Source organism: Mycobacterium sp. DL99 (genome assembly GCF_004762045.1).
Lineage (GTDB): Bacteria > Actinomycetota > Actinomycetes > Mycobacteriales > Mycobacteriaceae > Mycobacterium.
Genome location: NZ_SJOM01000007.1, coordinates 4,257,170 through 4,314,840, shown reverse-complemented (window position 1 = coordinate 4,314,840; position 57,671 = coordinate 4,257,170). Strand labels below are relative to the sequence as shown.

Sequence of the window (57,671 nt, the reverse complement as noted above, 5' to 3'; positions counted from 1 at the left end):
ACGGCATCGACCTCAGGGTCGGCGATGGCGTCGAGCGGATCGGTGACGGCCCGGCAACCCGGGATGCCCGCGGCGATCGCCTCGGCCTTCTCGGTGAGGAAATCGTTCACCACGACGACGCGAGCGCCGGAGATCCGGCTGGTCAGGCGCGCCACGTGGTCGGCGCCCATGATGCCGACGCCGAGGACGGCGACGCGAAGGTCGTCCGTCGCTGTTGGATTGGGCATGCTGCTCCTAGCTGAAACGAACGGACGGGACACCGCAGGACCCCAGGTACTTCTGGGTGCGCTGGGCGATGGGCAGGGGAGCGTCGACCTCACAGGGGTACATGTCCTGCTCGACGATCGCGAACACATCGATGCCGAGCTTCTCGATCGCACTGAGAAGCGGTGGCATATCGGGGATTCCGCGCGGGGGTTCGGTCATCGCGCCGAGCTTGACCGCCTCGCCGAACGGCAGGTCCTCGGCCTCGACCTTGGCCCGCACCTCCGGGTCGACCTGCTTGAGGTGCAGGTAGCCGATGCGGTCGGGCGCGCGCTCGATGATGGCGATGTTGTCCCCACCGCAGTAGGAGATATGCCCGGTATCCATGCAGAGGTTGACGAACTCGCCGTCGGTGCCGTCCAGGAATCGGTAGACGTTCTCCTCGGTGTCGACGTGGCTGTCGGCGTGGGGATGGTACTGGGCACGCACCCCGTACTTCTCGAACATCGCCTTGCCCAGCTCATTCATGCCCTGAGTCTTCTTGCGCCACTGCTCGGGTGTGAGAGTGCGGTCCTCCAGCACCGCCCCGGTGGCGGGGTCGCGCCACATCTCCGGGATGACGACAACGTGCTTACCGCCAACGGCCGCAGTGAGTTTCGCGACATCCTCGACCTGCTTCCAGACTGAGTTCCATGAGTCGTCCCCAGGAGCCTCGGACTGGTGCAGATGCTCGAACACGGTCCCGGCGGACAGTTTCAGGTTTCGGGACCCGAGTTCGTCCAGCAGCTGTTCGGGGTCGGTCGGCAGGTAGCCGTAGGGGCCCAGTTCGATCCATTGGTAACCCGATGCGGCCACTTCGTCGAGGAACCGGGTGTACGGAGTCTGCCGCGGGTCATCCGGGAACCAGACGCCCCAGGAGTCGGGCGCGGAACCAACGAGAATGGTGCTCATGGATCTCTTTCAGCGGTCGGACGGATTGATCAGGGGGCGTTGGACTTTCTTCCAGTCCGCGTATCTCTCGTAGGCGCTCTGGGTGGACTCCAGCGTGGAGACCTCCGATACCGGAACATCCCACCAGGACTGACTGTCCGGGGCGAACACCAGCGGGTCAGTTTCCACATGGATGACGGTGGTGTTCTCGGCAGCTTTGGCGACCTTGACCGCGTCGGTGAATTCTGCGGCATTGCTGACCTTGATGACGTCGGCGCCCAGGCTGGCCGCGTTGGCGGCCAGATCCACCGGTAGCTTCGCACCATCGAGGCGGCCATCGGCGCTGCGGTACCGGTAAGCGGTGCCGAACCGCTGCGAGCCGACTGACTCCGAAAGCCCGCCGATGGAGGCGAATCCGTGATTCTGCACCAGCACCGGGATCACCTTGATGCCCTCCTGGACGGCGGTGACCAGTTCGGTTGCCATCATCAAGTAGGAGCCGTCGCCCACCATGATGAACACGTCACGGTCCGGGTCGGCCATCTTCACGCCGATACCGCCGGCGATCTCGTATCCCATGCAGGAGTATCCGTATTCGACGTGGTAGCCCTTGCGGTCCCGGGTGCGCCACAGCTTGTGCAGGTCGCCGGGCATCGACCCGGCTGCGCAGACCACCACATCACGCGGCTCGGACCGGGTATTGACCAGGCCGATCACCTGGTTCTGGTTCAGCGCGGCGCAATCGTCCGATATGGCGTACACCGCCGACACCGTGTCGTCCCACTCCTTGGCGAGTTCGGCTGTTCGGGAGCGGTATTCGTCGCTGACGGCGTAGTCGACCAACGCGGCGCTCAGTGCCTCGAGTGCCTCACGCGCGTCGGCGACCACGCTGACGCCACCCTGCTTCACCGAATCCAGTGACGCCACGTTGATGTTGACGAACCGGACGTCGGGGTTGTTGAACGCGGTCCGTGAGGCGCTGGTGAAATCGCTGTACCGGGTACCGATCCCGATGACGACGTCGGCCTCCGACGCCAGCGCGTTCGCGGCCGTGGTGCCGGTGGAACCGATCGCCCCGACCGCCTGCGGATGGTCGAACCGCAGCGAACCTTTGCCGGCCTGGCTCTCGGCGACCGGGATACCGGTACCAGACGCCAATGCGGCCAAAGCTCCTTCGGCACCGGAGTAGTGCACCCCGCCCCCCGCGATGATCAGTGGCTTGCGGGCCGACGCGATGATCTCGGCCGCGCGCGCGATCACCGACCGTTCGGGCAACGGCCGGGCCACATGCCAGGTGCGCTCGGCGAACAGCGATTCCGGCCAGTCGTGGGCCTCGGCCTGGACGTCCTGCGGGATCGCGACTGTCGCCGCACCGGTCTCAACCGGGTCGGTGAGCACCCGCATGGCCCCCAGCAGTGCCGCGGGCAGTTGTTCGGGCCGCCAGACCCGATCGAAGTAGCGGGACAGCGGCTTGAACGCGTCGTTGACGGTGACGTCGCCGGAGGACGGCAGTTCCAGCTCCTGCAATACGGGTGAACTGACCCGGGTGGCGAACGTGTCGGCGGGCAGCAGCAGCACCGGCAGCCGGTTGATGGTGGCCAGCGCGGCGCCCGTGAGCATGTTGGTGGCGCCGGGGCCGACGCTGGTGGTGACCGCCCACGCTTGCAGCCGATCCTTCTGCCGTGCGTAGGCCACCGCGCTGTGCACCATGGCCTGTTCGTTGCGGCCCAGCACGTACTTGAGTCCCGGTTCGCGCCCGGCCTCGTGTGCTTCCGTCTCGTCCTGCAGCAAGGCCTGACCGAGACCCGCCACGTTGCCGTGGCCGAAGATGCCGAAGCAGCCGGCGAAGAACTTGTGGCGCTCGCCGTCACGCTCGACGTACTGGTTGGCCAGGAACCGAATGGTGGCCTGTGCCACCGTGAGTCGCACAGTGGACTCGGTGTCGACGAGCTTCTCGGTCGACTTCGGTGCGGTGGAAACCATCGGTCAGGCTCCTCGGCTCTGGTGCAGGGGCAGTCGCGGATCGACGGCCTGGTGTTCCCAGCTGTCGCGCAGCCAGGTGTGGTTCGGGTCGTCGCAGATCAGCCAGGCTCGGTTCGGCCCTGAGCCCGCCATCACGTTGAGGTAGTACATGTGGTGTCCCGGAGCGGCGATGGATGGGCCGTGGTAGCCGTGCGGCACCAGCACCGCATCACCGCTGCGCACCTCCTCGAGCACCTCGATCGGACGCTGTGGGGTGCCGTAGACCCGGTGGTAGCCGAATCCCGGTGTCCCAGCGGGGCTGTCATCGATCTCGAAGTAGTAGATCTCCTCCAGCTGGGTCTCCACCTCGGTGTTCTCGTCATGCTTGTGCGCGGGGTAGCTCGACCAGTTGCCGCCCGGGGTGATGACCTCGCAGGCGATCAGCGAGTCGGCCTCGAAGGCCGTCGCGGTGCCGAAGTTGTGCACCTGCCGGCTGCAGTTGCCGGCCCCGCGCAGTTCGACGGCGACATCGGCGGCGGCGACGCGGCGGTTGGGAAAGCTCCGGTTTGCGCGTGCGCCGCAGATTGCGATACGGCCGTGGCCCGTCAGCGTGTATTCCTGGTTGATTCCGAGGTAGACCATGTCGGCCGGACCGTCGAACACCGATGCGCGCGGCGACAATTCGAAGGTCTCGTCGCCGGCTTCGACAGTCCCGCCGCCGGCCAGCGGCAGGATCATCACCTCCGTCTCGCCGGTCTGCCGGGTCACAGAGCCGGACGTACCGAGCTCGACCACCTGCAGCGACGACTCCGCCCAGCCTGCGGATTCCGGGGTGATGTCAACGGTGTAAGGCGCCTTGGCACTGTGCGCGGGGATGTACCACTTGCTGTTCACTGTCACCTCACCAACTTCACGGCGGTCGCGACGGCCGAGGCCACATCGTCATCGCCGGGGTACAACAGAGTGCGGCCCACGATCAGGCCCCGCACCGATGGCAATGTCAGCGCCTTCGCCCACGACGCGAACGCCTCGTCGGGATCGGTCGGATCACCGCCGAGCAGCAACGTCGGCATCGTGGTGGACTCCATCACCCGGTCCATCTCAGCGACGACGGGCAGCTTCATCCAGGTGTAGGCCGACGTCGAGCCCAGTCCCTGGCTGATGTGCACAGACTTGATCACGGCATCGGGGGACAGGTCGTTGCGGACCTTGCCGTCGACGCGGGTGGACAGGAACGGCTCCAGCATGGCGATCAGCCCGTTGGCGGCGAGTTCATCGACGGCCCGCGCGCACGCGGCGAGGGTGGACACCGTACCCGGATCGCCAAGATCGATGCGGCACAGCATCTTCCCGCCGTTCATCCGCGCGGCCGCGGTCGAAGCCGCGGTGGCGCCGGTCATCCGGTCGTCGAGCTCGAACGACGAGCCGGCCAGCCCGCCCCGGTTGAACGACGAGAACACCACCTTGTCGTCCAGTGCGCCGAGCAGGACAAGGTCGTCGAGGATGTCGGCGGTCGCCAGCACCCCGTCCACCCCTGGATCGGCGAGTGCCGTGCGCAGCCGGTCCAGCAGATCGATGCGATTGTTCATCGCGGTCGGCCGTGATCCGACGGCCAGCGCGCCGCGGGCGGGATGGTCGGCGGCGACGATCATCAGCTTGCCGTCTCCGCGCACCGTCGGACGGGTGGTCCGGTTGCGCCAGGCCGTCGCGACCGCTGCGGGTTCGCCGGCCCGCAGTTCGGTGATCTCCGCATAGGTTTTGCACATCGCGGAGTTCGAGCCAAGTGCGCTAGACATTTGCAGCCTCCACAGCGGTCTGTTCGGCGAGATCGGAGACCTCGGCGGCGGTCGGCATGGCGGTCGAGCATTCGAGACGGCCTGCGACGATGGCTCCCGCCGCATTGGCGTAGCGCAGGGTCTTCTCCAACGGCCAGTCGTGCAGCAGGCCGTGAATCAGGCTGCCGCCGAAGGCATCTCCGGCGCCGAGCCCGTTGACCACGTCAACCTCGTTGGGCGGAACGGTGACCGAGCTGTGCTTGGTCTTGCCCAGCACGCCGCGTGGACCCTGTTTGACGATCGCCAACTCGACTCCGAGCTCGAGTAGGGCGTCGGCGGCCTTGTGCGGGTTGGACTCGCCGACGGCGATCTCGCATTCCTCACGGTTGCCCACGGCGACGGTGACATGCTGCAGGGCGCGTTGCACCTGTTCGGTGGCCGCTGCCGGGGTTTCCCAGAACATCGGCCGGTAGTCGAGATCGAGAACAGTCAAATGGGCTCCCGAGCGGGCCTCCCACGCGGCGAAATGCGCACTGCGGCTGGGCTCCTCGGACAGGCCCGTCACCGTCGACCAGTACAGGCGCGCGGCGCGGATGGCATCCAGGTCCAGTTCGGTAGGACTGATCTGGAGATCCGGCGCGGACGGCTTGCGGTAGAAGTACAGCGGGAAATCGTCGGGTGGGAATATCTCGCAGAATGTCACGGGAGTCGGATACTCGCCGTGGGTGCGGACAAAGCGGTTGTCGACACCGAGCCGGGCGAGCTCGTCGCGGACGAACCGGCCGAAGGGGTCGTCGCCGGCCCCGGAGATCAGCGCGGTGCGATTGCCCAGGCGCGCCGCGGCGACGGCCACGTTGGCGGCGCTGCCGCCGAGGAATTTTCCGAACGATTCCACCTGGTCAAGCCCCACCCCGACCTGCAGCGGGTACACGTCGACGCCGCTACGTCCGATGGCGATGACGTCGAATGGCTGGCTGGCGTTATCGGTCACGACTGACTCCCGAGTGCGATGTGCGTATGTGCGTTCCGGCGACGACGAGCGCGCCTGGTGTCGGTGTCGACTGTGCTCCCCGTCACCATGTGCTGTCAAGACTTTGTTCGGACATTCTTACTTTCAGTCATAAGCAGGTATTCTGAACAATCACTCCCGGCGAACTGCGCGCGGAGGACACGAGGATTGGAGTGCGCGTGACCCCGACGTTGTCCGTGGAGCTCGATCGTTCGAGTCCGGTTCCGCTGTATTTCCAGGTGGCGCAGGTCTTCGAAAAGGCAATCCTGGACGGGCAACTCAAGCCGGGGGACCGTTTCGAGAACGAGTTGGCGCTGGCGAGCCGGCTCAGTCTGTCTCGGCCGACAACGCGCCGTGCGATTCAGGAACTGGTCGACAAGGGGCTGCTGGTCCGCAAACGCGGTGTGGGCACTCAGGTGGTGCAGACCCCGGTCCATCGCCCCGTCAAGCTCACCAGTCTGTTCGACGATCTTGCACGGGCCGGTCAGGAGCCGGGCACCAGAGTTCTGGAGTACGCGCTGGGTCCGGCGTCCGGCGAGATTGCCGAACGGCTCAACCTGGAAGCGGGCAGTGAGGTGGTGATGATGCGCCGGCTGCGTACGTCCGGCGGTCAGCCGTTGGCGTTGATGACGAACTATCTTCCTGCGGCGATCGCACCGGATCGCGATGACCTCGAGCGTATCGGCCTGTATCAGTCGTTGCGCGCCCGCGGGGTGCACATTCGGTTGGCCCAGCAGCGCATCGGCGCCAGGGCTGCCGAGCGAGATGAGGCCAAACTGCTCGACGAGAAGCCGAAGGCCCCGCTGCTGGTGATGGAGCGGACGGCGTTCGACGATTCCGGACGCGTAGTCGAGTACGGGAGCCATGCCTACCGCGCGTCGCGGTATTACTTCGATACCACCCTCGTGGATCGTTAGCACTCCCAAAAGTACTTTCTCCCTGCAGGTTTCGGTGGCTTGCCGTGGCACTTGTCCCGTCGTATGGGTGTCGCCGCGATGCTGCCGGACGTTTGATATGCAGTCCTAATGTCCGAACAAAGTCTTGACATTCGGATGTGAGCGGTATTACATCGACTGCGAGGCCGTGTCGCTTGTCACCAGACGTACAAGCACCGCGGTGACGTCGATGGCAAGGAGAAGCAATGAGGTTCAGTCGGCTCGCGGCGGTAGCTGCGGCGGGTGTGCTGGTAATGGGCGCCGGCGCGTGCTCCAGCACCGGCGGAAAGCCGCAGAGCAATGGTGGCGGAATGGGCGCCGGAACCGTCGACACCCCGCGGGCCACCATCGCGATGATCACCCACGAGGTGCCGGGTGACTCCTTCTGGGATCTGGTGCGCAAGGGCGCCGAGACCGCTGCCAAGAAAGACAACATCGAACTGCGGTACTCCTCAGACCCCGAGGCGCCCAATCAGGCCAACCTGGTACAGACCGCCGTGGACAGCGGCGTGCAGGGCATCGCGGTAACGCTGGCCAAGCCGGACGCCATGAAGGCCGCCATCGAAAATGCCACGGGCAAGGGCATTCCCACGGTCGCGTTCAACGCCGGTCTCGATTCCTGGCAGAAGGTCGGTGTCAAGGAGTACTTCGGTCAGGACGGATACATCGCGGGACAGGAGGCCGGCCGGCGGCTCACCGAGGAAGGCGCCAAGAAGGTTCTGTGCGTCATCCAGGAACAAGGCCACGTCGACCTCGAGGCCCGCTGCGCCGGCGTCAAGAACACCTTCCCCGCGACCGAGACGCTCAACGTCAACGGCAAGGACATGCCTTCGGTCGAGTCGACCATCACCGCCAAGCTGCAGCAGGACCGGTCGATCGACTACGTGGTGACGCTCGGTGCGCCGTTCGCGCCGACCGCCGTGCAATCCGTACGCAATTCCGGTAGTTCCGCCAAGGTGGGCACGTTCGACACCAACGCCGCACTCGTCGACGCGATCAAGAACGGTGACGTCCAATGGGCCGTCGATCAGCAACCGTTCCTGCAGGGTTACCTCGCCGTCGACTCACTGTGGCTCTACCTCAACAACGGCAATGTCATCGGCGGCAATCAGCCGACGCTGACCGGTCCGTCGTTCATCGACAAGACGAACATCGATGCGATCGCCGAGTACGCGAAGAACGGAACGCGCTAGACATGAGTACCCAGGCAGACCTCAATCTCGAAACGCACAAAGTCGTCCGGGACGAGCGGGTCAAGGAACAGAACAAGCTGCAGCGCTTACTGATCCGCCCCGAGATGGGTGCGGCGATCGGTGCGATCGGCATCTTCGTGCTGTTCCTGATCGTGGCTCCGCCGTTCCGGACGCCGGAGGCCCTGGCCACGGTGCTCTATGCCAGTTCGACGATCGGCATCATGGCTGTCGGGGTGGGCGTGCTGATGATCGGCGGTGAGTTCGATCTGTCGTCGGGTGTCGCAGTCACCACCGCTTCTTTGGCGGCATCGATGTTGTCGTACAACCTGCATCTGAATCTGTGGACGGGCGCGGTCCTGGCGCTGGTGATGGCCCTGGCGATCGGCTTCTTCAACGGCTACATGGTGATGAAGACCAAGATCCCGTCGTTCCTGATCACGCTGAGCACCTTCTTCATGCTCGCCGGCATCAACCTGGCGGTGACCAAGCTGCTGTCCGGCCAGGTTGCGACCCCGAGCGTGTCGGATATGGAGGGATTCGATTCCGGCCGAGCCGTATTCGCCTCGTCGTTCAGCATTTTCGGGGTGTCGGTTCGCGTCACCGTGTTGTGGTGGATCCTGTTCGTCCTCATCGCCACCTACGTGCTGTTCAAGACCAAGATCGGCAACTGGATCTTCGCCGTCGGAGGCAACCAGGACAGCGCCCGAGCCGTTGGCGTCCCGGTCACGAAGGTGAAGATCGGCCTCTTCATGGTGGTGAGCTTCTGCGCCTGGTTCGTCGGCATGCACCTGTTGTTCGCCTTCAACACCGTGCAGTCCGGTCAGGGCATCGGCAACGAGTTCTTCTACATCATCGCCGCGGTCGTCGGCGGCTGCCTGCTCACCGGCGGCTACGGCACCGCGATCGGCACGCTGATCGGTGCCTTCATCTTCGGCATGACCAACCAGGGCATCGTCTATGCCGGGTGGAACCCCGACTGGTTCAAGTTCTTCCTCGGCGGGATGCTGCTGTTCGCGGTGATCGCCAACAACGTCGTCCGTAACTACGCAGCGAAAAGGTAAGTAGATGAGCACAACTGCTGAAGCCCCGATCGCGGAGACACCGTCGGGCGGCGCGGTGCCGCTGGTCGAACTCAAACACGTCGGCAAGAGCTACGGAAACATCATCGCGCTCAAGGACATCAACCTTCGGGTGGGTGCCGGCGAGGTGACCGGCGTGCTGGGTGACAACGGTGCAGGCAAGTCCACCTTGATCAAGATCATCGCCGGCCTGCACAAGCCCACCGAGGGTGAGTTGCTGATTGACGGCACGCCGACGGTGTTCAACTCACCCAAGGATTCGCTCAAGGCCGGAATCGCGACCGTGTACCAGGACCTCGCGGTGGTCTCGCTGATGCCGGTGTGGCGCAACTTCTTTCTCGGCAACGAGTTGCGCAAGAAGGGCATCCTGCCGTCGCTGGACATTTCCGCGATGCGCGCGACCACCATTTCCGAGCTGAACAAGATGGGTATCGACCTGCCCGATGTCGACGCGCCGATCGGCTCGCTGTCGGGTGGTCAGCGCCAGTGTGTGGCGATCGCGCGGGCGATCTTCTTCGGCGCCCGCGTGCTGATCCTCGATGAGCCGACGGCGGCGCTCGGCGTCAAGCAGTCCGGCATGGTGCTGCGCTACATCACGGCCGCCAAGGAACAGGGGTTCGGGGTCATCTTCATCACCCACAACCCGCATCACGCGCACATGGTCGGTGACCATTTCGTGCTGCTGAACCGCGGGCGGCAGAAGCTGGACTGCACCTACGACGAGATCACCCTGGAACATCTCACCCAGGAGATGGCCGGCGGTAACGAGCTGGAGGCGCTCAGCCACGAACTCCGCCGCTGATCAGTGCAGCAGTGCCCCGTCGGCTGTCCGGCCGGCGGGGCACTGCGCTATCTACGGGTCAGTGCGAACACCCGCATGTCCCGGTTGGTGCGCGTCCGGTAGGCCCGGTACATCGGGTAGGTCAGAAACCGCTGCAGAGCGGCGTCGCGCTCGGCGCCGGAGAGCACGGCCGCGACGACCGGGATGTCCTGGCCTGCCATCGATATCGAAGCCTGCGGTTCGGCGACGAGATTGGTCGACCACGAGGGATGGTGCTGCTGGCCGAAGTTGCTGCCCATCACCAGTAGGCGGTCACCTTCGTGCACATAGCTGAGCACGGAGGTGCGCGGCAGGCCTGTTTTTCGGCCCTTCGCTGTCAACAGCAGTTCGGGCATCGACAGCGGACCGAACACCGAGAAGCGGCCCTTGGTGCGGTCGACCACCCGCCTGTCGAGTGGCACCATCGCGCGGATCACCTTGGAGCCGAATGAGGATGCGGCGAACGCGAACACCGGCTTGAACAACGATGAGACGTCGTCACGCCCCCAGTTGCCGTGCGGAAAGGATGCCTCGGACATCCCGCCATTGTGCGCATGGCGCACCCGGGAATGCGGCGCATCGCCAAAACCGACACGCGCGCTCGCGGTGCTGGTGAGCTGGTGAGGGGGCGTCAGGAAAATGCGGCGCGGAAGGCCTCCAGCGCGGCCACACTGTCGCCGGCGGCGTACGCCTCCATGCCGATCGGTCCGGTGTAGCCGCTGTCCCGCAATGCCTTTGCCACCGCCGGATAGTGGATCTCGCCGGTGCCGGGCTCGCAGCGGCCGGGAACATCGGCGACCTGGATCTCACCGATCGCCGATCCGGCCCGGCGCACCAGCTCGACCAGGTTCCCTTCACCGATCTGGGCGTGGTAGAGGTCGAGCATCATCTTCACGTTGGGATGCCCCACTGCCTCGATCAGTGCCAGGGTGTCCTTGGCGCGGGCCAGCGGCACCCCGGGATGGTCGACGATGGTGTTGAGGTTCTCCAGGCAGAAGGTGACGCCGGCCTCGGCGCCGAGTTCGCCCAGAGCCTCCAGACCCCGCATCGCCGAGAACCACATCTCGCCGGTGGCCCGGTACTGCGGGCGGGCTGCCTGGCCGTCGACCAGCTCGCCGGGATGCACGACCAGCCGCGGAACACCAAGGATCTCAGCCGCTTTGATGGCCTCCTGTGCGGTACGCACCACCTCGCGGGCACCGTCGGGAGCGTAGAGGTCGCCGTGCAGGTATCCGGTCATCGACGAGAACCGGGCTCCGGTGGCGGCCAGTGCACCGAGGTCCTTGTCGTGAAAACTCCAGATCTCCACCGAGAAGCCCAGATCGGAGATGCATCGGGCCCGCTCGATGATGTCGAGGTCCGTGAACACCATCTCGGCACACACTGCGAGTTCGAAGGTCATGACCGCACCGCGCCCGCGGGCGAGACCGGTGCACCGGTGCCGATGTGGCCGCAGATCAGCTGATCCGACATGAGGACTCCTGATTCACTAGAATGTTCCAGGTCTGACAAAACCAATGCGGTCGGCGCCGCGGCACTAACGCGTCGGTAGTCCCGCGGCCTGGTACGCGGCGTCGACATAGGCCATGTTGGTCACCGCGTCGGTGAGCCCGAATGGCAGTGCCGCGCCGTTCTGCACGTGGTCGGCGAACGCCTCCAGCTGATACGTGTAGCTGGCCCGGGTGCCGAGTCGCTCGACGCGTTCACCGGCGGCAGTCCGCACAGTGACCCGGTCGTCGTCATTGGGCCGGATGAAGTCGTGAACCAGCACCTCACCCTCACTGCCGACGATCCTGATGGTGAACGAATACTCTGGTGCCACCATCGAATTGGTGCTCAACCCGGTCGCGCCACCCGGGTAGTCCACCTCCACATCGCACGTCGCATCGACACCGGCCGAGCGTTGCTCGGCACGGGCAGCGAGGATGGACGGTGCACCGCGAAGCCCGTCGACGTCCAGACGGCCCAGCGACCGCAGGACGTGCATGCCGTAGCAGCCGAGGTCCATCAGGGCCCCGCCGGCCAGTTCCAGTGACCAGCGGGGGTCATCGTCGTCCGGGGCGGGCATCGCCATCCGCACCTCGACCCGGGTGAGTCGGCCGATCTCGCCGCTGGCGGCCAGCCTGAAGGCCCGCTGTGTCACCGGGTGGAAGAAGTAATGAAACCCCTCCAGGACCGTGACCCCCGCGGTTTCGGCGGCCCGGGCAACCGTGGCAGCCTCGGATCTGTTGCGCGCGAAAGGTTTCTCGCTGAGCACAGGCTTGCCGGCCGCGATCGCCGCCAGATTCCACGGTGCATGCAATCCGTTGGCCAGGGGGTTGTAGACGACGTCCACTTCGGCATCGTCGATCACGTCGGTGTAAGAGTCCACGGCGCGTTCCACGCCGTACTTCTCGGCAAAAGCCGCCGCGCGCTGCGGATCACGGGCGGCCACGGCCACCAAGCGATGGCCGAGTTCGTTCGCCGGTCCGACGATGGCCGCCTCGGCGATTCGGGAAGCGCCCAGAACACCGATGCGCAATCCGGTCACGAGGTCACAGATTTCAGGTACGCCACGCTGGTGCGCACGTCGCCGACCGGACCATCACCGGTCGGTGCGCCATCCAGGATGGTGTCCTGCTCCATCACGAACCATCCGTCGAAACCGTTGTCCCGCAATACCGAGACGATGCCCGCGATGTCAACATCGCCAGTGCCCAAGGGCGTGTACATCCCGGCCCTGACGGCATCGGTGTAGCTGATCTCACCGGACTGCACCTTCGCGGCGAGGACGGCATCCACGTCCTTCAGGTGGGTGTGCTTGATCCGGTTCGGCACGGCCTTGGCCAGTTCGAGCGGATCGGTGCCGCCGATCAACAGGTGCCCGGTGTCCAGACACAGTGGGATGGTCGAGCCGGCCAGCACCCGGTCGACGTCGTCGCGGGTCTCGACCATGGTTCCCACATGTGGATGCAGCACCGCGAGCAGGCCGCGCGCGGCAACGATCGCGGCCAGCCGGTCCAGGTTGGACAGCAGTCTCGCCCATTGGTCATCGTCGAGCACTGGCCGGGAGTCGTAGCCGTCGGACCCGGTGGCCGCGGCCAGCACCACGACCCCGGCGTCGGCCGCTACCAGCGAATCCAGCGGCCCGGCAAGGTCATCGGCGGGATCGTGATCGGCGTTGTGCAGTACCACCGGGACGAACCCGCCCACGCAGGCCAGCCCGTGCCGGGTCAGCACGGATTGAAGTTCGGCGGTGTCGGCGGGCAGGAAGCCCTCCGGGCCGAGTTCGGTGGCGGTCAGGCCGGTGTCGCGCATCTCGGTGAGCACGCGTTCGGGATCGAGTTGATGACCCCAGCCGGGAACCTCGCACACGCCCCATGAGATCGGCGCTCCGGCGATTTTGATGGTGGCGCTCATGCGTTGCGAACCTCCTCGATGCGCACCGGGGCGCCCCGGCGCAGGGACTCGGTGGCGGCCTCGGCCAGCCAGGCCACCTCGACGGCGTCGGCCACGGTGGCGCCGGCGACCGGTGCGCCCTTGGCTACTTCCACGAAGCCGGCCAGCTCCGTGCGGAACGCTTCGGTGAAGCGGTCCATGAAGAAATTGTGCGCAGGACCGGCCGGGAATGTGTTGGCCGGATCCACATTTCGGATCGGCACGCCCTGGTCCCAGCCGGCGGCCACGCTGTCGTCGAACCCATGAACCTCAAGGCGGCAGTCGTATCCGCGGGCGTTGTAGCGGGCATTCGACACGACGCCCAGTGCGCCCCCGTCGAACCGCACGATCACCGCGGCGGTGTCGACGTCGCCGTACTCGGCGAACAGGGGGTCGCCCTGAACGGATCCGGTGGCGTACACCTCGACCGCGTTCTGGCCGGTGATCCAGCGGATGATGTCGAAATCGTGTACGGCGCAGTCACGGAAGATTCCGCCGGAGCCCTTGATGTAGTCCAGCGGCGGGGGAGCCGGGTCCATCGTGGTGCTGCGCACCGTGTGCAGGACGCCCAGCGACCCGTCGTCGACCGCACGTTTGGCCGCGGCGAAGGCGGCATCGAAGCGGCGCTGGTATCCGACCTGCACGGGGACACCGGATCGCGCGATGGTCTCGGCCACCCGCGCGCTCTCCACGGCGGTGGAGGCGATCGGCTTTTCGCAGAAGGTCGGGATGCCGCGCTCGACGGCGGCCAATGTCAGCTCGGCGTGCGCCGGCGTGGCGGCAGCCACCACCACTCCGTCCACGCCCGAGGACAACAGTTCCTCGACGGTGTCGACGGCCTTGGCGCCGTGCTTGGCGGCCACCGCGGCAGCTACGTCGGTGCGCTCGTCGGTGATCACCAGCCCGTCCAAACCATCTAGGGCGGAAAGTGTTTCGGTGTGGAACGCGCCGATGCGGCCCAGTCCGATAACGCCGAGTGTGGTCATGGGGTTCTCCGTTCTTGCTGCTGATCGAGGATGGTGTCGAGTTGTTCGGGGGTCAGGTCGCCGGCCAATGCGGCCAGCACGGTGTCGACCTGGCTGGGCGGGGCCAGGCTGCCGATGGGTTGGTCCCGGTCGAGATTCGTCGGGAACGCGTAACCCTCGGCGGTGGCGTTGACGGCGTTGGCCAGCTCTCGCTCGGAGCGGCCCGCGGCCTTCATCGCCAGGAGGGCGGGGTACACGGCGCGAACCATGGAGGTGCGGTCGAGTGCTTCCATCGCGCGTCCGAACGGCGAGGAGATCTGCAGCAGGTTGGCCATCCGCCGGATATCGGTCGAGGTGTTGGTGCCCGCGCCGTGATAGAGCGCCGGATTGAAGAAGACTGCGTCGCCCTTGGCCAGCGGCACCTGAACCTGGTGAGTGGCGAAGAACTCGATGAACTCCGGCCGGTAGAACGCGATGTACCCGGCCTCGAACGTCTGCGAGTAGGGCAACAGCATGGTCGGCCCGCTGGCCGGCGGCATGTCACAGTGCGCGACCGCGCCCTGCAGCGTCATCGCCGGCGACAGCCGGTGCAGGTGTGCGGGGTAGTCGGCCAGCTGGTCCGGGGTGACGAAACCGAGATGGTAGTCGCGGTGCGGAACTTGCGCGGCGCCACCGGGATTGACGACGTTGACCTGGGAGGTGACCTGGTAGCGCGGGCCCAGCCAGGCCTGTGAGACGAGTGCGAGCGCGTCGTTGGCGTAGTAGTGGGCGTACACGTCGGGGGAGTGCAGGGCCAGCTTCTGGGCGGCGTTCCAGATGCGGTCGTTGGCGCCGGCCTTGCCGAAATGGTCGCCCGCGGCGGCGCCTTCGGCGCGTTGGGCTTGGATCAGCGCGGCGAACGCGGCGCCGGCCCGGTCGACGACGTCCTCGTCGAAGGCACCCTCGAACACCACGACGCCCGGTCCGTCGGCCAACACGCTGATCAACTCGGCCTGCAGCCCACGGCGGTCGGCCTCGGCGATGGTCGCGGCCGAGTAGACCGGGACGTTGTGCCGGATATCAGCGGCCAGCGGGTAGTCGGCGGGGTCGGTGGTGCGGGACACCTGGGCGCGGAAGTCGTCGAGTGAGCAGTCCGCTTCCTCGATCCAGGCCCGGTGCCCGGTGCGCGATGTCCGCAAGGTCGTGGTCATGGCAGCTAGTCTTGCTGTGTCTTGTGGCACAATCAACGGCAAAAAGCCATCAAAAAACCATCAGCAGGCGCGGGAGGTCGCAGGTGGCGCACCGATACAAGGTCCGTGAGATCGCTCAGCAGTGTGGCTTGAGTGAGGCCACGGTGGACCGGGTGCTCAACGACCGCCCGGGTGTGCGTGAGAACACCCGAGCCGAGGTGCGCCAAGCGATCGCCGACCTGGACAAGCAACGGGCACAGTTGCGGCTCAACGGGCGTCGCTATCTGATCGACGTGGTCATGCAGACCCCCCGGCGGTTCTCCGACGCGTTCCGGGCGGCTGTCGAGGCCGAGTTGCCCACGTTCGCACCGGCCATGTTGCGGGCCCGCTTCCACCTCTGGGAATCCGGGTCGACCGCTCAGATGGTCGACACCTTGGCGGGCATTCGCGGCAGCCACGGGGTGGTGCTCAAGGCGGCCGACGAACCCGAGGTGGCCGAGGCCGTGGACCAACTCGTCGCCGCCGGGGTTCCGGTGGTGACCTACACGACCGACATTCCCGCCAGCGCCCGCAGTGCATACGTCGGTATCGACAACCACGGAGCCGGTGCGACCGCGGCCTACCTGATCGAGCAATGGTTGGGCCCCACCCCCTCGGCGGTATTGATCACCCTGAGCCGCACGGTGTTTCGTGGTGAGGGCGAGCGCGAGGTCGGATTCCGGTCGGGGTTGCGCGGTTCGGGCCGTGTGGTCGTCGAGGTCACCGACAGCGACGGCATCGACGCGACCAACGAACGGCTGGTGCTCGACGCGCTGGAGCGTCACCCGTCCGTGGAGGCGGTCTATTCGCCAGGCGGCGGCAACGCCGCCACAGTCGCGGCGTTCGAGAAACTCGGACGACAGTGTCGGGTCTTCGTCGCCCACGATCTCGATGCCGACAACCGTAGATTGCTGCGGGAAGGCAGGATCTCGGTGGTGCTGCACAACGACCTGCGGGCCGACGCGCGACTCGCCATGCGGTTGATCCTGCAGCAGCACGGTGCATTGCCGGGGGAGCCGGTCCGCCCCGTACCCATTCAGGTGGTCACGCCGTACAACCTGCCGGCGTGAGCACTTCGGTTTATCCGGGCTCGGCGGTGGGGGCCGGCGTGGCCTTGACCGGCGGTGTGGCAGCAGGAGTATCGGGCTGTGATGGCGGTGCGGATTGGGTCACGGTCTCGCCGAAGTGCATGGTGGGTTCGGCCGCGGGCACGGACATGTCGAGTGTGCTGTCGATCTGGTTCGTTTGGAGCCCCAGTACCGCCATGATTGCCGCGGCTGCCGAGCCGGCGGTACAGAGGAGAAGTCTCGTTCTCGAATCCACACGCATTTCGCAAAACCCTTCGTCACAACATTGACTATCTATGGGATTTGAAGGCGGATCCGGGCCGTGGCATTCCACATATCGATGTGTGACATGCATCACATTTAGATGACGGGTGCGGGATCGGGCGGGGTCGGGGCGCGCGGCGATCGCCCAGACCGGGAGACTTCATCCATGCCACGAGAGCTAGTCCCTGGGGTAACCGTGCTCGGCAACCTCGCGATCGACATCATCAACGGGGCGCCGCCGAGCCCGGGGGGATGCGCGTCGTTCGCCGGAGTGGCGCTGCAGGCGGCGGGCGGGCCCGGTCGGATCATCGCGATGGGCGCCGAACGCGATCACGCCCTGTTCGACGGGCTGCGCGCGCGGTTCGGGTCGCTGGTGCAGATCCTGCCCTCGGACGTGACGAGTTCGTTCAGCCTCGACTACGACGACACTGATCACCGGCACATGGGTGTGCAGGCGATCGGCCCGGTGTGGACCGCCGCGGACGTCGAAGCTGCTGATCCGGCGACGACGTGGGTGCACCTGGCCCCGTTGCTGCGCACCGATTTCCCGGCCGGCACGCTGGCCGCGCTGCCGGCACGAGGTCACCGGGTCGCCTACGACGGGCAGGGGCTGGTGCGCGCCGACCGCTTGGGGCCGCTGGTCGAGGATCGTCACTTTCCCGCGGACCTGCTGGCCGATGTCGACATCCTCAAGCTTGCCGAGGACGAGGCAGTGATCGTGGCCGACGGCGCGTTCGACGCGTCGACGGCGGAGCGACTCGGCGTCGCGGAGATCCTGGTGACCTACGGCTCAGAGGGGTGCGACATATATATCGAGGGTGCGGTGGAGCGCGTGCCGGCCGCCTGGCGGGTTCTGGATGTCCAGACCACCGGGGCGGGGGACATGTTCACCGCCTGCTATGTCGCGCACCGTGCGGCAGGCCGCGATCCGCACCGCGCCGCGGAATCGGCCAGCGAACTGGTAGCCAGGGAATTGGACAAGCGGGTTCACGCCGGGACACCCGACCGGGCGTAAGCGCACGTCGGGGCCTAAACTCGACAAGTGTCAAGTACGCGCTTGCCGGTGCTAGCAGAGAGCTACCGGCCGGTAGCATTTTCCTTAGAGAATGACGTTCTCCTAAACGTGACGAAAACCACAGTTTTGTCTCAAAAGGGGCTTCTTCACGCCCACGAACAGCACCTTCGTCGAGAACCCACCCGCGTGTCGAGGGACGGCGCGGTGAAGTGCAGCCTAAGAGCAGTGCAATAATCGGTACTGGTAGTGACATCAAAATTCGGTGGACGTTCGATCCGGCAGCGCGTCACATGGCAGCGGCCCGGAAAGACGTGGTCAAAGTACGTGTGAAAGGCGGTAGCCGTGGGTGAGAACGGCAACGGCAATGGCGCCGCGCCGCGGCAGAAGCTCGAGAAGGTAGTCATCCGCTTCGCCGGCGACTCCGGCGACGGTATGCAGTTGACCGGCGACCGCTTCACTTCTGAAGCTGCGCTGTTCGGCAACGACCTGGCTACCCAGCCGAACTATCCCGCCGAGATCCGCGCGCCACAGGGCACCCTGCCCGGGGTCTCGTCGTTCCAGATCCAGATCGCCGACTACGACATCCTCACCGCCGGTGACCGTCCCGACGTGCTCGTGGCGATGAACCCGGCAGCGCTCAAGGCCAACGTCTCGGATCTGCCCCGCGGCGGTCTGATCATCGCCAACTCCGATGAGTTCACCAAGCGCAACCTCGCCAAGGTCGGATACGACAACAATCCGCTAGAGGATGACACGTTGTCCGACTACGTGGTGACGTCCGTCGCGATGACGACGCTGACTCTGGGCGCCGTCGAGGCGATCGGTGCCACCAAGAAGGACGGCCAGCGCGCCAAGAACATGTTCGCCCTCGGTCTGCTCTCGTGGATGTACGGCCGCGAGCTCGAGCACAGCGAGGCGTTCATCCGGGAGAAGTTCTCCCGCAAGCCCGACGTGGCCGAGGCCAACGTCCTGGCGCTCAAGGCCGGCTGGAACTACGGCGAGACCACCGAGGCATTCGCCACCACCTACGAGGTGTCGCCGGCCAAGCTGAAGTCGGGTGAATACCGTCAGATCTCGGGTAACACCGCGTTGGCCTACGGCATCGTGGCCGCCGGACATCTGGCGCAGATCCAGGTGGTGCTGGGTACCTACCCGATCACCCCGGCGTCGGACATCCTCCACGAGCTGTCCAAGCACAAGAACTTCAACGTCCTGACCTTCCAGGCCGAGGACGAGATCGCCGGTATCGGCGCGGCTATCGGCGCCTCCTACGGCGGCGCGCTGGGCGTCACCAGCACCTCCGGTCCCGGTGTCTCGCTCAAGTCCGAGGCCATCGGCCTGGCGGTGATGACCGAGTTGCCGCTGCTCATCATCGACGTGCAGCGTGGCGGCCCGTCGACTGGTCTGCCGACCAAGACCGAGCAGGCCGACCTGTTGCAGGCGCTGTTCGGCCGCAACGGCGAGTCACCGGTCGCGATCCTGGCGCCGAAGTCGCCGTCGGACTGCTTCGACATCGCCGTGGAGGCCTCGCGCATCGCGGTCGATTACCACACCCCGGTCATCATCCTGTCCGACGGTGCGGTCGCGAACGGCTCTGAGCCCTGGCAGATCCCGGACATCAGCACCTACCCGCCGATCGAGCACAAGTTCGCCAAGTCCGGCGAGCCGTTCGCTCCCTACGCGCGCGATCCCGAGACCCTGGCCCGCCAGTTCGCGGTGCCCGGCACCCCGGGCCTGGAGCACCGGATCGGTGGCCTTGAGGCCGCCAACGGTTCGGGCAACATCTCCTACGAGCCCAAGAACCACGACCTCATGGTGCGGCTGCGCCAGGAGAAGATCGGCGGTATCAAGGTGCCCGATCTGGAGGTCGACGACCCCAACGGCGATGCCGAACTGCTGATGCTGGGCTGGGGTAGCAGCTACGGACCGATCGGTGAGGCCTGCCGGCGGGCCCGGCGCAAGGGCATCAAGGTCGCCCAGGCTCATCTGCGCCACCTCAACCCCTTCCCGGCCAACCTCGGGGAGGTGCTGCGCCGCTACCCGAAGGTGGTGGTACCGGAGATGAACCTCGGACAGTTGGCGCTGCTGCTGCGCGGCATGTACCTGGTCGACGTTCAGTCGGTGACCAAGGTGGAGGGCATGGCCTTCCTCGCCGACGAGGTGGAGGGCATCATCGACGCGGCCCTGGACGGCACGCTCGGTGAGAAGGAAAACGACAAGGCCAAATTCGCCCGGTTGGCGGCGGCCACCATCGAGGTTGAAGCATCTGACGCGAGCGGTGTGGGAGCGAACGCATGACTGATCTGATCGGCACAGACCATCAAGACCTGGGCCTGACTCCTCTGACCAAGAACGCCCTGGTCCCCACCACCGACCAGCCGCAGAAGGGCAAGGACTTCACCAGTGACCAGGAGGTCCGCTGGTGCCCGGGTTGCGGTGACTACGTCATCCTCAACACCATCCGCAACTTCCTGCCGGAGTTGCGTCTCAAGCGCGAGAACATCGCGTTCATCAGCGGCATCGGCTGCTCCAGCCGGTTCCCGTACTACCTGGAGACCTACGGCTTCCACTCGATCCACGGTCGCGCCCCGACCATCGCCACCGGACTCGCGCTGGCCCGTCCGGACCTGTCGGTGTGGGTCGTCACCGGTGACGGTGACTCGCTGTCGATCGGTGGCAACCACCTGATCCACGCGCTGCGCCGCAACATCAACATCACGATCCTGCTGTTCAACAACCGGATCTACGGCCTGACGAAGGGTCAGTACTCGCCCACCTCCGAGGTCGGCAAGGTCACCAAGTCGACCCCGATGGGCTCACTGGACTACCCGTTCAACCCGGTGTCGCTGGCGCTGGGTGCCGAGGCCACGTTCGTCGGCCGTGCGCTGGACTCCGACCGCAAGGGTCTGTCCGAGGTGCTGCGCGGCGCAGCCGAGCACCGCGGTGCCGCACTGGTGGAGATCATGCAGGACTGCCCGATCTTCAACGACGGATCGTTCGACGCGCTCCGCAAGGAAGGCGCCGAGGAGCGGCTGATCAACGTCAGCCACGGGGAGCCGATCAAGTTCGGTGTCGATGGCGAGTACTGCGTGGTCAAGTCCGGGTACGGCCTGGAGGTCGCCAAGACCGCAGACGTCGCGGCCGACGACATCGTGGTGCACAACGCCGAGATCGATGACCCTGCCTACGCATTCGCGCTGTCGCGGTTGAGCGAGCAGAACCTCGATCACATGGTGATGGGTATCTTCCGCAAGGTCAGCCGACCCACCTACGACGACGCCGCGCGCCAGCAGGTCAACACGGCCATCGAATCCAAGCCCCACGACACCGCAGCTCTGCAATCCTTGCTGCGTGGCAAAGACACGTGGACCGTCGACTAGTTGCGCTAATCGCACTGACCCTGCTCACCGAAGCAACCTGAGCACAGCCCCGCTCGCCGCGGTAGTTCTGGCGGGCGGGGCTTCGCGTCGTATGGGGCGTGACAAGGCGACGCTGCCGTTCGAAGGCTCGACGATGGTCGAGCATGTGGTCGCCGCGGTGAGCACGCGCTGCTCACCGGTTTTCGTCATCGCCGCGCCCGGTCAGCCGCTACCCGCACTGAGCGCCGAGATACTGCGCGACGAGGTGCTTGGTGTCGGGCCGCTGGTGGCGACGGGTCGCGGGCTGCGTGCCGTCGCGGAGGCCGGCCTCGACCGCGCCTTCGTGTGCGCGGTGGACATGCCGTATCTGTCGGCGGATCTGATCGACACCCTGGCGGCCTCCGCGGAGCGGTTACCTGCCGATATCGTGCTGCCGTGGGACGGTAGGGACCACTATCTGGCGGGGATCTACCGCAGCTCGCTCACTGAACGGATTGCCGCCCTGGTGCGCGACGGCCGGCGCAGCATGCGGTCGCTGGCCGAGTCTGTCGACACGCAACGGATCGTGATGGCGCCGCAGCGCGCACTGACCAACGTCAACACCGCGGCCGACCTGCCTTGAGCGCCGGCCTATTCGGTCATCTCGAGCACAGCAAATTGTGAATTAACGCGCGAACCGGGCCCAATTTATCGTTTCGAGATAATTGATCGATTATTTCCCCCTATTCAAGGCCCTGGAAGCGGGGTGAATTGGGGAACCGTCAGCGATGGAGGAGCCCGACTGGCGCGCGAAATCCACTGGTGTCCAGGATGATTCGGTCTCGCATCGGCTGTCGAAATGCTGCGCGCTATTCGCTGATGCGTGCGCCCGGCCGTGCTGAATTCCCGACGAAATTCCCCTGACCGCATGCTTTGCCGAAACCTATGGACTACCTGAGACGGAGCCGGGTTGGCTGGGCGGTCTGACGCTTCTCGGCGGCCTGGTGAGATTGGTTGTGGCGGAGTCATTTTGGACTACGCCGCGTCGACATCGTAGGCGTTGGACCCACTGCGGCCCAGCCTGGTTGCAGCGCCTGGCATGCGCGATAGTCGTTGTATTCCAGTGTATTTGGAGCATGTTCTGGTTTCGGGGCGGTGGGGAACCGTAGCGAACGGATTCGCGCGCTGCGGTGCTTGATGACACTCGCCGATGGCATCTACCAGCGCTTTTTGTCATCGCCGACCATTGGTGACGGTGTTGCTGTACCCAAATCAAGTGGGCCAGCTCACAAAAAATGCGTGATCTCGCTCACGTTCCGTTTACGCCGATCACGAAACGGTAACGGCAGTAGCCCGGCGTTGACCTGCACAAACGATTCGTTCAGTGTCTCGTTATCTGTCCGTGATCTTTCCGCGATCGCTTCTACATCGGGATGACTTCTCTTCGAGACCTTTGTACGGTCCAAAGCGTCTCCGACATGGAGCAAATAATTTCAACACCAAGAACCTGCGTGTGAGTGGGGCCGCGGTGGCGATTACGCCCGACGCGGGGGCCTGGGTCTGATCCCGGGCCGGGCACTGTGGCCCTCCCTTTCGTGCCTGACCGAGACGGCGCGAACCAACCCCTCCGGCCTGGATTCAGGCTTCCGCACCCGCCTGGGCGGGTGTTGATGGTGCGCGCTTGGCGAGAGGAATCAAGTGAAGAACATCCGCAAGACGTTTGGGCTGGGCATCATTGCTGGAGCACTGGCTGTGGCTCCCGTGGCACTGGGTGCCGGTACCGCCAATGCGGACAGCGTTAACTGGGACGCCGTCGCCGCCTGCGAGTCGGGTGGCAACTGGGCGATCAACACCGGTAACGGGTACTACGGTGGCCTGCAGTTCAACATGGGCACCTGGCGCGCCAACGGCGGCTCGGGTTCGCCGCATCAGGCCTCGCGCTCGGAGCAGATCCGGGTTGCCGAGAACGTGCTGCGCAGCCAGGGCATCGGTGCCTGGCCGGTGTGCGGCAAGCGCGGCTAGTACCGGGCTGCTCACCATGTGAGCGATTGACAACTTGATACGAAGCGGTGCCGGGCCTCTGCCTGGCACCGCTTCTGTTTCATCAGAAGGCCCTCCGGTTACTCCCGCCCCGACAACCTCCGAAAAAACTTCAGCCTCCCCTGTAACGGGTGACGTTGGTCACACGAACCCATTAGTGACCGCACAGTTGCATGAACGTGATCGGCATCTGCAGTGGTCCTTGGTGTCAAAGGTCGGGGAAGGGCCGTGAGATGACCATACGAATGGCGTTAACCAGGGCTTTCTGGCTTGCTGCGACGTCGGCGGGCCTCATGCTGGCACCCACGTTCGCCGTCACGGCGACCGCCGGTGCGGACACGGTGAACTGGGATGCGATCGCGGACTGCGAATCGGGTGGCAACTGGTCCACCGATACCGGCAACGGCCAGTACGGCGGTCTTCAGTTCAAGCCCACCACCTGGGCCTCGCACGGCGGCATCGGATCGCCCGCCTCGGCCTCCCGTGAGGAGCAGATACGGGTGGCCGAGAACGTCCTGGCCACCCAGGGGATCGGGGCCTGGCCCAAGTGCGGCGTCCGAGGTGGGATGCCGGCAGGTTGGGCGGCGCCCGGTGCACCGACCGGTTGCCAGGCCGTACGTCCCGGCGCGGTGCTGGGCATTTTCGACCTACGCCGGATCTGCACGACCTTCCTGGACCCGCTGGGAGCCTTCGGCGTGCCGCACTGAGCTCAGCGCACCGGGGTGAAAGCCCCGCGCCCGGCGATCGAGGCCAGGTGCCGGGTCAACACGTACTCGGGCACCAGTACGGAAGCCCGGGTGGCCGCGGCACCGAGTGCCGGCGGACGTAGGTTCACCACCCGGCCGACCAACTGTGCCTCCCGCACGATCGTCATGACCCTCTTGCGGCGCAGGGCCGCGAACCGGGAGAACGCGCGCCCCAGATCCGGGCCTCTGGCCGCGAGGGCGGCCAGGATGGCGGCGTCTTCGAGTCCCTGGCAGCCGCCCTGGCCCAGATGTGGGCGCATCGGATGGGCGGCGTCCCCGGCGATCACTACGGGACCGCGGGCCCAGGTGCGGGCGGGGGCGCGGTCGTAGAGGTCGTTTCGGAGCACCTGATCGGCATCGGTCGTGGCCAGTAGCGTCGGGATCGGCTCCGACCATGATGAGAAGTGCCGTTTCAGGTGGGCCAACTCCCCATCGGGTGTGGTCTGTCCGCGTGGTACGCGCTGGGTGGCGAACCAATACGTGTGGTCGTCGCCGAGCGGCACGTGCCCGACCTGTGAGCCGGCGCCCAGTGTTTCGCCTGACAGATCGGGATCGAGCGGGCAGGCGGCCACCGCGCGCCACGCGGTGTAGCCGGTGTAGCGACGGGGCAGAGGCCCATTCAGATGTCGGGCCACCACGGAGTCGACACCGTCGGCGCCGACCAGACCGGCCGCCTCGCGGACCGTGCCGTCGGTGAACGTGACCCGCACGTCCGAGGCGCCGATGTCGATCGTGTCGGCGGTGAGCTCGTAATGGACCGTGCCCGGAGCCAGCGCGCCGGCGAGGATCTCGGTCAGGGCTGCGCGTCTGATCACCACCAGCGGTTCGCCCAGCGCCCGGGTGAACCGTTGCGCCGCCGGCCGGCGCAACCAGGCTCCGCCGGACCGACGCAGCGCTCCCGTGGTCACCCGGCCGCCCGCATCGCGCACCTGATCGCCGAGCCCGATCTCATCGAGTGCGGCCAACGCGTTGGGCCAGAGGCTGATTCCCGCACCGGGGGTGACGTCCCGGCGTGCCTCGGCCACGCGGACGTCGAACCCTTGCTGCTGCAATGCGACTGCGGTAGCCAGGCCGGTGATACCCGCGCCGATGACGAGGACGGACTGTGCCATCGCTCGAATCTAGCCGGGGCCAGGTGAGGTGGCTCGCCGTGATCGGAGTTGGGATCGGTAGCCTTCCAGCGTCTGCACAGTCTTTGCACAGGTTCCCGGTGCCGAAGGTGCCCGGATGGAATGAATGAGAGGTCCCATGAAACTCAACCGCTTCGGTATCGCGCTGGGCGCAGCGGTCTTTGCCGTGTCCGCATTGAGCGGTTGCTCGAAGGTCACCGAGATCAGGGATGCGGCCGCCGGTGCGGCCGAGAAGGTGGTCACCTCGGGCACGGAGAAGATCACCGAAGCGGTGTCGGGCAACCTGTTCACCGCCGAGGGCATCGATAACGCGTATGCGGCGATCGCGGACAAGGTCGGTGCGAACCCGATGCAGGTCGTCGAGGTCAGCATCGCGCCGGGTGTGCTCAGCGTCGAGGCCATCGACCCGAATGCCCCGACCGAACTCAATCAGTGGAGCTACACCTCCGGTACGGTCGGGCCGTCTCGGCCGATCGACTACGACGAGGACACCGAGGCGCTGCAGCAGAATCTGTTCGCCATCACCGACGTGCCCACGAGCGCGATCGCCACGGCGATCGACGGCGCGGTGGCGGCAAGCGAGATCAAGGATGGTGAGGTCCAGACGGTGAGCATCAAGCGCAACATCCCGTTCGACGCGAACGTCGTCATCTTCATCAACGTCAAGGGTGAGCGCAGCAGCAAGCAGGTACGCACCGACGTCACCGGCCAGGTCATCAAGGTGTCCTGAACCAGACTGGGATGAGCAGAACAAGCGGCCCGTACCGGACTCCGGTACGGGCTGCGCCGTTACGGTGGGGAGCCATGACGGTGTTTGACGATCTCGACGACTACCTCGCCTTGCCCCGGGTATCTGGTCTCGCGGTTTCGCCCGACGGCTCGCGGCTGGTCACGACGGTCAGCACTCTCAACGAGAAGAAAACCGAATTCCTCAGCGCCATATGGGAATTGGATCCCACCGGAGCCCAACCTGCGCGCCGGCTGACCCATGGGGTCAAGGGGGAGTCCGCGCCGGTGTTCACGGCTGGGGGCGACGTGTTGTTCCTCGCGGTGCGCCCCGGGGACGGCGAGGACAAACCGCCGGCGGCACTGTGGCGCCTTCCCGCGACCGGCGGTGAGGCATACGAGGTGCTGACGATGCCCGGTGGTGTCACGGGCGCGGCAAGCGCCCGGGCAGCCGACGCCACCGTGGTGTCCGCACCCCTGTTGCCGTCGTCGGCCGGAGTCGACGACGACAAGGCCAAGCGCGACGCGCGCAAGGACACCAAGGTGTCGGCGATCCTGCACACCGGCTACCCGGTCCGGCACTGGGATCACGACCTCGGCCCGGACCAACCCCACCTCTTCGACGCCGACGGACAACAGGACCTGACCGCCGACCCGGGCGCGGCGCTGCGCGAGACGACCTTCGATCTCAGCGCCGACGGCGGATTCGTGGTGACGTCCTGGCAGGAGCCGGGCCCGGGCACCGCCCTGCGGGTGGTCTTGGTGCGCATCGACCGGGTCACCGGCGAACGCACCACCATCGTCCAGGAACCCGGCGCGGACCTGGAACGCCCCGCGATCGCTCCGGACGGCAGCGCGGTGGCCTTCACCAGGGAAACCCATTCCACTCCCGCCGCGCCGCCGCGGATCACGTTGTGCTGCATGCAGTTCGGTGAGGATCCCGTGGAGTTGACCGGCGACTGGGACCGCTGGCCGTCCTCGGTGGCCTGGGCACCGGATTCGTCGGCGCTGATCGTGACGGCCGACGACGGCGGCCGTGGCCCGATCTTCTCCGTCGACCCCGTATCCGGTGCGGTCACCCAGCTGACCGACGATGACTTCACCTACACCGATGTGTGTCCCGTGCCCGGCGGGGTGATCTATGCGTTGCGCAGCTCGTATGCCGCGCCGCCGCATCCGGTCCGGATCGACCGGGACGGCACCGTCACCGCGCTGCCGTGCCTCGAGGCACCCGAACTGCCCGGCACGGTGACAGAGGTGACGGCGACCGCCGCCGACGGCACGCCGATCCGGTCCTGGCTCACCCTGCCCGAAGGTGACGAGCCGGCCCCGCTCGTGCTGTGGATTCACGGCGGCCCGTTGGGCAGCTGGAACAGCTGGCACTGGCGGTGGAACCCGTGGCTGCTCACGGCCCGCGGGTATGCCGTGTTGATGCCGGACCCGGGGCTGTCCACCGGCTACGGCCAGGACTTCATCGCACGCGGTTGGGGCGCCTGGGGCGGCGATCCGTACACCGACCTGATGGCGGCGACAGATGCCGCATGCGCGCATCCACGCGTCGATGCCTCGCGCACCGCTGCGATGGGCGGGTCGTTCGGCGGCTACATGGCCAATTGGATCGCCGGGCACACCGATCGGTTCGGCGCCATCGTCACGCATGCCAGCCTGTGGGCGCTGGACCAGTTCGGCCCCACCACCGACGGTGCGTACTGGTGGGCCCGGGAGATGACGCCCGAGATGGCCCAGCGCAATTCACCACACCGGTTCGTCGCCGACATCGCCACCCCGATGTTGGTCATCCACGGCGACAAGGACTATCGCGTACCGATCGGCGAGGCGCTGCGGCTGTGGTACGAGCTACTCAGCGATTCGGGGCTGCCCGCCGACGCGAACGGCGAAAGCCCGCACCGGTTCCTGTACTACCCGACGGAGAACCACTGGGTGCTGTCGCCGCAGCACGCCAAGATCTGGTACCAGGTGGTCACGGCATTCCTGGGAGATCACCTGCGAGGCGAACCGGTGCAGTTGCCCGAACTGCTCGGGTAGCGTCGAGATCGTGACGCAGCGTGAGTTCGATCTGGTGCTGTACGGCGCGACGGGATTCGCCGGAAAACTGACTGCCGAGTACTTGGCCAGGGCCGGGGGATCGGCCCGGATCGCCCTGGCCGGTCGTTCCGAGGAGCGCTTGTTGGCCATTCGTGACGGTCTGGCGCCCGGCGCGCAGTCGTGGCCGCTGGTGACCGCTGACGCCACCGCCCCGGCCTCTCTCGATGCGATGGCCGCACGCACCCAGGTGGTGGTGACGACGGTGGGTCCCTACGCCCGCTACGGCATGCCGTTGGTCGCGGCGTGTGCCGCGGCAGGCACCGACTACGCCGACCTCACGGGTGAGACGACATTCATCCGGGACAGCATCGACCTGCACCACAAGCAGGCGGTCGACACCGGTGCGCGGATCGTGCATTCGTGCGGATTCGATTCGGTGCCATCCGATCTCACGGTGTACGCGCTGTACCAGCGGGCGCTCGCAGACGGCGCCGGGGAACTCGGTGACACCAACCTGGTGGTGCGCAGTTTCGCCGGTGGCGTGTCTGGCGGCACCGTCGCCTCGATGCTGGAACTGCTGGACACGCTGTCCTCGGATCCAGAGGCACGAGCACTGATGAACGATCCGTACACGCTCAGCCCCGACCGCGGGGCCGAGCCCGAACTCGGCGCTCAGCCCGACGTGCGGTGGCGCCGCGGCGGTGAGATCGCTCCCGAGCTGGCCGGCCTCTGGACCGGCGCGTTTGCCATGGCCGCGCCGAACACTCGAATCGTGCGGCGCAGCAACGCATTACTGAACTACGCCTATGGACGGCGCTTCGAGTACGCCGAGCAGATGAGCCTGGGCCGCTCGCCCGCGGCGCCGTTGGCGGCAGCCGCGGTGACTGGAGTCAACGCCTTCACGCTCGGTGTCGGCGGCCGCTATTTCAACCGGCTGCCCGGCGGCCTGGTAGCGAAGTTGGCCCCAAAGCCGGGAACCGGCCCCAGCGAGCGAGCCCGCGAGCGGGGGCACTACCGCGTCGAGACGTACACCACCACGACAACAGGCGCGCGGTACGTGACAAGCATGGCCCAGCAAGGCGATCCCGGATACAAGTCGACCGCGGTATTGCTCGGCGAGTGCGGGCTCGCGCTGGCAACCGACCGTGACGCGCTGTCGGAACGACGCGGCGTGCTGACACCGGTGGCCGCGATGGGGGATGTACTGCTCACCCGGCTACCAGCTGCCGGGGTGTCGCTGGAAACCACCGCCCTGAGCTGAGCCGGCGTGGCATGAATCGATCGGCGTGCGTCGAACACCTGTGGGACAAGATCAGATTCGACTAGTGTCGATGCCGAGGACTTCCAGTACGCCAGCAACGAAGGTGGGATGAAAATGGCCGGTCTCGATGATCTGTTCGCGCAGATCCCGGTGGCGGATATCGCAAGCAAGCTCGGCGCAGATGAAGGCGAGGTGAACGCCGCCATCAAGACCCTGGTTCCGGCCCTGGTCGGCGGTGTGGCGGAGAACGTACAAGCGGACAACATCGATTCGAGTGACCTCGAGTCCGCGGTCGCGGCGCAGGGCGCCAGCGGCCTGCTCGACGGTGGCGTGAGCGTCGACCAGGTCGACCCGAGCGAGGGCAACCAGTACGTCGCGAAGATCTTCGGCGGCAACGACAGCAATCAGGTCGCCTCGGCGTTGGCGGGGACGGGCGCCGGTGGCGGTGATCTGGTCAAGAAGCTGCTGCCGATCCTGGCGCCGATCGTGCTGGCCTACATCGGCAAGCAGTTCGCCCAGAAGAACGCCGCACCCGCGGGCGAGGCCCAGGCTCAGGCTTCCGGAGGCGGCGGGCTCGGGGACATCCTCGGCAGCATCCTCGGCGGCGCGGCAGGTGGCGGTGCTGCCGCCAACAACCCGCTGGGCAGCATTCTGGGCAGCGTGCTCGGCGGCGGTGGCAGCCAGGGCAATGCCATCGGCGAGATCCTCGGCGGCCTGCTCGGCGGCAAGAAGTAGCTCCCCGCATACCCCTGCTCGAAAGCCTCCGACGCCCAGCGAACGCACCGGGCATCGGGGGCTTTCGCGTATTCGGGCACGTCCTTCTTAGAATGGCTCGGTGACCCCCACCCCTGACAATCGCGCCGATGCCCTCCCCAAATCCTGGGATCCCGCTGCGGTAGAAGCCGACCTGTACCAGGGCTGGGTGGATGCCGGATACTTCACCGCCGATCCGGCCAGCGAAAAGCCGCCGTACTCGATCGTGCTGCCCCCGCCCAACGTGACCGGCAGCCTGCACATGGGCCACGCGCTCGACCACACCCTGATGGACGCCCTCACCCGCCGCAAGCGCATGCAGGGCTATGAGGTGCTGTGGCTGCCCGGTATGGACCACGCCGGCATCGCCACCCAGACCGTGGTGGAAAAGCAGCTCGCCGTCGACGGCAAGACCAAGGAAGACTTCGGTCGCGAGCTGTTCGTCGAGAAGGTGTGGGACTGGAAGCGCGAATCCGGCGGCACCATCGGCGGGCAGATGCGCCGCCTCGGTGACGGCGTGGACTGGAGCCGCGACCGCTTCACCATGGACGAGGGCCTGTCGCGGGCGGTGCGCACCATCTTCAAGCGACTCTTCGATGCGGGCCTGATCTACCAGGCCGAGCGGCTGGTCAATTGGTCACCGGTGCTGGAGACCGCGATCAGCGACCTCGAGGTCAAATACGAGGACGTCGAAGGCGAGCTGGTCTCGTTCCGCTACGGCTCGATGAAGGACGACGAGCCCCACATCATCGTGGCCACCACCCGGGTGGAGACCATGCTGGGTGACACCGCGATCGCGGTGCATCCCGACGACGAGCGATACCGCCACCTGGTCGGCACAACGCTGCCGCACCCGTTCGTCGAGCACGAGATGATCATCGTCGCCGACACTCACGTCGACCCCGAATTCGGTACCGGCGCAGTCAAAGTCACGCCCGCGCACGACCCGAACGACTTCGAGATCGGGCTGCGTCATCAGCTTCCGATGCCCACGATCATGGACACCAAGGGTCGGATCGCCGAAACCGGAACGCAATTCGACGGCATGGACCGGTTCGAGGCCCGGGTCAAGGTGCGGGAGGCGCTGGCCGGGCAGGGCCGGATCGTCGCCGAGAAGCGGCCCTACCTGCACAGCGTCGGGCACTCCGAGCGCAGTGGCGAGCCCATCGAGCCGCGCCTGTCCCTGCAGTGGTGGGTCAAGGTGGACGGCCTGGCCAAGGCCGCCGGTGATGCGGTGCGCAACGGCGACACCGTGATTCACCCGCCGAGCCTGGAGCCGCGGTGGTTCGACTGGGTGGACAACATGCACGACTGGTGCATTTCCCGGCAGCTGTGGTGGGGCCACCGGATCCCGATCTGGCACGGTCCGGGCGGCGAGACGGTGTGCGTCGGTCCCGACGAGACCCCGCCGGCCGGTTGGGAGCAGGACTCCGACGTCCTCGACACCTGGTTCTCCTCGGCACTGTGGCCGTTCTCCACCATGGGCTGGCCCGACCACACTCCGGACCTGGCGAAGTTCTATCCGACCTCGGTCCTGGTCACCGGCTACGACATCCTGTTCTTCTGGGTGGCGCGGATGATGATGTTCGGTACCTTCGTCGGCGACGATCCGGCGATCACGTTCGACGGCGCCCGCGGTCCGCAGGTTCCCTTCAAAAACGTCTTCCTGCACGGCCTGATCCGCGACGAGTTCGGCCGAAAGATGAGCAAGTCGCGCGGCAACGGCATCGATCCGTTGGACTGGGTGGAGAAGTTCGGTGCCGACGCGCTGCGATTTACGTTGGCGCGCGGCGCCAGCCCCGGCGGTGACCTGTCCATCGGTGAGGACCACGCCAGGGCCTCGCGTAACTTCGCCACCAAGCTGTTCAACGCGACCCGCTTCGCGCTGATGAACGGTGCGGCCCCCGCCCCGCTGCCCGCCGCGGCCGAACTCACCGACGCCGACCGCTGGATCCTCGGCCGCCTCGAAGAGGTTCGCGCCGAAGTGGATGCGGCACTCGACAGCTATGAGTTCAGCCGGGCCTGCGAATCGCTGTACCACTTCGCCTGGGACGAGTTCTGCGACTGGTACGTGGAATTGGCCAAGGTTCAGCTCGGCGAGGGTGTGGCTCACACCACGGGAGTGCTGGCCTTCGTCCTCGACGCTCTGCTCAAGTTGCTGCATCCGGTGATGCCGTTCGTCACCGAGACGCTGTGGAAGGCGCTGACCGACGGCGAGTCGATCGTCATCGCGCAGTGGCCGCAGGCATCCGGCATCGCGCTGGATCAGATTGCGGCACAACACATTGCCGATATGCAGAAGCTGATCACCGAGGTGCGCCGCTTCCGCAGCGACCAGGGCCTGGCCGACCGGCAGCGGGTTCCGGCCCGGTTGTCCGCGGTCACCGAGGCCGGTCTGACCGAACAGCTGCCCGCGGTTACCGCGCTGGCCTGGCTGACGGACGCCGGTGACGGGTTCACCCCGTCGGCCTCGGTCGAGGTGCGTCTGACGCAGGCCACGGTCCTCGTCGAGGTGGACACCTCGGGCACCGTCGATGTCGCGGCCGAGCGGCGCCGGCTGGAGAAGGATCTGGCCGCGGCGCAAAAGGAGCTGGCCACCACGACGGCCAAGCTCGGCAACGAGGCTTTCCTGGCCAAGGCGCCCGAGAACGTCGTCGACAAGATCCGCGGTCGTCAGCAGTTGGCCGGCGAAGAGGTCGAGCGCATCACCGCACGCCTGGCAGCGCTGTGATGAGCGCTTGCGCGAAGAGCCGAGAATCCAGGTGAACAACCCGATTCCCTCCCCGGACGAGATCGCCGCACTGCTGCAGGTCGAGCACCTGCTCGATCAGCGATGGCCCGAGACCAAGCTGGACCCCAGCACGGCGCGGATCTCCGCCCTACTGGAGCTGTTGGGCTCACCGCAGCGGGCCTACCCGTCCATCCATGTCGCGGGGACCAACGGCAAGACGTCGGTGGCGCGCATCATCGACGCGTTGCTGATCGCCCTGCACCGGCGGACGGGACGCACCACCAGCCCGCATCTGCAGTCCGCGGTGGAGCGCATCTCGATTGACGGAAAGCCCGTCACGCCAGCGCAATACGTGAATACGTATACCGAGATCGAACCGTTCGTGGAACTGGTGGACCGGCAGTCCGAGGCTGCCGGTGGGCCGAAGATGAGCAAGTTCGAGGTCCTCACCGCGATGGCCTTCGCAGCCTTCGCCGACGTGCCCATCGACGTCGCGGTAATCGAGGTGGGGATGGGTGGACGCTGGGACGCCACCAACGTCGTCAACGCCCCGGTCGCGGTGATCACCCCGGTCGGCATCGACCACACCGACTATCTCGGTGACACGATCGCCGAGATCGCGGGGGAGAAGGCGGGCATCATCACCCGGCAGCCCGAGGACCTGGTGCAGACCGACACCGTTGCGGTCATCGGGAAGCAGGCTCCCGAGGCCATGGAGGTCCTGCTGGCGGAGGCGGTGCGCGCCGACGCGGCGGTGGCCCGCGAGGACTCCGAGTTCGCGGTGCTCAGCAGGCAGGTCGCCATCGGCGGCCAGGTGCTGGAGCTGCAGGGCCTGAGCGGCGTGTACCCCGAAATCTTCCTGCCGCTGCACGGTGAACATCAGGCCCACAACGCCGTTCTCGCCCTGGCCGCGGTCGAGGCGTTCTTCGGTGCGGGAGCGGACCGGCAGCTCGATGTCGACGCGATCCGGGCCGGCTTCGCGGCAGTGAGCAGCCCGGGCCGCATGGAGCGTATGCGAAGTGCACCAACGGTTTTCATTGATGCAGCACATAATCCGGCCGGAGCCGCGGCGCTGGCGCAGACCCTGCAGCAGGAGTTCGACTTCCGCTACCTGGTCGGAGTGGTGTCGGTGATGGGGGACAAGGACGCCGGCGGCATCCTGACCGCCCTGGAGCCCGTGTTCGATCAGATCGTGGTCACCCATAACGGTTCACCGCGGGCGATGGACGTCGAGTCGCTGGCATCGCTGGCCGAAGAGCGTTTCGGGCAGGATCGCGTGATCACCGCCGTGACGCTGCCGGATGCCATCGAGACCGCCACCGCCCTGGTCGAGGAGTCCGGGGCCGACGAAGGACTGTCCGGGTCCGGCATGGTGATCACCGGTTCGGTGGTGACCGCCGGCGAGGCCCGGACCCTGTTCGGACGGGACCCACAGTGAGCAATCAGACCCCTGATGATCAGACGCCAGGTGACAAGCCGGCACCCCCGGACCCGTGGAAGAGTTTCCGCGGGGTGATGGCGGGGACGCTGATCCTCGAAGCCATCGTCGTATTGCTGGCCCTGCCGGTGGTGGGTGTCAGCGGCGCCGGGCTGACCTGGACCTCGGGCGGATTCGTGGTCGGGCTGGCCATCGTGCTGATCCTGATGTCGGGGATCCAGGGCAGGCCCTGGGCCATCTGGGCGAACCTGGGCATCCAGCTGGTGGTGATCGCCGGTGCGCTCATTCATGGGGCAATCGGCTTCATCGGCGTGATCTTCGCCGTGGTCTGGCTGCTGATCGTGTATCTGCGGGGTGAGGTCAAACGCAGGCAGGATCGTGGCCTCCTGCCTGGCCAGCAACCGCCCAGCGAATAGCGCGGTGATAGCTGGGCCACAGTGCGGGCTCGGTCGGGGCCCCGCGATGGCGGGGCGCTGTTACCGACCGGTACGCTCTCAGCCGTGACTGAGCAGACCCTTGTCCTGATCAAGCCCGACGGCGTGCAGCGCCACCTGGTCGGGGAGATCCTCGGCCGGATCGAGCGCAAGGGCCTGACCCTGGCGGCGCTGGAACTGAAGAACGTCAGCGTTGAGCTGGCCAAGCAGCACTACGCCGAGCATGACGGCAAGCCGTTCTTCGATTCGCTGCTGGAGTTCATCACCTCCGGACCTGTTGTCGCGGCCATCGTGGAGGGACCGCGCGCCATCGCGGCGTTCCGTCAGATCGCCGGCGGCACCGACCCGGTGGAGAAGGCTGTGCCCGGCACCATCCGTGGTGACCTGGCGCTTGTGACCCAGGACAACCTCGTGCACGGGTCGGATTCGCCGGAGTCGGCGGCCCGCGAGATCGCCCTGTGGTTCCCTGGCGAAGCCTCCGGTCGATAAACCTTCTCGCAGTCTGGTCAGTACCGCGTCAGTGATGTGGGATACTGGTTGCGGGTAGCCAGCCTCAACCGGGGCTGAACACCCGAATGAAGACTTCGACGAGCGCGACCACCGCAATCCGGTGCGGCGCGGGCCGTCCAGCCATCATTCAGCCAGGCACCGGGTGGGTTCGGTAGCGAACCGCCCGGAGCGAGACCACAACAAGTCCGGGGAAAGTGTCCCGGGCCAATAGCGGAAGCCCTCGCGTGGCCGCGTCGATACGACGCGCCCGGGGGCTTGAGGAGAATTCGTGGCCGAAGATGCCCAGAATGACGACCTACCAACCCAGACTCCGCAACAGGAGGGACTGCCCGAGCGGCTGAGAGTCCACTCCCTGGCGCGGGTACTCGGCACCACCAGCAGGCGCGTGCTCGATGCCCTGGCGGAGTTCGACGGGCGTCGGCGCAGTGCGCATTCCACGATCGACAAGGTCGACGCAGAGCGGGTCCGTGACGCACTGGCCGCAGGGTCGACCGACGCTGCTCCTGTTGCGCAGGCAGAGGTTGTGCCGGCAGAACAGGTCCAGGTCGAGGCCGTCACCGAGGCCGAGTCCGTCGCGGCTCCGGTCGAGAGTTCGGCCGAGGCTCCGCAGGCTGCTCCGGCTGAATCTGAACCCGCTGCGGTCGATGCCCCGCAGGCCGACGCCGAGGCCGTCCTGGTCGGCGACGAACCCGAGTCCCGGTTGATCCTGGAGACGGCGAACATTCCCTCGGTGCGGGAGGCGCACACCGAGCGTGCGGATTACCTGCCGCTGTTCGTGGCGCCGCAGCCCGTCAGCTTCGTGCCAGTGCACGTCGATGAGGATGACGACGAAGACGACGACGGCGACGACGGCGACGATGACGACACCATCGATGCCGATTCCGACAGCGACGACGAGCAGGCGGATCGTCCCGCCGCGCGCCGGCGCCGCAGGGGCCGCCGTGGACGTGGTCGTGGTCGCGGTGAGCAGAGTGACGACAACGGGCCCGACTCGGGTCCCGATTCCGACACCGACACCGTCGATGACCAGAGCGAATCCGACCAGGATTCCGATGATGACTCCGACGAGTCGGACGAGGACACCGCGGGCAGCGACGGCGGCAACCGTCGTCGGCGGCGTCGTCGCCGGCGCAAGTCCGGCTCCGGTGACAACGATGATGCGGGCTCCCCGGATGACCCGCCCAACACCGTCGTGCACGAGCGCGCCCCGCGGGCCGAGCGGGCCGGCAAGAGCAGCGATGATTCGGAGATCCAGGGGATCAGCGGATCGACTCGCTTGGAGGCGAAGCGTCAGCGCCGCCGCGACGGTCGGGACGCGGGTCGCCGTCGCCCGCCGATCCTGAGCGAGGCAGAGTTCCTGGCCCGCCGCGAGGCTGTCGAGCGAACCATGATCGTGCGCGACAAGGTCCGCACCGAGCCGCCGCACGAGGGCGCCCGCTACACCCAGATCGCCGTTCTGGAGGACGGCGTCGTCGTCGAGCACTTCGTAACTTCGGCTGCTTCAGCATCGTTGGTCGGCAATATCTACCTGGGCATCGTGCAGAACGTGCTGCCCTCGATGGAAGCCGCGTTCGTCGACATCGGCCGCGGCCGCAACGGAGTGCTCTACGCCGGTGAGGTGAACTGGGAGGCCGCCGGGCTCGGTGGGTCGAACCGCAAGATCGAGCAGGCGCTCAAGCCGGGCGACTATGTGGTGGTCCAGGTCAGCAAGGACCCGGTGGGGCACAAGGGTGCTCGACTCACCACACAGGTGTCGCTGGCCGGCCGCTACCTGGTCTATGTACCGGGCGCGTCGTCGACCGGGATCAGCCGCAAGCTGCCCGACACCGAACGCCAGCGGCTCAAGGAAATCCTCAAAGAGGTCGTGCCTGCCGATGCGGGTGTGATCATCCGCACCGCCTCGGAGGGCGTCAAGGAAGAGGACATCCGTTCCGACGTCGAGCGGCTGCAGCAGCGCTGGACCGAGATCGACGCCAAGGCCACCGAGGTCACCGGGAAGAAGGCCGGCGCGGCCGTTGCGCTCTACGAAGAGCCCGACGTGCTGGTCAAGGTCATCCGGGACCTGTTCAATGAGGACTTCTCGGGTCTGATCGTCTCCGGTGACGAGGCCTGGGCCACGATCAACTCCTACGTGAACACCGTCGCCCCCGATCTCGTGGGCCGGCTCACCAAGTACGAACCCGCGGGCGGCGCTGATGCTCCCGACGTGTTCGCTGTACACCGCATCGACGAGCAGCTGGCCAAGGCGTTGGACCGCAAGGTGTGGCTGCCCTCGGGCGGAACCCTGGTCATCGACCGCACCGAGGCGATGACGGTCGTCGACGTCAACACCGGCAAGTTCACCGGTGCCGGCGGCAACCTCGAACAGACCGTCACCCGCAACAACCTGGAAGCTGCCGAGGAGATCGTGCGGCAACTGCGGTTGCGCGACATCGGCGGCATCGTGGTCATCGACTTCATCGACATGGTGCTCGAGTCGAACCGGGATCTGGTGCTGCGCAGGCTGACCGAGGCGCTGGGCCGGGACCGCACCCGCCACCAGGTGTCCGAGGTGACCTCACTGGGCCTCGTGCAGCTGACCCGAAAGCGGTTGGGAACCGGTCTGGTCGAGGCGTTCTCGACCACCTGCACGCACTGCGCCGGCCGCGGCATCGTGCTGCACGGCGACCCGGTCGACACGGCCTCGTCGTCGAATGCCGGCCGCAAGACCGAATCCACCGGCGGCGGGCGTCGCAGCAAGCGGGGCAAGAGGGGCAATGCCCGTCCCGAGCCCGAAGAGTTGCCAGTCGTCAAGGTGCCCGACCATCCGGCCGGCGAACACCCGATGTTCAGGGCAATGGCTGCGGCCAACGGGCGCCCCGACGAAGACCACGAAGGCCATGACGGCCACGAGGACTTCGAGGAGCACGTCGCCGACGAGGTCCCCGAGGGCGAGGCTGACGATCAGGCCACGCTCGAGCTCGCGGAGGTGTCCACCGGTTCCACCGACGGTGAGTTCGACGCGCAGGACGTCGACGAGTCCGATGAATCCGACGATGGTTCGGATGGGGACGAAGACGAGGACGAGATCGACCTCGACGACGATGACGACCTCGATGATGACGACGATGACGATCTGGATGACGACATCGACGACTCGGATGAGGATGACGAGTCTGATGAGGCCGACTCGGACGACGAGTCGGACGAGTACGGCGACTCCGAGGACTCAGACGAGTCCGAAGAGGACGTCTACCAGGCCCCGGAGCCCGTGGTCGTCGAGGCGCCGCCTAGTCGCGGCCGTACCCGTCGACGTGCCGCAGCCAGGCCCGCGGGGCCGCCCAGCCCAGAGTAGAGGGCGGTTTGACCCTCTACCCGCTGGTCAAGTACCCTTGACCAGTTGTCTCCGGTGCCTGTAGTAGTCGCAGGCCGGTGACGGCGGGGCATCCCGCCACCCAAGACCCGCGCACGCACCGACCGGTAGCGCGCGCCCGCAGAGAGCAGCAGAGCAGAGGACACGATGGCGACATACGCAATCGTCAAGACCGGCGGCAAGCAGTACAAAGTTGCCGTCGGTGACGTGGTGAAGGTTGAGAAGCTCGAGACCGAGCCCGGCGCGTCGGTATCGCTGCCCGTCGCCCTGGTGGTCGACGGCGCCAAGGTCACCAGCAAGGCTGATGACCTGGCCAAGGTCGCCGTGACCGGCGAGGTGCTTGAGCACACCAAGGGTCCCAAGATCCGCATTCACAAGTTCAAGAACAAGACCGGCTACCACAAGCGCCAGGGGCACCGTCAGCAGCTGACCGTGCTCAAGGTCACCGGTATCAAGTAGCGAGGGAGCGTACTAATGGCACACAAAAAGGGCGCTTCCAGCTCGCGCAACGGTCGTGAATCCGCAGCACAGCGGCTCGGCGTGAAGCGGTTCGGCGGTCAGGTCGTCAAGGCAGGCGAGATCCTCGTCCGCCAGCGCGGCACCCACTTCCACCCCGGCGTGAACGTCGGTCGTGGCGGCGATGACACGCTGTTCGCGCTGGCACCCGGCTCCGTGGAGTTCGGTTCCAAGCGCGGCCGCAAGCACGTGAACATCGTTCCCGTGCCGCGCCCGGAGGCCTGAGACTCCGAGGATTCTCCGCGAATGTGAAGCAGCTGCGAGTTCTCGATAGGACTATCGCAATAGCTTCACATTCGACGGAGAGGATGTCTGATGCCCCGGTTCGTTGACCGCGTCGTCATCCATGCGAGTGCAGGAAACGGCGGCCACGGCTGCGCGTCGGTGCATCGCGAGAAATTCAAACCCCTCGGCGGTCCTGACGGCGGCAACGGTGGTCGCGGCGGCAGCATCGTGCTCGTCGTGGATCCACAGGTTCACACCCTGCTGGACTTCCACTTCCATCCCCATGTCGTCGCACCTTCGGGCAAGCAGGGTGCGGGCAGCAATCGTGACGGTGCCGCCGGCGACGATCTGATCGTGCACGTTCCGGACGGCACGGTGGTGCTCGATGAGAACGGCCGGATGCTGGCCGACATGGTCGGTGTCGGCACCCGGTTCGAAGCCGCGCAAGGTGGTCGGGGTGGGCTCGGCAATGCCGCACTCGCTTCCCGGGCCCGCAGGGCTCCCGGTTTCGCCCTGCTTGGCGAGAAGGGCCAGACCCGAGACCTCACGCTCGAACTCAAGACCGTCGCCGATGTCGGCCTGATCGGTTTCCCATCGGCGGGTAAATCGTCTCTGGTGTCGACCATCTCGGCGGCCAAGCCCAAGATCGCCGACTATCCGTTCACCACGCTGGTGCCCAACCTGGGCGTGGTGTCCGCCGGTGAGAACACCTTCACCGTCGCCGACGTTCCCGGCCTGATTCCCGGCGCGTCCGAGGGCCGGGGTCTGGGCCTGGAATTCCTTCGGCACCTTGAGCGCTGCGCGGTGCTCGTGCACGTCGTGGACTGCGCCACCATGGAACCCGGGCGTGACCCGATCTCCGACATCGAGGCGCTGGAGGCCGAACTCGCGGCCTACACCCCGACTCTGCAAGGCGATTCCACCCTGGGCGACCTGGCGTCGCGGCCACGTGCGGTGGTGCTCAACAAGATCGACGTTCCCGATGCCCGGGAGTTGGCCGACTTCGTGCGTGAAGAAGTGAAGTCGCAGTTCGGCTGGCCGGTGTACGAGATCTCGACGGTCAGCCGTGATGGTTTGCGCCCGTTGATCTTTGCGTTGTGGGAGATGGTGAAGGCCTACCGTGACGCGCAGCCTGAGGTGGTGCCGAGGCGTCCGGTGATCCGGCCGATCGCTGTCGACGAGAGCGGCTTCACCGTCGAGACCGATGGAGACGGCGGGTTCATCGTGCGCGGTACCCGTCCCGAGCGCTGGATCGCGCAGACCAACTTCGACAATGACGAGGCCGTCGGTTACCTCGGTGACCGGCTGGCCCGGTTGGGCGTCGAGGACGCGTTGTGGAAAAAGGGCGCCAAGCCCGGTTGCGCCGTGACCATCGGCGATATGACCTTCGACTGGGAGCCTCAGACCCCAGCCGGCGTGGACATGCCGCTGACCGGTCGAGGCACCGACATCCGGCTCGAGCAGACCGACCGGGTGGGTGCGGCCGAACGCAAGGCGGCGCGGCGTGAACGGCGCCATCCCGGGAGTGAAGACGAGTGACGAGCGCAGGCTCGGCGCCCTCCGCACATCGCGAGGCGATTCGGACCGCACGCAGCGTCGTCGTCAAGATCGGCACCACCGCGCTGACCACTCCGTCCGGGGTGTTCGACGCCCGCCGGCTCGCGGTCCTGGTCGAGGCCATCGAAGGCCGGATGAAAGCCGGTTCCGATCTGGTGATCGTGTCCTCCGGTGCCATCGCCGCGGGAATCGAGCCGCTCGGACTGTCCAAGCGCCCAACGGATCTGGCCACCAAGCAGGCGGCCGCCAGCGTCGGGCAGGTGGCGCTGGTCAATGCCTGGAGTTCGGCGTTCGCCGTCTACAACCGCACGGTGGGGCAGGTGCTGCTGACCGCGCACGACATCGCGATGCGGGTGCAACACAACAACGCGCAGCGCACCCTGGACCGGTTGCGCGCCCTGCACGCGGTGGCGATCGTCAACGAGAACGACACCGTGGCCACCAACGAGATCAGGTTCGGTGACAACGACCGCCTGTCGGCGCTGGTGGCTCAGCTGGTCGGCGCCGACGCGCTGATCCTGCTGTCCGACATCGACGGCCTGTATGACTCTGATCCCCGAAAAGGTAACGCGCGCTTCATTCCTGAGGTCGCGGCACAGGGGGATCTCGACGGGGTGGCGGCCGGCGGGGGTAGCCATCTGGGCACCGGCGGCATGGCCTCGAAGCTTTCGTCGGCGCTGTTGGCCGCCGATGCCGGGGTGCCGGTGCTGCTGGCCGCCGCGGCGGATGCCGGTGCGGCACTGAGTGATGCCTCGGTCGGCACCGTGTTCGCGCCACGGCCCGAGCGGATGTCGGCTCGGCGGTTCTGGGTTCGCCATGCCGCGGAGTCCCATGGGGCGTTGACCCTCGACGACGGTGCGGTGCGTGCGGTCGTCAAACAGCGCCGCTCGCTGCTGCCGGCCGGGATCACCGAGGTCACGGGACGTTTCCACGGTGGTGACGTGGTGGATCTGCGGGGGCTTGACGGGCAGACGGTCGCGCGTGGCGTGGTGGCCTACGAGGCGTCGGAGCTGGCCGCGATCATCGGCCGCTCGACGCCGGATCTGCCGGCCGAGCTGCGCCGGCCCGCGGTGCACGCCGACGATCTGGTCGCCACCTAGCGATTTGTGGAGTCCTGGCCGCGCCGAGTGCGGCAAAAACTCCACAAATCACAGCTTGGGGGACTCCAGATACAGGGCGCCCCAGACGATCTGGGTGATCGTGTTCGCCAGCTCGGCGTCGTAGGACGGCGGCTGCGACGGCAGATTCTGATGACAGGTCCGCTCCACCATCCAGGTCAGCGTGCTCGCGGTGGCGGCGGCAGGCAGTTGCGGCCGGATCGACCCGTCGGACTGCCCGTCCTCGATCACCTTGGTGAGCTGATCGGAGATTCCGGCCAGCAGCTCACGGTAAGTCTGTGCGACGAGTGGGTCATAGCTCGACATCTCGGTGAGCGCGATCAGCACCGGTTGGTGGGTCCGATAGCTGGCGACGATGCCCGACATGGCGGTGTGGGCGTCGGCGGGGTCGCGGCGTCCGGCGACGCTCCACCATTGTTGGGCGGCTTGGGTCAGATCGCCGAACACCTGGGTGGCCAGCCGGCGCAGCAGGTGGCCCTTGTCCTCGAAGTAGATGTAGAAGCTGGCCCGGGAGATCCCGGCCTCGGTGGCCAGTTTGTCAACGCTGAGCTCGGTGAAGCTGGTGCCGTCGGCCATCAGCCGGTCGGTGGCATCGAGCAGTTGGCGTTCGATCCGCTCGCGCCGTTCCTCTCGGTTGGCCTGCGGTTTTCGCGTTACCGATGGCATGCCCTCAGCGTATCGGCATTCGTCACACCTTGACTAGACAGACTGTCTAGACCTATTGTCACCGGCATGACTGTGTCGCCCATCACATCAGCCCCCTCGTGGCCTTCCGCCGCACGCCCCTACGACCCGATCGACCTGTCGTCGCGGAAGCTCTGGGCCACCACGGCCGCCGATCGTGAGGTCACGTTCGCCGAACTGCGCACCTCACGCCCGGTCAGCTGGCATCCGCCCGTCGAGGACGCCCTCATGAAGGATCCCGACGATCGCGGGTTCTGGGCGGTGACGCGGCACGCCGACATCGTGGTGGTCAGCCGAGACAGCGAGACATTCCTGTCGGGCAAGGGGGTGCTGTTCGAATCCGTTCCGGAAGAGCTACTCGAGGCGTCACAGTCGTTCCTGGCGATGGACGCGCCGCGGCACACGCTGATCCGCAAACTGGTCCACGCCGCGTTCACGCCCCGGCAGGTGGCCCGCATCGAAGACTCGATAAAGGAGAACGCACGCGAGATCGTGGCCGAGCTCAAGGAAGTCGGCAGCGGGGTGGACTTCGTCGACCAGTGCGCCAAGGAACTGCCCATCAGAACGCTGTCGGACATGGTCGGGATCCCCGAGTCCGAACGGCAGCGGGTGGCACATGCCGCCGACGCGCTGGTGTCCTGGGCGGACCCGGTCTACCTGGCCGGGCGCAACCCGCTGGAGGTGCTGCTGCAGAACCAGATGTACCTACATCAGGTGGCGAATGCGCTTGCGGCGCAACGCCGGGAAAACCCGGGCAATGATCTGATCAGCGCGCTGGTGCACGCCGAGGTCGACGGAGACCGGCTCACCGATGCCGAGGTAGCGGCGTTCTTCGTCCTGCTGGCGGTGGCGGGCAACGACACCACGCGCCAGACCACCAGCCACGCGCTCAAGGCGCTGACCGACCACCCCGAGCAGCGGGCCTGGCTCATGGCGGATTTCGACGACCGCATCGGCGGTGCGGTCGAGGAGTTCGTCCGGTGGGCGACGCCGGTGATGACGTTCCGCCGTACCGCCGCCGTCGACGTCGAACTCGGTGGGCAGCAGATCGCGGCGGGGGAGAAGGTGGTGATGTTCTACGCCTCCGGCAACTGGGACGCCGAGGTGTTCGACCGGCCCGAGGTGTTCGACCTGAGCCGAAAGCCCAACCCGCACCTGGGATTCGGTGGCGGCGGCCGTCATTTCTGCCTGGGTGCGCATGTCGCCCGGACGCAGTTGCGGGCGATCTTCGGTGAGCTGTTGCACCAGCTGCCCGATATCGCCGCGGGAGAGCCCGCCTACCTGGCGGGCAACTTCGTACACGCTATCCGGTCGATGCCGTGCACGTTCTCCTGAGCTCGCCGGCCAACAGGGTCAACATCTCCGAACATCCCGCTTCGACCTTGACCGTGGCCTGCTCGTCGCCGCGGGTGGGGCCGCGGTTGATGATCCCCACGGGGGTGTTGTGGGCGGCGGCGTGCCGGACGAATCGGTAGCCGGAGTACACGGTCAGCGAGGACCCTGCGACCAACAGCGCCTCGGCGTCCTCAACCATCGAATAAGCCTGTTCGACACGGTCTTTGGGAACGCTCTCGCCGAAGTAGACGATGTCGGGTTTGAGCATGCCCCCGCACACCGGGCAGTCCACGACGGTGAACGAATCCGTTTCGGCGACCACGGCATCGGCGTCGGGTGCCACCGCGATGCCGCCCACCGACTCGGCGCGTTCGCGGAAGCCGGGATTGGCCGCCTCCAGCAGCGCGGCCAACTCGTCGCGGCCCATGGTCGCGCCGCAATCCAGACAGACCACCTGCGCGTAGGTGCCGTGCAGGTTGACCACCGACCGGCTGCCGGCCTTGCTGTGCAGCAGGTCCACGTTCTGGGTGATTAGTCCGTTCACCACACCGGCGAACTCCAGCGCGGCCAGGGCACGGTGCCCGGCGTTGGGCATGGTTTCGTCCATGTGGCGCCAGCCGACGTGATTGCGGGCCCAGTACCGCTGCCGGAATGCCGGATCGGAGGTGAGCTGCCGGATAGTCATCGGATTGCTCGGTGGGGAATCGGGGCCGCGGTAGTCGGGGATGCCGGAATCGGTCGACATCCCGGCCCCGGTCAACACCGCGAGGCGGCGTCCCTGAAGTAGGGCGACGAGCTCGGGGGCATCCACCCTCGCCAGGATAGGCCGCCCGTCGGGAGGTGGGTGTCGAGCATGTCCGCAACCACCGGGGCGGTATCGCTCGTGCGTCAATTGGTACCCAGTGGCCCGATATCGACACTTTTCGGGTCACAATGGGCGGGATGGATTTCTACAGCGCCTACCACCACGGATTCGCGCGGGTCGCCGCCTGCACCCATCACACGGCGCTGGCGGATCCGCCGGCGAACGCAGAATCGGTGCTCCGGTTGGCACAGGCCTGCCACGACGACGGCGTGGCCGTCGCAGTGTTCCCGGAGCTGACCTTGTCGGGCTACTCGATCGACGACATCCTGATGCAGGATGCCCTGCTGGAGTCGGTGGAACAGGCGCTCATCGAAATCGTCGCAGCCTCGGTGGTGTTGACACCGGTGCTGGTGGTCGGCGCACCGCTGCGGCACCGGCACCGGATCTACAACACGGCAGTGGTGATCCACCGCGGCGCGGTGCTCGGCGTGGTACCCAAGTCCTACCTGCCGACCTACCGGGAGTTCTACGAGCGCAGGCAGATGGCAACCGGCGCCGGCGTGAGCGGCACCATCCAGGTGGCCGGTGCCCAGGTGCCGTTCGGGCCGGACCTGCTGTTCGTGGCCTCCGACCTTCCCGGACTGGTCCTGCACGTCGAGATCTGTGAGGACATGTTCGTGCCGGTGCCGCCAAGTGCGCAGGCGGCGCTGGCCGGTGCGACGGTGCTGGCCAACCTCTCGGGCAGCCCGATCACCGTCGGCCGCGCCGAAGACCGTGCGCTGCTGGCCCGTTCGGCCTCGTCACGCTGCCTGGCCGCCTACGTGTACGCCGCTGCCGGCGAAGGGGAGTCGACCACCGACCTGGCCTGGGATGGCCAGACGATGATCTGGGAGAACGGGCTGCTGCTCTCCGAGAGCGAGCGCTTTCCGCGCGGTGAACGACGCTCGGTGGCCGACGTGGACCTGGAGTTGCTGCGTTCTGAGCGGCTGCGGATGGGCACATTCGATGACAACGCCAGGCATCACGGCGCCCAAGTGGATTCGTTCCGTCGCATCGAGTTTCAGCTCGACCCGCCGACGGGTGACATCGGACTGCGGCGCGAGATCGAGCGGTTCCCGTTCGTGCCTGCGGATCCCGCACGGCTGCAACAGGATTGCTACGAGGCGTACAACATCCAGGTCTCCGGTCTGGAACAGCGACTGCGGGCCCTGAGCTACCCCAAGGTGGTGATCGGGGTGTCCGGCGGCCTGGATTCCACCCATGCCCTGATCGTGGCGGCCCGGGCGATGGACCGGGAAAACCGTCCGCGCAGCGACATTCTCGCGTTCACGATGCCCGGCTTCGCCACCGGTGAGCACACCAAGAACAACGCGATCCGGTTGAGTCGGGCGCTGGGCGTGACGTTCGCCGAGATCGACATCAAGAAAACCGCCGAGCTGATGCTCACCGAGATGGACCACCCGTTCGGCCGCGGTGAGAAGGTATACGACGTCACCTTCGAGAACGTCCAGGCCGGTCTGCGCACGGACTATCTGTTCCGGCTGGCCAATCAGCGTGGCGGCATCGTGCTCGGTACCGGTGACCTTTCCGAGCTGGCGCTGGGCTGGTCGACGTACGGGGTCGGCGACCAGATGTCGCACTACAACGTCAACGGCGGGGTGCCGAAAACCCTGATCCAGCATCTGATCCGGTGGGTGATCTCCTCGGACCAGTTCGGCGTTGAGGTGAACGAGGTCCTGCAATCGGTGCTGGACACCGAGATCACCCCGGAGCTGGTACCCACCGGCGAGGATGAGGAGATCCAGAGCAGCGAGGCCAAGGTCGGTCCCTATGCGCTGCAGGATTTTTCGTTGTTCCAGGTGCTGCGTTACGGATTCCGCCCGTCGAAGGTGGCGTTCCTGGCCTGGCATGCATGGCATGACGCGGCCCACGGTGACTGGCCTGCCGGGTTCCCCGAGGACAAGCGCCCGGCGTACTCGCTCAAGGAGATCCGGCACTGGCTGCAGGTGTTCGCGAAGCGGTTCTACTCGTTCTCCCAGTTCAAACGTTCCGCGCTGCCGAACGGCCCCAAGGTGTCGCACGGCGGTTCCCTGTCGCCGCGTGGCGACTGGCGGGCGCCGTCGGACATGTCGGCGCGGATCTGGCTCGACGAGATCGAGCGGAGCGTTCCCGAACAGTAGGTCTCGACGGCCGAAATGGCCGGTTCGCTCAATTGACGACGCAAAAAATTGACAAGCTAACCTTCTGGCCCGCATCGCCGCGCTAATGTGCGTCGGGTCACAGTCCGGCGGTGCCGGATACCGGGTCGAGGAGGTTGCGTTGGGTGCTGCGAAGTACGTCGGTCGGGTAGGTGGATTGGCAATCGCACTCGGGGTCGGGTCGGCTGTCGTCCTGGGCGCCCCGGTGGCCTCGGCGTCGCTCGGTTCCAGTGACACGTCGGCTGAGTCCCCATCCGCGCCGGCGGCCAAGAAGGGCCCAACCAAGGACCGGCAGAGTGCCCGCTCGTTGCGGCAGGCGGCGGTACGCGCGGCGATCAAGGACCGCGCGGCCACGCTCGGTGAATCCGGCCGTCACCGCGTGAGTTCGACGACGCCGAAGTCCGACGTCGTGCAATCGATCAACGACCGGCTGTCGGAGGTCCAGGCGAAGGTCGAGGCCGGCCTGACCCGTCATGGCAGCGACTCAGACCCCGCCGCCGGGGCGGCCGAGAAACTCAAGGTCACCAAGCCTGCCGAGACGTTGCGGGGCCTGGCTTCGGCCAAGCCGAAACTGCCCCGGCCGCTGGGCGATCACGCTCAGACCCCGGAGCCGGGTGCGGTCGATGAAGAGCCCACGATCGAGGCCGTCGAAACCACCGTCGGTGATGAGCCCGCAACGAAACCGGCCCTCATCGCGACGGTGAAGGCCGGACAACAGGCGCCTGCCGCGGCGGCTCCCGTGCGGGGCCTGATCGAGACCGTGGTCAATGACATCGCCAGGACACTGGCCGGAAACTCGCCTACCGCGCCCAGGACGGATTCGCCCGCCGAGTGGGTTCTGCTGGCCGCCGCGCGTCGGGAGTTCTCCACCGCCGCCGTGTCGCCCACCGTGGGTGCCACCGGCGGGATCACCGCGGCTCCGTCGGTCGGTATCACCGACGGCATCATCCACGGCACCACGGAGGCCACCAGTTCCAGCGGACTGCCGCTCACCTACACCGTGATCGGTGATCCGAGTGGAGGCGGCAAGGTGCGGCTCAGTTCGGCCAACGGCACCTTCACGTTCCTGCCCTACGCGACGGTCGTCGACAGCGGCGGCAAGGAGAAGTTCACCGTCCTGGTCGCCGAGACCACGGCGTTTGATGCTGCGCTGCAACAGATCCCGATCGTGGGCTCGTTCGTGCCGCAGGTGCTGGTGATCGTGCATCAGATACCGATCGTGAACGACGTGTTGGCGCCGCTCATCGGCAAGTCCGAGGTGGTGGACGTCAACGTCGACGTCGGTGAGCTGGCACCGGCGGGCACCCCGGTGGCCTACACGGTCAAGGTGACGTCCTTCGACGGCGCACAGATCAGCATGAACTACTTCCCGGCGTCGGGCCTCCAGGAAGGGGACAAGGCGCCGACCATCTTCAGCGGCGCGGGTCTGTCCAGCGCGGGTGACACCAACCCGTACTCCGGCGGCGCCACCGGTGTCGGCACGTTCCGTAACGCCGGCTACAACGTCGTCACCTGGGATTCGCGCGGCGAGCACGACTCGGGTGGAATCCTTCAGCTGGACAGCCCGTTCTATGAGGGCCGTGATGTGTCCGCCATGATCGACTACGTCGCAAAGCAGTCGAGCACGCAGCTCGACGATGTGAATGATCCGCGGATGGGCATGGTGGGCCCTTCGTACGGCGGCGGCATTCAGTGGGTGGCCGCCGGTACCGACAACCGGATCGACGCAATCGTCCCGACGATCGCGTGGAATTCGCTGAACAGTTCGCTCTACCCCAACGAGGCGTTCAAGACGTCGTACGCCGGGCTGCTGTTGCTGTCGTTGGTGACATCGGGAGCGAACATCAATTCACAGCTGTATGGCGGGATCCTGACCGGCGGACTGCTCGGCATTCTGACCCCCGAGCAGCAAGCCCTGCTGGCCAGTAGCGGACCGACCGTGCTGGTCAACAAGATCACCGCGCCGACACTGATCATCCAGGGCACGGTCGACGTGCTGTTCCCGCTGCAGCAGGCGATGGACAATGCGCAGATCCTGGACGCCAACGGCGTGCCGGTGAAGATGGTCTGGTTCTGCGGCGGCCACGGCAACTGCGAAACTCCGGCCGGTGACAGCATCGAGATGGTCGAGACCGCGACGATGGCCTGGCTGGACACCTACGTCAAGCACAAGGGCGAAGCCGTCGACGACGGCCTGCCCAAGTTCCAGTGGATCGATCAGAACGGCGACCACTACACGTCCGACCTCCTGCCGACCGACCCGAATTTCACCGGGACTCCGGTCACTGCGTCGGGCAGCGGCGGCGTACTCGGAATCGTGCCGATCCTCGGCGGTTCCGGACCGGGCGCCGCAGGGATCCCGTTCGGGCTCGGTGACGGCACCAAGGCCGCCAACGCGGTGAACATCAAGGTGACCGCGCCGTCGGACACCCCGACTCAGGTCGTCGGCGCGCCCCAACTGACGATGACCTACTCCGGGATCGGCACGAGCCGCCACGTCTACGCCCAGATCGTCGATGACCAGACCGGACAGGTGATCGGCAATATCGTCACACCGATTCCGGTCACCCTCGACGGCAAGGAGCACACCGTCACCATTCCGATGGAGGCGGTGGCCTACACGCTGGAACCCGGCCACACCGCCACGGTGCAGATCACCACCTCGGCGACGTCGTTCCTCAACTTCACCCAGTTCGGCGCGATCAACATTTCCAATGTTCAGGTGTCCCTGCCGACCGCCGGGCCCGGCGCCAACGTGCAGCCCGCGGCCGACGCCGCTCAGGAGGTGGTGAGCGTCTAGAGCCGGCCCTCACCACGCAGGTCCGGATGCACCCATTCGGGTGAGCGACGCGCCTTGAACGCCTGGAATCCCTCCATCGCCTCGTCGCCGCTGTAGCTGGCTTTCATGCCGATCCGGTCGTAGAGGCCCATGTAGCTGTCCAGGCTGGACTTGACCACTCCGCGGGCCCGGGGTGCGGTCCGGCAGCATTGGGTGAGCACTTCGGTTGCGGCAGAGAGTAATTCGTCGTGCGGCGCGACCCTGGCAACCATGCCCCAGTCGACCGCCTCCTGCGCGGTCAGGGTGCGCCCGGTGAACATCAGGTCGCGGGTGCGGACCGGGCCGATCAGACGGGCCAGCATCTGGCTGTAATACGTGTCGGCGATGCCGCGGTACAACTCCGGCACCCGGAACGTGGCGCGGTCGCTGACCACGGCCATGTCGCTGCAGATCGCGATCTGCAGCCCACCGCCCTGACACAGCCCGTTGACCGCACTTACCACCGGCTTGACCGATTGGCGCAGGGTTTCGAACGGGGTGACGTCCATCGAGAGGGCCGCGCCGAAGCTCATCCAGTCATCGACGCCGTTGCCGCCGCCGAGGTCACCGCCGGGGGCGAACACGTCCCCGGTACCGGTGATCAGCAGTCCGGCCAGATCCGGGTCCGCCTCGACGTGGGTGACCGCGTACCGGATGCCGAAGTACATCGCCGGGGTCATCGCATTGCGGGCCTCGGGGCGATCCAGGGTGACCACGCCGAACGGGCCCTGCCGCTCGAACTTCAGATACGGCGTGCCCAGCCAGTCGCCTTCGGGCGGTCGTGGGGTCAGTCCCTGAGTCATGCTGGCGACTATAACGCCAACGGTATCGCCTTCAGTTGCTCGTATCAGTGCGTCAGGACGGCATCGATGTCAGCGGCCGACGGCGCGCAGTTGCCGGCCCCGCGCACCAAGGTGGCCAGTGCTCCGGCCGCACATGCGCGGCGCAGGGCCTGCTCGTGGCCGGCGGTCCACCCCGCGGCCAGCACCCCGGCGAACACGTCACCGGCCCCGGCGGTGTCCAGCGCCCGCACCGACGGGGACGGCACGTCGAAGCGTTCGTCGTCGCCCAGATAGCTGGCTCCACGTGCGCCCCGGGTGATCACCAGATGCCGCACCGGCCAGTGCCAGTCGGACGCCTCGGTCTCGTTCACCACCACCACGTCGACCAGTTCCGACAACGCCAGCAGATGATGGGCCGGCGTCCCTCCCGGCGATGCGTTGAGCATCACCACCGCCCCGGCTGCCCGGGCCAGCTTGGCCGCGGCGATCGCCGTCGTCACCGGGATCTCCAACTGGATCAAGGTGACCTCGCTCCAGACGATGGCCGAGCGGGCCGCCGCGGAATCCACCTCGAGCCGCGAGTTGGCGCCCGGCGCCACCACGATGCAGTTCTCCCCGACAGCGTCGACGAGGATCGCGGCCGACCCGCTCGGGCCGGGCACACACGCCACGGCATCGGCGCCGACTCCGTTTGCCTGGAGATGACGGCGCAGGATCGCGGCGGCTGGGTCGTCACCCACCGCGGCCACCAGCTCGACGTCGGCGCCTGCCCGCGCGGCGGCCACCGCCTGGTTGCCGCCCTTGCCGCCGGGCGCCGACGACAGCGACGACGCGAGCACCGTCTGTCCTGGGCGCGGCAGCGCACCGACGGTGAACGTGAGATCGGCGTTGATACTCCCGACGACGCAAACCCGCGCTGCGGCCATAGATAAAAAGGCTAACCGGGCCGGGCCGTCAGTGGCGGCTGACACCTGTCGAAGGACGTCAACTCCTCCGATACGCTGGCTAGATGAGCGTTCAGACAGAGTCACCGACGACTGCGGTGCCGCACGCCGACCTGCGCGATCAGGTGCACGAGGCGGCGCGTCGGGCGCGAGTCGCCGCCCGCGTCCTGGGCACCCTGAGCGCCGAGACCAAGAACCGCGCGCTGCATGCCGCCGCCGACAGCGTGCTCGCCCATGTTCACGAGATCCTCGCCGCCAACGCCGCCGATGTCGAGGCCGCGCGTGAGGCCGGGACCCCTGAGTCGATCCTGGACCGCCTGGCGCTCAACCCGCAGCGGGTCGACGGCATCTCTGCCGGTCTGCGCCAGGTCGCCGGGCTGCCCGATCCGGTCGGCGAGGTGTTGCGCGGCCGCACCCTGCCCAATGGCCTGCAACTGCGTCAGCAGCGGGTACCGCTCGGCGTCGTCGGTATGGTCTACGAGGGCCGGCCCAACGTCACGGTCGATGCCTTCGGGCTCACCCTGAAATCGGGCAATGCCGCTCTGCTGCGCGGCAGTTCGTCTGCGGTCCGTTCCAATGAGGCACTCGTGACGGCGCTGCGTTCTGCGCTGGCAGCGGAGGGCCTGCCGCTGGACGCCGTGCAACTGCTGCCCAGCCATGACCGCGCCAGTGTCACCCACCTGATCCAGGCCCGCGGTCTGGTCGATGTGGTTATCCCGCGTGGGGGAGCCGGCCTGATCGAGGCCGTGGTGCGCGACGCCCAGGTGCCCACCATCGAGACCGGTGTCGGCAATTGCCATGTCTACGTTCATTCCTCGGCCGACATCGACGTGGCCGAGAAGATCCTGCTGAACTCCAAGACCCGGCGTCCCAGCGTCTGTAATGCCGCCGAGACCCTGCTCGTGGACGAGGCGCTGAAGGCGAGCGCGCTGCCCCGGCTGACCGCCGCGCTGCGCGAGGCCGGGGTGACCGTGCACGCCGACCCCACCGACGAAGAGTTGCACACCGAGTTCCTCTCGATGGACATCGCCGTCGCGGTGGTCGACGGGCTCGACGCCGCGATCGCCCACATCAACGAGTACGGCACGGGTCATACCGAGGCCATCGTGACAACGGATCTTGCTGCGGCCCAACGCTTCACCGAACAGGTGGACGCGGCCGCGGTGATGGTCAACGCGTCCACCGCGTTCACCGACGGAGAGCAGTTCGGTTTCGGCGCAGAGATCGGCATCTCCACCCAGAAGCTGCATGCCCGCGGACCCATGGGCCTGCCCGAACTGACCTCGACCAAATGGATCGTGTGGGGAGACGGTCAGACCCGCCCGGCCTAGGCGCCGACCAGACAGAGACCAGGAGACCACATGAGCGTGCCCGCTCGCCCCGCTCCGTTGTTCGCCGACATCGACGATGTCGCGCGGCGCCTGGCGGAGACCGGATACCTGCCCGATACCGCCACCGCCACAGCGGTTTTCCTCGCCGACCGGCTGGGTAAGCCGCTGCTCGTGGAGGGGCCCGCGGGGGTCGGCAAGACTGAGCTGGCCCGCGCGGTGGCAGCGACCACCGGCTCCGAACTGGTCCGCCTGCAGTGCTACGAGGGCGTCGACGAGGCTCGCGCGCTCTACGAGTGGAACCACGCCAAGCAGATCCTGCGGATCCAGGCCGGCCAGACCGCGAACGGCGGCGACTGGGACCAGACCAAGATGGACGTGTTCAGCGAGGAGTTCCTGCTGACCCGCCCGCTGCTCACCGCGATCAAGCGCACCGACCCGACCGTGCTGCTGATCGACGAGACGGACAAGGCTGACATCGAGATCGAGGGCCTGCTGCTGGAGGTGCTCTCCGATTTCGCGGTGACCGTCCCCGAACTCGGCACGATCACCGCGGAGCGGCCGCCGTTCGTGCTGCTCACCTCGAATGCCACCCGTGAGCTCTCCGAGGCGCTCAAGCGTCGCTGCCTGTTCCTGCACATCGACTTCCCGGATCCGGACCTGGAGCGCCGCATCCTGCTGTCCCGGGTGCCCGAACTACCCGAGCACATCGCAGGAGAGCTGGTGAAGATCATCGGCGTGATGCGCGGTATGCAGCTCAAGAAGGTGCCGTCGGTCGCCGAGACCATCGACTGGGGCCGCACGGTGCTGGCCCTGGGCCTGGACACCATCGACGACGAGATGATCGCCGCCACCCTCGGTGTGGTGCTCAAACACCAGTCCGACCAGGTCAAGGCTGCCGGCGAGCTCAGGCTCAACTGATGACCCCGCGCCGGGTTCGACCGCCCCAGCCGCTGGCCCCGCACGGCCTGCCCGGGCACCTCGTCGAGTTCGTCGAAGCCCTTCGCGGGCAAGGAATCTCGGTCGGCCCGTCGGAAACCGTGGATGCCGGTCGGGTGATCACCGTGCTCGGGTTGGGCAATCGTGAAGCGCTGCGCGAGGGCATTGCGTGCGCGGTGCTGCGGCGCCCCGACCACCGCGAGACCTACGACGCGATGTTCGACCTGTTCTTCCCGGCTGCGCTGGGCGCACGCACCGTGCTCGAGGACGAGGACGAGGGCGACACAGGTGGTGAGGATCGGCTGCAGCTGCCGCCCGAGGACATCGAGGCGATGCGCGACGCGTTGGTGAAGATGCTGGCCGACAACGAGGACCTGGCCAACCTCGACGACCGGATGGCGGCGATGATCGCCAGGATCGTCGAGGCCTACGGCCGCTACAACTCCAGCCGCGGCCCGTCGTACTCGTCGTATCAGGCGCTCAAGGCCATGAGCCTCGACGATCTCGAGGGTCGGCTGCTGGCCGGGCTGCTCGCCCCCTACGGCGACGAGCCCACGCCGACCCAGGAGGAGATCGCCAAGGCCCTGGCCGCGCAGCGCATCTCCCAGCTGCGCAAGATGGTCGAGTCCGAGACCAAGCGCCGCACCGCCGAGCAGTTGGGCCGCGACCACGTGCAGATGTACGGGGTGCCGCAGCTGGCCGAGAACGTCGAGTTCCTGCGCGCCTCCGGTGAGCAGCTCCGTCAGATGCGCAAGACCGTGCAGCCGCTGGCCCGCACGTTGGCGACCCGGCTGGCGGCCCGGCGCCGCCGCTCCCGGTCCGGGGAGATCGACCTGCGCAAGACGCTGCGCAAGTCGATGTCCACCGGCGGTGTGCCGATCGACGTGGTGCTCAAGAAACCGCATCCGGCCCGTCCCGAGCTCGTGGTGCTCTGCGATGTATCCGGGTCGGTGGCCGGGTTCAGCCACTTCACCCTGATGCTGGTCTCGGCGCTGCGCCAGCAGTTCTCCCGGGTGCGCGTCTTCGCCTTCATCGACACCACCGACGAGGTCACCGACATGTTCGGGCCGGAGGCCGATCTGGCGGTGGCGGTGCAGCGCATCACCCGTGAGGCGGGCGTCTACACCCGCGACGGGCACTCGGACTACGGCCACGCCTTCGTATCATTCCTGGACAAGTACCCCAACGTGCTGTCGCCGCGCAGCTCGCTGCTGGTGTTGGGCGATGGTCGGAACAACTACCGCAACCCCGAGACGGCGCTGCTGGCACACATGGTGTCGGCCAGCCGTCACGCGCACTGGCTCAACCCGGAGCCCAAGCACCTGTGGGGCAGCGGGGATTCCGCGGTGCCGAAATACCTCGAAACGATCCCGATGCACGAGTGCCGCTCGGCCAAGCAGCTGGCCGCGGTGATCGACGGGTTGCTGCCGGTCTGAGCCTGCGCATCGCATCGCCCCTGTGCCGGCTGGGTTCGCGCGGGTGCCGGCCGACGTCAGCGCTCCCGTAAGCTGCCTCTTTGTGGCAAGACGGCGCAGGCTGGGCGTGATGGGCGGGACATTCGATCCCGTCCACAACGGGCACCTGGTCGCGGCGAGTGAGGTCGCGGACCTGTTCGAGCTCGACGAGGTGGTGTTCGTCCCGACCGGTCAGCCGTGGCAGAAACACGACCGGAGGGTCAGCGCCGCCGAGGACCGGTATCTGATGACGGTGATCGCGACCGCGTCCAACCCGCGATTCTCGGTCAGCCGGGTCGACATCGATCGGGGCGGGGCGACCTACACCAAGGACACCCTGCGTGACCTGCGTGATCTGAATGCCGACACCGACCTGTACTTCATCACCGGAGCCGATGCCCTGGCATCGATCCTGTCCTGGCAGAACTGGGAAGACCTCTTCTCCATGGCCAGGTTCGTCGGTGTCAGCCGGCCGGGCTACGAGCTCGACGGTGACCATATCGAGGCGGCGTTGCGTGAGCTGCCACCGGAAGCGTTGACGTTGGTCGAGGTGCCTGCACTGGCGATCTCCTCCAGCGACTGCCGTAAGCGCGCCTCCGAAGGCCGGCCGATCTGGTACCTGGTGCCCGACGGCGTGGTCCAGTACGTGACCAAACGCGGGTTGTACTCCGCAGACGGGAAGGGTGAACACATCATGGAGCCGGTTCGATGAGCGCGACCGACGAGGCCGTCGCAATGGCGACGGTGGCCGCCCAGGCTGCCTCGGCCAAGTTGGCCGACGATGTGGTGGTGATCGACGTGTCGGGCCAGTTGGTGATCACCGACTGCTTCGTCATCGCGTCAGCCTCCAACGAACGCCAGGTCAACGCGATCGTCGACGAGGTCGAGGACAAGATGCGGCTGGCCGGGTACAAGCCCGCGCGCCGCGAGGGCACCCGCGAGGGGCGCTGGACGCTGCTCGACTACGTCGACATCGTGGTGCACATCCAGCACCAGGACGAGCGGGAGTTCTACGCCCTCGAACGGCTGTGGCGGGACTGCCCGACGGTTCCGGTCGAACTTGGTGGGCCGGCGGACCCGGAGTTGGCGGAATGAGGGCGCGATGAAGGTCCGTCGGTTGGTGCTGTTGCGCCACGGCCAGACCGAGTACAACGCGGGCAGCCGGATGCAGGGTCAGCTCGACACCGAGCTGTCCGATCTCGGCCGCGACCAGGCCGCCGCGGCTGCCGAGGTGCTCGCCAAGCGTCAGCCGCTGTTGATCGTGTCCTCGGACCTCAAGCGCGCCCTCGATACCGCGGTGACCCTCGGTGATCGTGCCGGGATCCCGGTACAGGTGGACAAGCGGTTGCGTGAGACGCACCTGGGGGATTGGCAGGGCCTGACCCACCAGGAAGTCGACACGATGGCACCGGGCGCTCGCGAAGCCTGGCGCGAGGATGCGCGGTGGGCACCGCACGGTGGTGAAAGCCGGGTCGACGTGGCCGACCGCAGTGTTCCGGTGGTAGCCGAACTTGTTGCCGGACAGCCGGAATGGGGTCTGGATGGTTCAGACCGCCCCGTCGTGCTGGTCGCTCACGGCGGGTTGATCGCGGCGCTGACCGCGGGCCTTCTCGGTCTGCCGGTGGACAACTGGCCGGTGCTCGGCGGCATGGGGAACGCCAGTTGGGTTCAGCTGTCCGGACATTCGGGAGACACCGCCGACGAGTCGGATATGGATGCGATCCGCTGGCGGCTGGATGTCTGGAATGCCTCGGCACAGGTGGCTAACGATGTCCTCTGATCACGAGCCGTCAGCGTCCTCGCGTAACGGCCGCCCGACACTGCTCGTGTTCTGTGATTCTCTTTCGTATTTCGGCCCGACCGGCGGTCTACCGTCCGACGATCCGCGGATCTGGCCCAACATCGTGGCCGAGCAGTTGGGCTGGGACGTCGAGCTCATCGGTCGCATCGGCTGGACCACCCGTGACGTCTGGTGGGCTTCGACCCAGGATCCGCGGGCGTGGGCGGCCTTGCCGCGTGCCGGCGCGGTGGTATTCGCCACCAGCGGAATGGATTCGCTGCCCTCGCCGCTGCCGACGGCGCTGCGTGAGTTGATCCGGTATGTGCGGCCGGCGTGGCTGCGGCGCTGGGCACGGGACGGCTACGGCTGGATCCAACCGCGGTTGTCGCCTGTCGCCCGCGCGGCGCTGCCACCGCATGTGACGGTCGAGTACCTGGAGATGACTCGCAACGCCATCGATTTCAACCGGCCGGGTATTCCGGTGGTGGCCTCGCTGCCCTCTGTGCACATCGCCGACACCTACGGCAAGGCCCATCACGGGCGTGAGCCCACGGTCAAGGCGATCTCGGCCTGGGCCCAGGAGCATGACGTGCCGTTGGTGGATCTCAAGGCCGCCGTGGCGGACGAGGTGCTCAGCGGGCGGGGCAATCCCGACGGCATCCACTGGAATTTCGAAGCTCACCGGGCGGTGGCCGAGTTGATGCTCAAGGGGCTGGCCGCTGCTGGTGTGCCACAACTGGATTCCACCGACTGACGATGGCGGTCATGGTAGTGACCGACTCGACGTCGCGGTTGCGACCTGAGTTGTGTGAGCAGTGGGGAATCCGGCAGGTGCCGTTG

52 protein-coding genes and 1 pseudogene (2 of these 53 running past the window's edge) are annotated in these 57,671 nt (G+C 66.8%); 35 read left to right on the top strand and 18 right to left on the bottom strand.

The genetic code is table 11. From position 1 onward, the window contains the following. The 6 genes in view from EYZ64_RS21085 to iolC are tightly spaced (at most 9 nt apart) and all read right to left on the bottom strand, a layout consistent with a single transcriptional unit that may run on beyond the window. Positions 1-227 carry the 5' portion of a Gfo/Idh/MocA family protein gene (locus EYZ64_RS21085; RefSeq protein WP_135456381.1) on the bottom strand. The gene continues 823 nt to the left of window position 1, outside the view, so 227 of the gene's 1,050 nt are visible here — the first part of the coding sequence; the start codon lies at positions 225-227; its stop codon lies beyond the left edge, outside the window. 7 nt (positions 228-234) lie between these two features. Beyond that, complete coding sequence (locus tag EYZ64_RS21080; RefSeq protein WP_135456379.1) at positions 235-1,155, bottom strand: sugar phosphate isomerase/epimerase family protein; 921 nt, start codon at positions 1,153-1,155, stop codon at positions 235-237. 9 nt (positions 1,156-1,164) lie between these two features. Next, positions 1,165-3,117, bottom strand: a complete 1,953-nt coding sequence (gene iolD / locus EYZ64_RS21075; protein WP_135456377.1) for a 3D-(3,5/4)-trihydroxycyclohexane-1,2-dione acylhydrolase (decyclizing) — start codon at positions 3,115-3,117, stop codon at positions 1,165-1,167. Between the two features lie 3 nt (positions 3,118-3,120). Next, positions 3,121-3,990 carry a 5-deoxy-glucuronate isomerase gene (gene iolB / locus EYZ64_RS21070; protein ID WP_135460155.1) on the bottom strand — a complete coding sequence of 290 codons (870 nt, stop codon included), beginning with the start codon at positions 3,988-3,990 and terminating at the stop codon, positions 3,121-3,123. Between the two features lie 2 nt (positions 3,991-3,992). Further along, entirely contained in the window at positions 3,993-4,892 is a 900-nt protein-coding gene (locus tag EYZ64_RS21065) for a Cgl0159 family (beta/alpha)8-fold protein (protein WP_135456376.1), read from the bottom strand. Then, positions 4,885-5,862, bottom strand: coding sequence for a 5-dehydro-2-deoxygluconokinase (gene iolC / locus EYZ64_RS21060; RefSeq protein WP_135456374.1), 978 nt, complete (start codon positions 5,860-5,862; stop codon positions 4,885-4,887). The genes EYZ64_RS21065 and iolC overlap by 8 nt, the downstream gene beginning before the upstream one ends. 197 nt (positions 5,863-6,059) lie before the next feature. Here iolC and EYZ64_RS21055 point away from each other — a divergent pair, with 197 nt between their 5' ends. The 4 genes from EYZ64_RS21055 (at position 6,060) to EYZ64_RS21040 (ending at position 9,889) form a co-directional block, all read left to right on the top strand. Then, positions 6,060-6,797, top strand: a complete 738-nt coding sequence (locus EYZ64_RS21055; protein ID WP_135456372.1) for a GntR family transcriptional regulator — start codon at positions 6,060-6,062, stop codon at positions 6,795-6,797. Positions 6,798-7,021: 224 nt separating this feature from the next. Next, on the top strand, positions 7,022-8,008 hold the full coding sequence (locus EYZ64_RS21050; protein ID WP_135456369.1) for a substrate-binding domain-containing protein: 987 nt from the start codon (positions 7,022-7,024) through the stop codon (positions 8,006-8,008). Positions 8,009-8,010: 2 nt separating this feature from the next. Next, positions 8,011-9,069, top strand: a complete 1,059-nt coding sequence (locus EYZ64_RS21045) for an ABC transporter permease (protein WP_135456367.1) — start codon at positions 8,011-8,013, stop codon at positions 9,067-9,069. A gap of 4 nt (positions 9,070-9,073) precedes the next feature. Beyond that, positions 9,074-9,889: an ATP-binding cassette domain-containing protein gene (locus EYZ64_RS21040; RefSeq protein WP_135456365.1), complete on the top strand. Its 816-nt coding sequence runs from the start codon at positions 9,074-9,076 to the stop codon at positions 9,887-9,889. A gap of 47 nt (positions 9,890-9,936) precedes the next feature. Here EYZ64_RS21040 and EYZ64_RS21035 read toward each other — a convergent pair whose 3' ends face one another. From EYZ64_RS21035 to EYZ64_RS21010, 6 genes are all read right to left on the bottom strand, one after another. Next, complete coding sequence (locus EYZ64_RS21035) at positions 9,937-10,446, bottom strand: nitroreductase family deazaflavin-dependent oxidoreductase (RefSeq protein ID WP_135456363.1); 510 nt, start codon at positions 10,444-10,446, stop codon at positions 9,937-9,939. Between the two features lie 92 nt (positions 10,447-10,538). Beyond that, the gene (locus EYZ64_RS21030; protein WP_135456361.1) at positions 10,539-11,309 is read right to left on the bottom strand and encodes a TIM barrel protein; all 771 of its coding nucleotides are present in this window, start codon (positions 11,307-11,309) and stop codon (positions 10,539-10,541) included. 135 nt (positions 11,310-11,444) lie between these two features. Continuing rightward, positions 11,445-12,437 (bottom strand): Gfo/Idh/MocA family protein, encoded by a 993-nt coding sequence (locus EYZ64_RS21025; RefSeq protein WP_135456359.1) that lies wholly within the window; start codon positions 12,435-12,437, stop codon positions 11,445-11,447. After that, the gene (locus EYZ64_RS21020) at positions 12,434-13,306 is read right to left on the bottom strand and encodes a sugar phosphate isomerase/epimerase family protein (protein WP_135456357.1); all 873 of its coding nucleotides are present in this window, start codon (positions 13,304-13,306) and stop codon (positions 12,434-12,436) included. Before EYZ64_RS21020 ends, EYZ64_RS21025 begins: the two co-directional genes overlap by 4 nt. After that, on the bottom strand, positions 13,303-14,310 hold the full coding sequence (locus EYZ64_RS21015; protein WP_135456355.1) for a Gfo/Idh/MocA family protein: 1,008 nt from the start codon (positions 14,308-14,310) through the stop codon (positions 13,303-13,305). Before EYZ64_RS21015 ends, EYZ64_RS21020 begins: the two co-directional genes overlap by 4 nt. Beyond that, entirely contained in the window at positions 14,307-15,479 is a 1,173-nt protein-coding gene (locus EYZ64_RS21010; protein ID WP_135456353.1) for a phytanoyl-CoA dioxygenase family protein, read from the bottom strand. Before EYZ64_RS21010 ends, EYZ64_RS21015 begins: the two co-directional genes overlap by 4 nt. Before the next feature lie 83 nt (positions 15,480-15,562). On the opposite strand from EYZ64_RS21010, the gene EYZ64_RS21005 reads away from it, so the two are divergent. Continuing rightward, positions 15,563-16,567 carry a LacI family DNA-binding transcriptional regulator gene (locus EYZ64_RS21005; protein ID WP_135456350.1) on the top strand — a complete coding sequence of 335 codons (1,005 nt, stop codon included), beginning with the start codon at positions 15,563-15,565 and terminating at the stop codon, positions 16,565-16,567. Positions 16,568-16,577: 10 nt separating this feature from the next. Here EYZ64_RS21005 and EYZ64_RS21000 read toward each other — a convergent pair whose 3' ends face one another. Further along, a complete protein-coding gene (locus tag EYZ64_RS21000; protein WP_167857908.1) occupies positions 16,578-16,826 on the bottom strand; it encodes a hypothetical protein in 249 nt (82 codons plus the stop codon). Between the two features lie 168 nt (positions 16,827-16,994). Here EYZ64_RS21000 and EYZ64_RS20995 point away from each other — a divergent pair, with 168 nt between their 5' ends. The 6 genes and pseudogenes from EYZ64_RS20995 (at position 16,995) to EYZ64_RS20970 (ending at position 23,928) form a co-directional block, all read left to right on the top strand. After that, positions 16,995-17,843, top strand: coding sequence for a PfkB family carbohydrate kinase (locus tag EYZ64_RS20995; RefSeq protein ID WP_135456347.1), 849 nt, complete (start codon positions 16,995-16,997; stop codon positions 17,841-17,843). Positions 17,844-18,185: 342 nt separating this feature from the next. Then, a complete protein-coding gene (locus EYZ64_RS20990) occupies positions 18,186-20,141 on the top strand; it encodes a 2-oxoacid:acceptor oxidoreductase subunit alpha (RefSeq protein WP_135456345.1) in 1,956 nt (651 codons plus the stop codon). Then, positions 20,138-21,223, top strand: a complete 1,086-nt coding sequence (locus tag EYZ64_RS20985; protein WP_135456342.1) for a 2-oxoacid:ferredoxin oxidoreductase subunit beta — start codon at positions 20,138-20,140, stop codon at positions 21,221-21,223. Before EYZ64_RS20990 ends, EYZ64_RS20985 begins: the two co-directional genes overlap by 4 nt. A 37-nt stretch (positions 21,224-21,260) precedes the next feature. Continuing rightward, entirely contained in the window at positions 21,261-21,824 is a 564-nt protein-coding gene (gene mobA, locus EYZ64_RS20980) for a molybdenum cofactor guanylyltransferase (RefSeq protein ID WP_135460154.1), read from the top strand. A 1,145-nt stretch (positions 21,825-22,969) separates the two neighbouring features. Next, positions 22,970-23,203, top strand: a pseudogene (locus EYZ64_RS20975) (transglycosylase family protein); the annotation flags it as partial. Positions 23,204-23,454: 251 nt separating this feature from the next. Then, entirely contained in the window at positions 23,455-23,928 is a 474-nt protein-coding gene (locus EYZ64_RS20970) for a transglycosylase family protein (RefSeq protein ID WP_167857907.1), read from the top strand. A gap of 2 nt (positions 23,929-23,930) precedes the next feature. Here the strand turns inward: EYZ64_RS20970 and EYZ64_RS20965 are convergent, their stop codons facing one another. Continuing rightward, positions 23,931-25,079 (bottom strand): FAD-dependent oxidoreductase, encoded by a 1,149-nt coding sequence (locus tag EYZ64_RS20965; RefSeq protein ID WP_135456340.1) that lies wholly within the window; start codon positions 25,077-25,079, stop codon positions 23,931-23,933. A 136-nt stretch (positions 25,080-25,215) separates the two neighbouring features. Here EYZ64_RS20965 and EYZ64_RS20960 point away from each other — a divergent pair, with 136 nt between their 5' ends. The 13 genes from EYZ64_RS20960 to proB all read left to right on the top strand — a co-directional run bounded on the left by EYZ64_RS20960 (position 25,216) and on the right by proB (position 41,746). Continuing rightward, positions 25,216-25,827 carry a hypothetical protein gene (locus tag EYZ64_RS20960; protein ID WP_135456337.1) on the top strand — a complete coding sequence of 204 codons (612 nt, stop codon included), beginning with the start codon at positions 25,216-25,218 and terminating at the stop codon, positions 25,825-25,827. A 74-nt stretch (positions 25,828-25,901) separates the two neighbouring features. Then, the gene (locus tag EYZ64_RS20955) at positions 25,902-27,869 is read left to right on the top strand and encodes a S9 family peptidase (RefSeq protein WP_135456335.1); all 1,968 of its coding nucleotides are present in this window, start codon (positions 25,902-25,904) and stop codon (positions 27,867-27,869) included. A 10-nt stretch (positions 27,870-27,879) separates the two neighbouring features. Then, positions 27,880-29,130, top strand: coding sequence for a saccharopine dehydrogenase family protein (locus tag EYZ64_RS20950; RefSeq protein WP_135456333.1), 1,251 nt, complete (start codon positions 27,880-27,882; stop codon positions 29,128-29,130). Positions 29,131-29,244: 114 nt separating this feature from the next. Further along, complete coding sequence (locus EYZ64_RS20945) at positions 29,245-29,865, top strand: DUF937 domain-containing protein (RefSeq protein WP_135456331.1); 621 nt, start codon at positions 29,245-29,247, stop codon at positions 29,863-29,865. A 100-nt stretch (positions 29,866-29,965) separates the two neighbouring features. After that, on the top strand, positions 29,966-32,614 hold the full coding sequence (locus EYZ64_RS20940; RefSeq protein ID WP_167857906.1) for a valine--tRNA ligase: 2,649 nt from the start codon (positions 29,966-29,968) through the stop codon (positions 32,612-32,614). A gap of 31 nt (positions 32,615-32,645) precedes the next feature. After that, a complete protein-coding gene (gene folC, locus EYZ64_RS20935; protein ID WP_135456329.1) occupies positions 32,646-34,052 on the top strand; it encodes a bifunctional tetrahydrofolate synthase/dihydrofolate synthase in 1,407 nt (468 codons plus the stop codon). Between the two features lie 77 nt (positions 34,053-34,129). Then, positions 34,130-34,468: a DUF4233 domain-containing protein gene (locus EYZ64_RS20930; protein WP_286175313.1), complete on the top strand. Its 339-nt coding sequence runs from the start codon at positions 34,130-34,132 to the stop codon at positions 34,466-34,468. Between the two features lie 84 nt (positions 34,469-34,552). Then, the gene (gene ndk, locus EYZ64_RS20925; protein WP_135456325.1) at positions 34,553-34,975 is read left to right on the top strand and encodes a nucleoside-diphosphate kinase; all 423 of its coding nucleotides are present in this window, start codon (positions 34,553-34,555) and stop codon (positions 34,973-34,975) included. A 289-nt stretch (positions 34,976-35,264) separates the two neighbouring features. Next, the gene (gene rne / locus EYZ64_RS20920; protein ID WP_135456323.1) at positions 35,265-38,330 is read left to right on the top strand and encodes a ribonuclease E; all 3,066 of its coding nucleotides are present in this window, start codon (positions 35,265-35,267) and stop codon (positions 38,328-38,330) included. Between the two features lie 165 nt (positions 38,331-38,495). Beyond that, entirely contained in the window at positions 38,496-38,807 is a 312-nt protein-coding gene (gene rplU, locus EYZ64_RS20915; RefSeq protein WP_135456321.1) for a 50S ribosomal protein L21, read from the top strand. Positions 38,808-38,822: 15 nt separating this feature from the next. Continuing rightward, entirely contained in the window at positions 38,823-39,089 is a 267-nt protein-coding gene (gene rpmA / locus EYZ64_RS20910; RefSeq protein WP_003879727.1) for a 50S ribosomal protein L27, read from the top strand. Positions 39,090-39,179: 90 nt separating this feature from the next. Then, entirely contained in the window at positions 39,180-40,628 is a 1,449-nt protein-coding gene (gene obgE, locus EYZ64_RS20905) for a GTPase ObgE (protein ID WP_135456318.1), read from the top strand. Continuing rightward, on the top strand, positions 40,625-41,746 hold the full coding sequence (gene proB, locus EYZ64_RS20900; protein WP_135456316.1) for a glutamate 5-kinase: 1,122 nt from the start codon (positions 40,625-40,627) through the stop codon (positions 41,744-41,746). The genes obgE and proB overlap by 4 nt, the downstream gene beginning before the upstream one ends. Before the next feature lie 48 nt (positions 41,747-41,794). On the opposite strand, the gene EYZ64_RS20895 is transcribed toward proB, so the two are convergent. Beyond that, complete coding sequence (locus tag EYZ64_RS20895) at positions 41,795-42,430, bottom strand: TetR/AcrR family transcriptional regulator (RefSeq protein ID WP_044522868.1); 636 nt, start codon at positions 42,428-42,430, stop codon at positions 41,795-41,797. 66 nt (positions 42,431-42,496) lie between these two features. Between EYZ64_RS20895 and EYZ64_RS20890 the strand changes: the two genes are divergently transcribed. Then, entirely contained in the window at positions 42,497-43,783 is a 1,287-nt protein-coding gene (locus EYZ64_RS20890) for a cytochrome P450 (RefSeq protein WP_135456313.1), read from the top strand. Here EYZ64_RS20890 and EYZ64_RS20885 read toward each other — a convergent pair. Then, positions 43,752-44,594: an NAD-dependent protein deacetylase gene (locus EYZ64_RS20885; protein ID WP_135456311.1), complete on the bottom strand. Its 843-nt coding sequence runs from the start codon at positions 44,592-44,594 to the stop codon at positions 43,752-43,754. The two genes, EYZ64_RS20890 and EYZ64_RS20885, sit on opposite strands and share 32 nt — an antisense overlap. Before the next feature lie 131 nt (positions 44,595-44,725). Between EYZ64_RS20885 and EYZ64_RS20880 the strand changes: the two genes are divergently transcribed. Then, positions 44,726-46,768 carry an NAD(+) synthase gene (locus EYZ64_RS20880; protein WP_135456309.1) on the top strand — a complete coding sequence of 681 codons (2,043 nt, stop codon included), beginning with the start codon at positions 44,726-44,728 and terminating at the stop codon, positions 46,766-46,768. A 139-nt stretch (positions 46,769-46,907) separates the two neighbouring features. Beyond that, positions 46,908-49,586 carry a S15 peptidase family protein gene (locus EYZ64_RS20875; RefSeq protein ID WP_135456307.1) on the top strand — a complete coding sequence of 893 codons (2,679 nt, stop codon included), beginning with the start codon at positions 46,908-46,910 and terminating at the stop codon, positions 49,584-49,586. On the opposite strand, the gene EYZ64_RS20870 is transcribed toward EYZ64_RS20875, so the two are convergent. Continuing rightward, positions 49,583-50,407: an enoyl-CoA hydratase/isomerase family protein gene (locus EYZ64_RS20870; RefSeq protein WP_135456305.1), complete on the bottom strand. Its 825-nt coding sequence runs from the start codon at positions 50,405-50,407 to the stop codon at positions 49,583-49,585. The two genes, EYZ64_RS20875 and EYZ64_RS20870, sit on opposite strands and share 4 nt — an antisense overlap. A 44-nt stretch (positions 50,408-50,451) precedes the next feature. Further along, positions 50,452-51,312 carry a ribokinase gene (locus EYZ64_RS20865; RefSeq protein WP_135456303.1) on the bottom strand — a complete coding sequence of 287 codons (861 nt, stop codon included), beginning with the start codon at positions 51,310-51,312 and terminating at the stop codon, positions 50,452-50,454. A gap of 83 nt (positions 51,313-51,395) precedes the next feature. Here EYZ64_RS20865 and EYZ64_RS20860 point away from each other — a divergent pair, with 83 nt between their 5' ends. The 8 genes from EYZ64_RS20860 to EYZ64_RS20825 form a co-directional block, all read left to right on the top strand. Next, a complete protein-coding gene (locus EYZ64_RS20860; RefSeq protein ID WP_135456301.1) occupies positions 51,396-52,661 on the top strand; it encodes a glutamate-5-semialdehyde dehydrogenase in 1,266 nt (421 codons plus the stop codon). Positions 52,662-52,691: 30 nt separating this feature from the next. Continuing rightward, the gene (locus tag EYZ64_RS20855; RefSeq protein WP_135456299.1) at positions 52,692-53,579 is read left to right on the top strand and encodes an AAA family ATPase; all 888 of its coding nucleotides are present in this window, start codon (positions 52,692-52,694) and stop codon (positions 53,577-53,579) included. Then, complete coding sequence (locus EYZ64_RS20850; protein ID WP_135456297.1) at positions 53,579-55,033, top strand: vWA domain-containing protein; 1,455 nt, start codon at positions 53,579-53,581, stop codon at positions 55,031-55,033. Before EYZ64_RS20855 ends, EYZ64_RS20850 begins: the two co-directional genes overlap by 1 nt. An 82-nt stretch (positions 55,034-55,115) precedes the next feature. Next, positions 55,116-55,763, top strand: coding sequence for a nicotinate-nucleotide adenylyltransferase (nadD, locus tag EYZ64_RS20845; RefSeq protein WP_135456295.1), 648 nt, complete (start codon positions 55,116-55,118; stop codon positions 55,761-55,763). After that, positions 55,760-56,146 (top strand): ribosome silencing factor, encoded by a 387-nt coding sequence (gene rsfS, locus EYZ64_RS20840; protein WP_135456293.1) that lies wholly within the window; start codon positions 55,760-55,762, stop codon positions 56,144-56,146. The genes nadD and rsfS overlap by 4 nt, the downstream gene beginning before the upstream one ends. 7 nt (positions 56,147-56,153) lie before the next feature. After that, complete coding sequence (gpgP, locus tag EYZ64_RS20835) at positions 56,154-56,831, top strand: glucosyl-3-phosphoglycerate phosphatase (protein ID WP_135456291.1); 678 nt, start codon at positions 56,154-56,156, stop codon at positions 56,829-56,831. Continuing rightward, complete coding sequence (gene octT / locus EYZ64_RS20830) at positions 56,821-57,585, top strand: diglucosylglycerate octanoyltransferase (protein WP_135456289.1); 765 nt, start codon at positions 56,821-56,823, stop codon at positions 57,583-57,585. Before gpgP ends, octT begins: the two co-directional genes overlap by 11 nt. Before the next feature lie 2 nt (positions 57,586-57,587). Beyond that, positions 57,588-57,671: the start of a DegV family protein gene (locus EYZ64_RS20825; RefSeq protein ID WP_135456287.1), read on the top strand. The gene runs 759 nt beyond the window's last position; only the first 84 of its 843 coding nucleotides appear in the window; it begins with the start codon at positions 57,588-57,590; its stop codon lies beyond the right edge, outside the window.

What these genes read in the sequence shown, in the direction of transcription:
- EYZ64_RS21080 (WP_135456379.1), bottom strand. Translation starts at nt 1,155, where the DNA reads ATGAGCACCATTCTCGTTGGTTCCGCGCCCGACTCCTGGGGCGTCTGG.
- iolD (WP_135456377.1), bottom strand. Translation starts at nt 3,117, where the DNA reads ATGGTTTCCACCGCACCGAAGTCGACCGAGAAGCTCGTCGACACCGAG.
- EYZ64_RS21065 (WP_135456376.1), bottom strand. Translation starts at nt 4,892, where the DNA reads ATGTCTAGCGCACTTGGCTCGAACTCCGCGATGTGCAAAACCTATGCG.
- EYZ64_RS21050 (WP_135456369.1), top strand. Translation starts at nt 7,022, where the DNA reads ATGAGGTTCAGTCGGCTCGCGGCGGTAGCTGCGGCGGGTGTGCTGGTA.
- EYZ64_RS21045 (WP_135456367.1), top strand. Translation starts at nt 8,011, where the DNA reads ATGAGTACCCAGGCAGACCTCAATCTCGAAACGCACAAAGTCGTCCGG.
- EYZ64_RS21040 (WP_135456365.1), top strand. Translation starts at nt 9,074, where the DNA reads ATGAGCACAACTGCTGAAGCCCCGATCGCGGAGACACCGTCGGGCGGC.
- EYZ64_RS21035 (WP_135456363.1), bottom strand. Translation starts at nt 10,446, where the DNA reads ATGTCCGAGGCATCCTTTCCGCACGGCAACTGGGGGCGTGACGACGTC.
- EYZ64_RS21030 (WP_135456361.1), bottom strand. Translation starts at nt 11,309, where the DNA reads ATGACCTTCGAACTCGCAGTGTGTGCCGAGATGGTGTTCACGGACCTC.
- EYZ64_RS21020 (WP_135456357.1), bottom strand. Translation starts at nt 13,306, where the DNA reads ATGAGCGCCACCATCAAAATCGCCGGAGCGCCGATCTCATGGGGCGTG.
- EYZ64_RS21015 (WP_135456355.1), bottom strand. Translation starts at nt 14,310, where the DNA reads ATGACCACACTCGGCGTTATCGGACTGGGCCGCATCGGCGCGTTCCAC.
- EYZ64_RS21010 (WP_135456353.1), bottom strand. Translation starts at nt 15,479, where the DNA reads ATGACCACGACCTTGCGGACATCGCGCACCGGGCACCGGGCCTGGATC.
- EYZ64_RS21000 (WP_167857908.1), bottom strand. Translation starts at nt 16,826, where the DNA reads ATGCGTGTGGATTCGAGAACGAGACTTCTCCTCTGTACCGCCGGCTCG.
- EYZ64_RS20995 (WP_135456347.1), top strand. Translation starts at nt 16,995, where the DNA reads ATGCCACGAGAGCTAGTCCCTGGGGTAACCGTGCTCGGCAACCTCGCG.
- EYZ64_RS20985 (WP_135456342.1), top strand. Translation starts at nt 20,138, where the DNA reads ATGACTGATCTGATCGGCACAGACCATCAAGACCTGGGCCTGACTCCT.
- EYZ64_RS20970 (WP_167857907.1), top strand. Translation starts at nt 23,455, where the DNA reads ATGACCATACGAATGGCGTTAACCAGGGCTTTCTGGCTTGCTGCGACG.
- EYZ64_RS20965 (WP_135456340.1), bottom strand. Translation starts at nt 25,079, where the DNA reads ATGGCACAGTCCGTCCTCGTCATCGGCGCGGGTATCACCGGCCTGGCT.
- EYZ64_RS20960 (WP_135456337.1), top strand. Translation starts at nt 25,216, where the DNA reads ATGAAACTCAACCGCTTCGGTATCGCGCTGGGCGCAGCGGTCTTTGCC.
- EYZ64_RS20955 (WP_135456335.1), top strand. Translation starts at nt 25,902, where the DNA reads ATGACGGTGTTTGACGATCTCGACGACTACCTCGCCTTGCCCCGGGTA.
- EYZ64_RS20945 (WP_135456331.1), top strand. Translation starts at nt 29,245, where the DNA reads ATGGCCGGTCTCGATGATCTGTTCGCGCAGATCCCGGTGGCGGATATC.
- EYZ64_RS20930 (WP_286175313.1), top strand. Translation starts at nt 34,130, where the DNA reads ATGGCGGGGACGCTGATCCTCGAAGCCATCGTCGTATTGCTGGCCCTG.
- rplU (WP_135456321.1), top strand. Translation starts at nt 38,496, where the DNA reads ATGGCGACATACGCAATCGTCAAGACCGGCGGCAAGCAGTACAAAGTT.
- rpmA (WP_003879727.1), top strand. Translation starts at nt 38,823, where the DNA reads ATGGCACACAAAAAGGGCGCTTCCAGCTCGCGCAACGGTCGTGAATCC.
- obgE (WP_135456318.1), top strand. Translation starts at nt 39,180, where the DNA reads ATGCCCCGGTTCGTTGACCGCGTCGTCATCCATGCGAGTGCAGGAAAC.
- EYZ64_RS20895 (WP_044522868.1), bottom strand. Translation starts at nt 42,430, where the DNA reads ATGCCATCGGTAACGCGAAAACCGCAGGCCAACCGAGAGGAACGGCGC.
- EYZ64_RS20890 (WP_135456313.1), top strand. Translation starts at nt 42,497, where the DNA reads ATGACTGTGTCGCCCATCACATCAGCCCCCTCGTGGCCTTCCGCCGCA.
- EYZ64_RS20880 (WP_135456309.1), top strand. Translation starts at nt 44,726, where the DNA reads ATGGATTTCTACAGCGCCTACCACCACGGATTCGCGCGGGTCGCCGCC.
- EYZ64_RS20870 (WP_135456305.1), bottom strand. Translation starts at nt 50,407, where the DNA reads ATGACTCAGGGACTGACCCCACGACCGCCCGAAGGCGACTGGCTGGGC.
- EYZ64_RS20865 (WP_135456303.1), bottom strand. Translation starts at nt 51,312, where the DNA reads ATGGCCGCAGCGCGGGTTTGCGTCGTCGGGAGTATCAACGCCGATCTC.
- EYZ64_RS20860 (WP_135456301.1), top strand. Translation starts at nt 51,396, where the DNA reads ATGAGCGTTCAGACAGAGTCACCGACGACTGCGGTGCCGCACGCCGAC.
- EYZ64_RS20855 (WP_135456299.1), top strand. Translation starts at nt 52,692, where the DNA reads ATGAGCGTGCCCGCTCGCCCCGCTCCGTTGTTCGCCGACATCGACGAT.
- EYZ64_RS20850 (WP_135456297.1), top strand. Translation starts at nt 53,579, where the DNA reads ATGACCCCGCGCCGGGTTCGACCGCCCCAGCCGCTGGCCCCGCACGGC.
- rsfS (WP_135456293.1), top strand. Translation starts at nt 55,760, where the DNA reads ATGAGCGCGACCGACGAGGCCGTCGCAATGGCGACGGTGGCCGCCCAG.
- gpgP (WP_135456291.1), top strand. Translation starts at nt 56,154, where the DNA reads ATGAAGGTCCGTCGGTTGGTGCTGTTGCGCCACGGCCAGACCGAGTAC.
- octT (WP_135456289.1), top strand. Translation starts at nt 56,821, where the DNA reads ATGTCCTCTGATCACGAGCCGTCAGCGTCCTCGCGTAACGGCCGCCCG.